Source organism: Streptomyces sp. NPDC094143 (genome assembly GCF_040303825.1).
Classification (GTDB): domain Bacteria; phylum Actinomycetota; class Actinomycetes; order Streptomycetales; family Streptomycetaceae; genus Streptomyces.
This window is the reverse complement of the sequence record NZ_JBEOTZ010000016.1, coordinates 109628-164734: the sequence shown is the minus strand read 5'-3', so window position 1 is coordinate 164734 and position 55107 is coordinate 109628. Positions and strand designations below refer to the sequence as shown.

Here is a 55107-nt window from a genome sequence, read left to right as displayed (position 1 = left end):
AACGGCATGAAGTGGTACGCGACCGAGCCCGAGCAGGGCGTGTTCGACTTCTCCCAGGGCGACCAGATCGTGAACCTCGCCCGGGCCAACCGGCAGAAGGTGCGCGGCCACACCCTGGTCTGGCACAGCCAGTTGCCCGGGTGGCTCACCGAGCGGGAGTGGACCGCCCCGGAGCTGAGGGCCGTGCTGAAGAAGCACATCCAGACGGAGGTACGGCACTACCGCGGCAAGGTCTTCGCCTGGGACGTCGTCAACGAGGCGTTCAACGAGGACGGGACCTACCGCGAGTCGGTGTTCTACAAGACGCTCGGCCCGGGCTACATCGCCGACGCGCTGCGCTGGGCGCACCAGGCCGATCCACGCGTGAAGCTCTACCTCAACGACTACAACATCGAGGGGATCGGCCCGAAGAGCGACGCCTACCACCGGCTGGCCAAGGAACTGAAGGCCCAGGGCGTCCCGCTGCACGGCATCGGCTTCCAGGCCCATCTGGCCCTCCAGTACGGCTATCCCACGACCCTGGAGGACAACCTCCGCCGCTTCTCCCGGCTCGGCCTCGACACCGCCCTCACCGAGGTCGACATCCGGATGCAGCTGCCGGCGACCCAGGAGAAGCTGGACCAGCAGGCCGAGTGGTACCGGGACCTGACCGAGGCGTGCCTGGCCGTGCGGCGCTGCGTGGGCCTCACCCTCTGGGACTACACGGACAAGTACTCGTGGATCCCCGCGTTCTTCCCGGGCGAGGGCGCGGCCCTGCCGTGGGACGAGCAGTTGCAGCCGAAGCCGGCGTACTTCGCGCTGCGGGAGGCGCTGGCACGGAGGTAGCGGGGAGAGCCGGGCCGTGGTGCGCCCGCCGGGAGCGGCGGGCGCCGCGGGCCGGTCCCGGCCTCGCTCGGGTGCCGCCCGGGATGCGCGAGCCAAAGGTTCCCGGTTCGGACGGGTTCGTCAGTGCCGGTCCGGCGGCGGGGCCGTGCTCGATCTGATCACCAGGTCGGTGCCCAGCTCCACCCGGGGTGCGCCCGGTTCCTCGTCGCGGGCGAGGCGGAGCACCGTACGGGCGGCCAGTCGGCCCATGTCCTCCAGGGGCTGGCGGATCGTCGTCAGCGGCGGGGCCGACCAGCGGACCTCCGGGAGGTCGTCGAAGCCCACCACGCTCATGTCCTGCGGCACCCGCAACCCGCGCCGGCGCAGGGCCTCGATGGCGCCGAGGGCCATCCGGTCGCATGCCGCGAACACCGCCGTCGGCGGCTCGGGCAGGTCGAGCAGGGTGTTGCAGGCGGTGAAGCCGGACTCGGGGCGGAAGTCGCCTGGGACGACGAGGGACTCGTCGGGAGCGATGCCGGCGCCTTCCAGGGCTGCCCGGTAGCCGTCCAGCCGGGCCCGGGAGCACAGCAGTCGCGGCGGCCCGGCGATCAGGCCGATCCGGCGGTGCCCGAGGGACAGCAGGTGCTCGGTGGCCGCCAGGCCGCCCGCCCAGTTCGCGGCGCCGATGGTGGGCGCGTCCAGGGCGGGGGAGCCCGCCGGGTCGACGACCACCAGCGGCACGCCGAGGATCCGCAGTTCCTCGTGGAGCGTCGGCTCCAGCGCCGAGGTGACGAGGACGACGCCGTCGGAAGCCCGGGCCCGAAGGTTGCGCATCCATTCGCGCGCGTCCCCCGACCGGTCGTGGAGGGCCGAGACCACCGTGCCGGCTCCGGCCGCGTGTGCGACCTCCTCGACCCCGCGGATGATCTCCACCGCCCAGGGGCTGTCCAGATTGTTGAAGACCAGGTCGAGCAGGGCCGCCCGGGTGCCCGGGGCCGCGGGGCGCCTGCGGTAGCCGTGCCGGCGCAGCAGGTCCTCGACGCGGGCCCGGGTCTGCGGCGCGACGTCGGAGCGGCCGTTGACCACCCGGGACACGGTCGGCACGGACACGCCGGCCCGCCGGGCGATCTCCGTGATCGTGACTCTGCCCTCGGCGTCGGCCTCACGTGCCGGCACTGCCCCCACCTCCGTCGACGGTGATCGCGCAACTGCCAGAAGTCTTCCGGAGAACGGGCATCCGTGGGAAGTCACGCGGGGCCGGGGACACGGCGTCGCCGCCGGTGACGCGGAGTGACCGGGCCCGGACACGCGTCGGGGCCGGTGCGCAGCGTCTCCTGCGGCCGGCCCCTCATGTCTGCGGGCGGGGTGGCGCCCGCCCCGGCGCCCTCAGGCCGCCGTCATCACCTGGCTGCCCGAGAGCGGGCGGTGCGGGGCGATGACCCTGCCGTCCGGCAGGAGCTCACCGGTGTCCTCGAAGAGCAGCACGCCGTTGCACAGCAGGCTCCAGCCCTGCTCCGGGTGGTGTGCCACGAGTCGGGCGGAGTCCCGGTCGGCGGAGTCGGCGGACGGGCACGGTGTCTGGTGCTGGCACATGGGTGGGATCTTTCGCTTGGTCGTGGCGGACGATGTGAGGGAGTTCGATGAGTCGGTCGTCGTGTCTGTTCCGCGGCTAGAAGCGTCGTTCATGGCCGCCCCCCGTTGTCATGAGTCGTCGGAACCCAGTGTTGCCCCACGGGCATCGATCCGCAGGGATTTCGCCGCACCGCTTCTCACAGGTTCATGACGCATCACCCGCGCGGACGGTTCATCCCAACGGGACTGTCACTTCGGGTGGTTCGCAGTGGCCGGATGGGGCTAGTCCGGTCCGGGCCCGCGTTCTCTGGGGCTCGTACGTGCTATCCGATGCTCGTACGGGCGATCGCATGGACGGGAAAGGCCGACCCCGCCGCCGGGAACGCGGCGACGGGGTCGGCGAGGCAGCTCCGGCGGGCGCTTCAGGCGGGTGAGCCGAGCAGCCGTGTGGGGGTGGCCCGGTGGGTCAGGACCGGCAGGAGCTCCGCGACGCGGTGCGGGCGGTGGGCCGCGATGCCGGGAGGCGCGGGCGCCAGCGGGACGAGCAGGTCGGTGGCGGCGGGGTGGCCGGCGGCACCGTCTGCGGTGCTGTCCTCGTGCAGCCAGAGCGTCAGCATGTAGAGGCTGGGCACGGACAGGAGGCGGGGCTGGTAGGGCTGCGGCATCGTCTCGGCCTGGTGCAGGGCGCGTTCGGTGGAGGTGATGTACGGGCCCTCGAAGAAGTGCGAGAAGGCCCAGCCGTCGGGGGTCAGCCTGGTCTCCGCCGCGGCCACGGCACGGTCGCCGCAGCGGATCAGGAATCGCCATCCGGCCAGCCGGGTGGCGGAGACGCCCTCGGCGGTGACCCGGTCGAGGACGTGGACGGGCAGGGGGAGCTCGGCAGTGACGGGCCCCTGGCTGCGGAGGAGGGCGGGAGTTCGGGCTTCGCGGACCGCTGTGGGAGAGGAGAGCGCAGTCAGGACGGAACGGAGTGCGGGCGCGGGAGCCGGAGGGACATGCAGCGGCATGGTGGGTCGCCTCTCATTCAAAGGCACGGTGGCGCGAGGGCGGGGGCGGACGGCGCTGTCAGCTCACGAGGGTCAGAGAGGCAGGGGCCGGGTCGTGAACGAGAGGGGGTGAGGTCCGCCGAACGTCGCCTCGACGGCAGGACCCGCCGACCGTGGGCGCCAACCTTCTGCCTTGTTCGCGGAGTTTATACGACACGGGTTCGGACTGTGTTTCGCCTAGTCGTTTCCGGTGAGTAGAACAAGGGTACATTCGGTCGGCGATACGCGAGAATTATCCCGATTCCCGGTGGTGGTGTGCGGCGATGACCTCGGCGAATGGCCGCGGACCGGTCGGCCCATTCTCGTCGGCGTTTTTCACGAGTTCGCGGTGCCGCGAAACCTGTGCTGCGCGCCATGCCGGGCGAATGTGCCACCGGTCACAGATGACCAGCCTAGCGGTCGGCGGGCCCGTCCGGGACGTTATCGATCGCTTTCACTGGGCATCCTCCACCTGACCGGGAGGCCGACGGCCGGATCCCGGCCGGCATCATCCATGAGGAGGGACACGTCGATGGGCGAGAAGGTCGTGGCAGGGCGGTTCGACCTGTCCGATCGCCAGCGCTACCGCGACAAGCTCCGTCAGTGTCTGACGGGCCTGGAGCGACTCCTGGCGGAGAAGCGGTTCGATCGCCCGAAGAACCTCATGGGGCTCGAGATCGAATTGAATCTGGCCGGTGCCGACGGCATGCCGAAAATGTTGAACGGGCAAGTCCTGGAGCGGATCGCGAGCCGCGATTTCCAAACAGAGCTCGCCATGTTCAACCTGGAAGTGAACATCCCTCCCCACCCGTTGGGAGGCCGCGTATTCGACCGGCTGGCGGAGGAACTCCGTACGTCGCTGGCATATGCCGACCGGAAAGCCGGAGAGGTCGACGCGGGAATCGTGATGATCGGCATCCTGCCGACCCTCGACCGTGACGACCTGGTGTCGTCGAACCTCTCCGACGTCGACCGCTACACGCTTCTCAACGACCAGATCGTGGCCGCTCGGGGCGAGGAGTTCACCCTCGACATCGACGGCGTCGAGCACCTCAGCTGCACCTCGAAGTCGATCGCGCCGGAGGCCGCCTGCACGTCCGTGCAGTTGCACCTGCAGGTCACCCCGGGCCGGTTCGCCGACGTGTGGAACGCGGCCCAGGCGGTCGCCGCCGCGCAGATCGCCGTCGGCGCCAACTCGCCCTTCCTTTTCGGCCGGGAGCTGTGGCGCGAGTCGCGGCCCCCGCTGTTCCAGCAGTCGACCGACACCCGCCCGCCCGAGCTGCAGGCCCAGGGCGTCCGCCCGCGCACCTGGTTCGGGGAGCGCTGGGTGGAGTCGGCCTACGACCTCTTCGAGGAGAACCTGCGCTACTACCCGGCGCTGCTGCCGATCTGCGACGACGAGGACCCGCTGGAGGTGATCCACCGGGGCGGCGCCCCGACGCTCGCGGAACTCGTCCTGCACAACGGCACCATCTACCGCTGGAACCGCCCCGTCTACGACGTCGCCGACGGCGTGCCGCACCTGCGCGTGGAGAACCGCGTCCTGCCCGCCGGGCCCACCGTCATCGACGTCGTCGCCAACGCCGCCTTCTACTACGGGGTCGTCCGCGCCCTCGCCGAGGAGGCCCGGCCGGTGTGGACCCGGCTGCCCTTCGAGGCGGCCGCGGCCAACTTCGACGCGGCGTGCAAGGACGGCATCGACGCCCGCTTCACCTGGCCCCGGCGGGGCCGGTACGGCGGCACCACCGAGGTCGACGCGGTCAATCTGGTCCGGGACGAACTGCTGCCGCTCGCCGAGGCCGGGCTGGACGCCTGGGGCGTCGAGCCGGCCGACCGCGACCTGTACCTGGGCGTGATCGAGGAGCGCTGCCGGCGCCGGACGAACGGGGCGAGCTGGCAGGCCGCGACCTTCCACAAGGCCCTCGACGCCGGCCTCGGCCGGGAGGAGGCGCTGGCCGCCACGACCCGGCGCTACCGCGAGCTGATGCATCAGGGGGACCCGGTGCACAGCTGGCCGGTGGGGCTGCCCGAGCCGGTGTCGCTGGGCTGACGCGCCTGCGGGGCGACGACCCCCTGCCGCCATACTGATCCGACGGATCGGTGAAGTGGAGGCAGGGGTGCAGGCGGAGGCGAGCCCGGTGGACGGTCCCATTCCCCAGCAGGGGCTCTCGCGGCGGATGCTCCGCAACGAGACGCTGCTGGTCCTCGCGCTCTCGCTGGGCGCGAGCGGCGTCTCCGCGCTGATCAGCTTCACCGGGTCGGTGACCAGGCCGGGCGGGCTGAAGGACCAGGCGGCCACGATGAACGCCTCGGCCGCGCCGGGCCGCCCCTGGCTCGACCTCGCCTGGCAGCTCTTCGGGATCGCCACGGCCCTGGTGCCCGTCGCGCTCGTCGCGCACTTCCTGCTGCGCGAGCGGGCGAGCCTGCGCACGATCGGCTTCGACCGCACCCGTCCCTGGCCCGACCTCGGCCGGGGGGCCGCGATCGCGGCGGTGATCGGCAGCACCGGCATCGCCTTCTACTTGGCGGCCCGCGGACTGGGGTTCAACCTCACCGTGGTGCCCGAGGCGCTGCCGGACGTGTGGTGGAAGTACCCCGTGCTGATCCTCTCCGCGATCCAGAACGCGGTGCTGGAGGAAGTGATCGTCGTCGGCTACCTGCTGCGCCGCATGGGCCAGCTGGGCTGGACGCCGACGGCCGCACTGGTGGGCAGCTCCGTCCTGCGCGGCTCGTACCACCTCTACCAGGGCATCGGCGGTTTCATCGGGAACATGGTCATGGGCGTCGTCTTCGTCCACCTCTATCGCCGCTGGGGCCGGGTCGGCCCGCTGGTGGTGGCCCACTCGCTGCTCGACATCGGGGCGTTCGTGGGTTACGGGCTGCTGGCCGGCAAGGTGGGGTGGCTGCCGACGGCGTGAGACACCGGCGACGGGGCGTACGACAGCGTCGTACGCCCCGTCGTCCGTCTCAGAGGCCCGCTTCGGCCTTCTCGTACGCCCCTTCGTCCAGCAGTTCGCCGTCGATGACCGTGACGGCCCGCCCGGTCAGCAGGGTGCGGTCGCCGCGCAGCTCCGTGTGGACGCGGCCCGAGCGGGACGAGGCCTGGAACCCGGTCAGGGCGGGGCGGCCGAGGCGCTCGGACCAGAACGGGGCGAGCGCGGTGTGCGCGCCGCCGGTGACGGGATCCTCGTCGATGCCGACGTTCGGGAAGAAGCAGCGCGAGACGTAGTCGTAGCCGCGTCCCGGGTCCTCGGCGCGGGCCGTGGCGATGACGCCGCGCTCGGAGTGGGCGGCGAGGGCCCTCGGGTCCGGGCCGAGGGCGCGGACGGTCTTCTCGTCGGCCACTTCGACCAGCAGGTCGCCGACGTAGGGGCCGGTGTCGAAGGCCGTGAGCGGCTCGGTGCCGAGCACCTGGGCGAGACCGGCCGGCGGGTCGACCCGGGTGAGCGGGGCCGTCGGGAAGTCCAGGGCGACGGAGCCGTCGTCCGCCCGCGTGGCGACGAGGACGCCGCTGCGGGTGGCGAACCGCACCGGGCCCTCGTGGGCGCCGGTGGTGTGCAGGACATGGGCCGTGGCCAGGGTCGCGTGGCCGCACATCGCGACCTCGGTGACCGGCGTGAACCAGCGCAGCGCCCAGTCGGCCTCACCGCCCGGCGGGAGGGGGTGGGCGAAGGCCGTCTCGGCGTGGTTGACCTCCAGGGCGACGTGCTGCAGCCAGCTGTCGTCCGGGAAGGCGTCCGCGCCGTCCAGGAGCAGGACACCGGCCGGGTTGCCGGAGAAGGGGCGATCGGTGAAGGCGTCGACGATTCGGATCCGCATGTCCTGAAGCTAGAGGCTTCGCGAAGTCGCAGGCCAAGGCCAATTCATGAGTCCTGGACCGGTTCCGTGGGGCCGGGGCCCGCACGCCTCCACAGGCCGGGCCTTGCCGACCCAACGTTACCGATATATCGTTGAAGCGTCGCGACAGATCAACGATGGAATGGAGTGGTTGCGATGCGTACCCATGGTTTCGAGCACGGCCACGGTCACGGCGGACCGCGTCACGGCCGGGGCGGTTTCGAGAGTCTGCGTGCGGCCTTCGGGCCCTTCGGCCCTGGCGGCCCCAACTGGGGAGGGCCCGGAGGCCCTGGTTTCGGCCCCGGTCCCTGGGGCGGCCGGGGGCGGGGCGGGCCGAGGGGAAGGGCACGGCGCGGTGATGTCCGGGCCTCGATCCTGGCCCTGCTGCAGGACCGGCCGATGCACGGCTACGAGATGATCCAGGAGATCGCCGAGCGCAGCGGCGGGGCGTGGAAGCCGAGCCCCGGCTCGGTGTACCCCACCCTGCAGCTGCTGGAGGACGAGGGGCTGATCGTCAGTGAGTCCGAGGGCGGCAAGAAGCTGTTCTCGCTCACCGAGGCGGGCCGCGCCGCCGCCGGCGAGGGCCCCGAGGCGCCCTGGGAGGAGGCCTCCCGCGGGGTCGACTGGGAAGCTCTGGGCGAGATCCGGCAGGCCGGCTTCGGTCTGATGGAGGCCTTCGGCCAGGTCTGGAAGACCGGCAGCAAGGAGCAGCGGGAGAAGGCGCTCGGCGTCATCAACGAAGCCCGCAAGAAGCTGTACCTGATCCTCGCCGACGAGGACTGAGGGACACCTGCGTCCCCCCTCGTGCGGCAGGCGCAGCCAGGCGCCCCTGGGGTGCTCCGAGGGCGCTTCGGCGTGCCACCGCGCCGCGCGGCCGGAATGCGGGGGCGGAACGCAGCCGCGTGGGCCTCGACGTTCGGCGCTGGCGAACCGTCAGCCGCGAGGGAAACGGCCTGATCTCCTCCGTAAGGAGGAGATTCCGGTCGGCGATGTCCACTTCCCGTGGGACGCGAAGATGCTTCCCGCCGAGGATGCCCCGGGTCCGCCGGGCTGATGGGGTGGGGATGTGCAACCCCGTATCCCCCGGCAGTCGGCCCTTGAGCACGGCACCCACCGCGCGGACAACGATGCCAGGCTCAGCGACGAGCTGGCCTCGGTGATCGGCGGTGCCCGCCGCAGGGCGGTCCGGGACGGGGACCGGCAGATCGACACCGCCCATCTGCTCCACTCGCTGCTGGAGTCCGGCCCCGAGGCCCGGGCCGTCGTCGGCGACGGGCCGCAGCTCGCGCGGCTCCTCGGCTACCTCGTGCAGCGCAGCATCGGCTACGGCCTGCGCTGGCAGAGCGGCGTCGAGGACTCGGGGGGCGTGCCCGTGGTGAGCGGGAGCACGTGCTTCTCACCGCTGGCGGCGGCCGCGATGGAGTACGCCTGCGCGCGCGCCGCCGGGCGCGAAGAACCGGCCCGCGGCACCGACCTGCTCGCGGCGATCGTCGTCGACCCGCAGTCCCGTGCCGTCGAGGTGCTCGAACGGGCCGGAATCGACGCACGCGCGGTCTTCGCCCGCCTCGACGGCTGCTCCGGCGTCACCGAGGAGTACGGCGAAGCCACTCACTGAGCCGGGCCGTTCCGCCGTCCAGGCAGTGAGACAGGTGCCATAGGGGATGACGCTCCTGTCATCGCCTGTCATCATGTGCCGGTGCCTACGTCTGACAGCAGCCCGAGCGGGCGCGGCAAGGGAGCGGGCCTCGGCCTGGCGCTCCTGTCCGCGGTCGCCTTCGGCGGATCCGGTGTCGCGGCCAAGCCGCTGATCGAAGCGGGACTCGACCCGCTGCACGTGGTGTGGCTCCGGGTGGCCGGGGCGGCCCTGGTGATGCTGCCGCTCGCCGTGCGCCACCGCGGGCTGCTGCGCCGCCGCCCCGGACTGCTGGCCGGCTTCGGGCTGCTGGCGGTCGCGGGCGTCCAGGCCTGCTACTTCGCGGCGCTCTCCCGTATCCCCGTCGGGGTGGCGCTGCTCATCGAGTACCTGGCGCCCGCCCTGGTGCTGGGCTGGGTGCGGTTCGTGCAGCGGCGGCCCGTGACGCGTGCCGCCGCGGTCGGTGTGGTGCTCGCCGTCGGCGGTCTCGCGTGTGTCGTGGAGGTCTGGGCGGGCCTGCGCTTCGACGCCCTGGGGCTGCTGCTCGCGCTCGGCGCGGCCTGCTGCCAGGTCGGCTACTTCGTCCTGTCCGACCAGGGCAGCGACGCCGGCGACGAGGCACCCGACCCGCTCGGCGTCATCGCCTACGGTCTGCTCGTCGGCGCCGCCGTGCTCACCGTCGTCGCCCGGCCGTGGAGCATGGACTGGTCCGTGCTGACCGGCACCGCACGCATGGACGGCACGCCCGTCGCCGCCGTGGTCCTGCTCGCCTGGATCGTCCTCGTCGCCACGGTCGTCGCGTACGTCACCGGCGTGATCGCCGTACGCCGGCTCTCCCCGCAGGTCGCCGGGGTCGTGGCCTGTCTCGAAGCGGTCATCGCCACGGTCCTGGCCTGGGTGCTGCTCGGCGAGCACCTCTCGGCTCCGCAGCTCGCCGGCGGGGTGATCGTGCTGGTGGGCGCGTTCATCGCCCAGTCCTCGACGCCCACGAAGGGCTCGGGGCAGCCGGTGGCGAGCGGTGGCCCGGAAAGGGAATTGTCCCGGCGCGGAACCAGCGCATAGGGTGCCGGTCATGCCTTCGAACGCACTCGTTCTTCCGCCTCCGGCCGCCTGAGGCGGGCCCTCCGGAATCCGTGCCCGGCGCACTCGCCGCCGGGCCGAACGGTGCTGCCCGCAGACGAAGTCCGCGAACCCCGCTGATCACGACCGATCCGGGGCCCTTCCCGAACTTCCGCGCACCCGCGCCGCCCCCAGGGCGCCGCGTGCCGTGCGCGTCTGCGGAGAGAACACGTGTCGCACACTGCCTCCGGCCTGCCCATCGGGCGAGGCCTTGTCTATCTGATCGTCGCCGGTGTCGCCTGGGGCACCGCGGGCGCGGCCGCCTCCCTGGTCTACCGGGCCAGTGACCTCGGGCCCGTCGCCCTCTCGTTCTGGCGTTGCGCCGCCGGCCTCGTGCTGCTGCTCGCCGTGCGCCTGGTACGGCCGCGCACCAGGACCGCCGTTCGCGAGCCGCTCGGCCGACGAGCCGCGCGGGCCGGGGTCACCGGGCTCGGGCTCGCGGTCTTCCAGACGGCGTACTTCGCGGCCGTCTCGGCCACCGGCCTCGCCGTCGCCACCGTCGTGACCCTGGGTGCCGGGCCCGTGCTCATCGCCCTCGGCGCGCGGCTGACCCTGGCCGAACGCCTGGGCCGGGGCGGGGCGGCCGCCGTCGCGGGTGCCCTGGCCGGGCTCGGGGTCCTCGTCCTGGGCGGTGGCGGCGCAACCGTACGCCCCTCCGGCGTGCTGCTGGCGCTGCTGTCCGCGGCCGGGTACAGCGTGATGACGCTGCTCACCCGGCGGTGGGGCCGCGACGGCGCGGCCGACGCCTCGGGGACGGCCGTCGAGGCGTTCGCCGTGACGAGCCTGTGCCTGCTGCCCTTCGCGCTCGCCGAAGGGCTGGTGCCGCACACCGCCGAACCCGTGCGGCTGCTGCTCCTGCTGGCGTACGTGGCGGCCGTGCCCACCGCCCTCGCCTACGGCCTGTACTTCGCGGGCGCGGCCGTCGTCCGGTCCGCCACCGTCTCGGTCGTCATGCTGCTGGAACCCGTCAGCGCGGCCGTGCTCGCCGTCGTCCTGCTCGGTGAGCGGCTGACGGTGGCGACGGTGGCCGGAACCCTGTTGCTGCTGGGTTCGGTGGCGGGACTCGCCGTGGGGGAGGCGCGGACGCCCGGGGAGCGGGTGGTGTTCGTCCGGCGGCGGCCGCGGGCCGCCGCCGGACGGTCGCGCAGTACCCCGCGCCCCTAGGGATCACCTGCCCTGGAGGTAGTCGGGAAGTGCCGTGTCCGCCGCCAGGGCGGGGTCGGGGATCGGGGTGCCGTAGGTCTTCCGGACCGGGACGACTCCTGCCCAGTGGGGGAGGGAGAGGTCCTCGGGCTCGTCGTTCACGCCGCCGGTGCGGAGCTTGGCGGAGACCTCGTCGAGCTCCAGGCGGAGCACGGCGGTCGCGGCCAGCTCCTTCCTGTTGGCCGGCCGGGAGTCGGCGGAGCGGCCCGCGACGACGTGGTCGACCAGGGCGTCCAGCGCCCGGCGCTTCTCCTCGGGGTCCGTCACGTCGCGGGCGACGCCGTGCACCACCACCGAGCGGTAGTTGATCGAGTGGTGGAAGGCCGAACGGGCCAGGACCAGGCCGTCGACGTGGGTGACGGTCAGGCAGACCGGCAGGCCCGGGTCGGCCTGGCCGGCCGCCCGCAGCGGGCGCGAGCCCGTCGAGCCGTGCACGTAGAGCACCTCGCCGACCCGGGCGTACAGCGTGGGCAGCACGACGGGCGCGCCGTCGCGGACGAAGCCGAGGTGGCAGACGTAGGCCTCGTCGAGTATCGCGTGCACCAGGTCCCTGTCGTACGAGGCGCGGTCCGGGGAGCGCGTGGGGACGGTGCGGTCGGTCGGCGTGTAGGCGGTCGCGGGCTGCGACGGCGTCCGGGTGGTCCCCTGCATGGCGCTCCTTATTGCACTAGTGCATAATATGTTTTGTGCTAGGAGAGTATCCGATCAGTGGGCGTCGCGCAGCGGACATTTCCGCGAGCGTGGAGCGCGCGGTGGGCGCCGGTGCGCTGCGGCCAGGACAACCGCTGCCGCCCATGCGGGAGTTGGCGGAGCGACTCGGGGTCAACCCCAACACGGTCGCGGCCGCCTACCGGACCCTGCGCGAACGGGGCGTCATCGAGACCGCGGGCCGCCGCGGCAGCCGGGTGCGGCCCGCGCCGGCCACGACCGGGCGGGACCACATCCGGGTCGACGTCCCCGAGGGCGTGCGGGACGTGGCGAGCGGCGATCCGGACCCGGCCCTGCTGCCGCCGCTCGCGGGCGCGTTCGCGGCAGCCGCCGTCGAGGGCGATCGCGCGCCCGTGCTCTACGGGGCGGACCCGCTGGACCCGGAGCTGGCCCGGATCACCCGTGCCGGCTTCGACGCCGACGGGGTGCCGGACGGCCCCCTCGCCGTGGTCTCCGGCGCCCTGGACGGGGTCGAGCGGGTGCTCGCGGCCCACCTCAAGCCCGGCGACACCGTCGCCGTCGAGGACCCCGGCTGGGGCCGCACCCTGGATCTCGTGCCGGCCCTCGGGCTGCGGACCGTCCCCGTCGGCGTCGACGACGAGGGACCGCGCCCGGACGACGTGCGCCGGGCCCTGGAGGCCGGGGCGCGCGCCCTGATCGTCACCGACCGGGCTCAGAACCCGACCGGCGCGGCGGTGAGCGGCCCACGCGCGCGTGCCCTGCGGTCCCTGCTGCGCGCGCACCCGGAGGTGCTGCTCATCGAGGACGACCACGGTCACGGCATCGTCGACGTGCCCCTCCATCCGCTGGCCGGGACCACCCGGCACTGGGCGTTCGTCCGCTCGGCCGCCAAGGCCTACGGCCCCGATCTGCGCCTGGCGCTGCTCACCGGGGACGACGTCACCGTCGACCGGGTCCGCGGCCGGCAGCGGCTCGGGCCCGGCTGGGTGAGCCGGCTGATGCAGCGGGCCCTGGTGCGGCTGTGGACCGACGGCGCGGTCGACACCGGCGAGGTGGCGGCCGCGTACGGGCGGCGGCGGGACGCGTTGATCGGGGCGCTGGACCGGCACGGTGTCGCGGCGCACGGGCGCAGCGGCATGAACGTGTGGGTGCCCGTGCCGGACGAGACCGGAGCGGTCGCCCGGCTGCTGCACGCCGGCTGGGCGGTCGCACCCGGCGCCCGCTTCCGGATGAGCGCGCCGCCCGGCATCAGGGTCACCGTCTCGACGCTCACCGCGCGGGAGACCGAGATCCTGGCCGGGGCGATCGCCTCGGCCCTCGGCCCGGCCCCCCGGCGCGGCTACGTCTGAGGAACCGCCCGGGGCTTCGGGCGCACCTGGGTCAGCGCGGCCCCGGCCAGGACGATCACGGCCCCGACCGGAGTCGACCAGGCGAGGGACTCGCCCAGGAGCACGACACCCGCGGCCGTGGCGATGACGGGGATGAAGTACGTGACCATCTGGGCGGTCGTCGGGCCGACCTCGTCGACCAGGCCGTACTGCAGGAGCACCGCGAGGCCGGTGCCCAGGGCGCCCAGGGCGGCGACGGCCAGCAGCGGCACGACGGACAGGCTGCCGGGCAGCGTCGTGAACAGCGGCGTGACCACGGCCAGCTGCACCGTCGCCAGGAGCAGCTGCGCGCCGGTCATCGACAGGTTCGAGTGGCCGGTGCCGGCCAGGGTGCGGCGGACGTAGATCCAGCCCACCGGGTAGCTGAGGGAGGCCAGCAGGGCCAGCGCCGTGCCCGTGGCGTCCAGGCCGTGGAAGCCCTGCCAGGCGCCCAGCACGGTCAGCACGCCCAGGAAGCCCAGTCCGAGCCCGGCGACCCGCACCCGGGTCGGCCGGTCCTCCGACAGCGCGACCAGCGACAGCGCCATGCCCCACAGCGGTGAGGTCGCGTTGCAGATGCCGGCCAGGGTGGACGGGATGGTCAGCTCCGCGTACGCGAACAGGGAGAACGGCAGGGCGTTGAGCAGGAACGCGGCGACCGTCAGATGGGCCCAGGTGCGGGCGCCGCGCGGCAGCCGCTCGCGCCGGACCGCCATCGCGGCGGCCAGCACCGCCGTACCGAACACCAGACGGCCGAGCGTCACCTGGAACGGGGCGTATCCCTCGGTCCCCACTTTGATCAGGAGGAAGCTGAAGCCCCAGATCAGGGACAGCGCGGCGAAGCGAAGGCGCCAGTCCAGGCGGCGGCCGGGCGGTGCGGGTCGGGCGGTGACGGCCCGGTCGGATGAGGTGGTGACGGTGGTCATGGATTCCACGATGCGGGACACCACTTCGTAGCACAATCGAGATTTCGCACTCGGTATTGCGTAGCATTGCTTACATGTTGAATCTGGAGCGCCTGCGCACCCTCGACGCCCTCGCCCGGCACGGCTCGGTCAGCGGTGCGGCCGAGGGCCTGCACATCACGACCTCCGCCGTCTCCCAGCAGTTGTCCAAGCTGGAGCGGGAGGTCGGCCAGCAGCTCCTCGCGAAGAACGGCAGGGGCGTGCGGCTCACCGACGCGGGCCGGCTGCTCGCCGAGCACGCGGCGCGGATCCTGTCCCAGGTCGAGCTCGCCCAGTCCGATCTGGAGGCGCAGCGCGGGCAGGTCGTCGGCGAGTTGCGTCTGGCGGCGTTCCCGACCGCCGCACGCGGGCTGTTCCCGCAGGCACTGTCCGCACTGCGGGAGCGGCACCCCGGGCTCCGGTTGCGCTCCTGCGAGCTGGAACCGGAGCGGGCCATCGCCGGAGTCGTCCGCGGCGACCTGGACCTGGCCGTGGTCCTCGACTGGTACAACAAGCCGATGGCGCTGCCCGAGGGCCTGGTCAAGGCGTCGATCCTGGACGACCCGGCCGATGTCGCCCTGCCGGCGGACCACCGGCTCGCGGGGCGCGCGGAGGTGGACCTCGGTGAGTTCGCCGACGACGAGTGGATCACCTGGGCGGACGGCGAGTTCTGCCACGAGTGGCTGATGTTCACGCTCCGCTCGAAGGGCATCGAGCCGATCATCGGCCATCGTGCGGCCGAGACGCACACGCAGCTCGGGCTGGTCGCCGCCGGCCTCGGGGTGTGCATCGCGCCGCTGCTGGGCCGCCACCCGGTGCCCGAGGGGGTGGTCACCGTCCCGGTCAGCCAGCGGGTCCGGCGGCACGTGTACGTCGTCTGGCGTGCGGACGCCGACCGCCGCCCGTCGATCCGGGCCGCGGTGAAGGCCCTGCGGGAGGCGGGGGAGAGCGTCGGCTGACCGCCCGCCCGGCGCTTACTGCCCGGCCAGCTTGCGGAAGTCCCAGGAGACGACCTTCTGCGGGGTCAGCCGCAGCCAGGCGTGCCGGCCGTCGTGCGGCATCTCCTCCAGGCCGAAGTTCTTCCGCGCGAACAGCGTCTCGGGCACGTCCAGTTCGGCGCACAGCTCACCCGTGCGCGGGATCTCGCCGACGAACTCGACGGTGCCCGACACCTCGGCGCCGCGCAGCTCGTCGTACTCCTCACCGGTGTCCACCACGATCGCCACGCGCGGATCGCGCCGCAGATCGGTCCACCGCTTGCTGCGCACGACCGAGTACAGCCACATCGAGGTGCCGTCCCAGGCGAACCACAGCGTGCTCACGTGCGGGGCGCCGTCGGCCGAGACCGTGGCGACCCGGCAGGTGCGCTGGGTGCTGAGGAAATCGTCCAGTTCACCCGGTGTCATCATGATCTTCCGGCCGCGGCGCTGCTGCGTGACGGTCATGCTCCCCCTCTTTCCTTCTCTCACGTCGTGTCAGAGGTGATCCTCTGACATCACGTCAGAGAAGCACGGGTTCCCTTCGCGAGGAAGGCGTCCTCGGAGGCAGCGCGCTGCCCGAACTCGCCGCGCGGCACGCTCCGGCGGGGTGCCCGGCAACATCGCCCGGCCCGTGACCCCCGCGCGCCAGGCGGCGTCCAGGTCGTCCACCCCGTCGTCGAGCGCCGCCCCGACGACCGCGGCGCGAGCCGCGACGCCCGCCACTTCCGCGCCGCCGCAAGCCGGTCGTCACCGGGAGGCGGCCGACGGGCGATTCCCGACGCCGTGTCCGACGCCGTGAACCGCGGCTACACCGACGTCGTCCCGGCGGACGTCATCGCGGGAGTGCCCTGCGACCACACCCGCGATGATCCGCCACACCCTCGCGTCGGTCGCCACGGTCGCGACCACGGACGAGATGCCGGCGTGCTTCACGCGTCCGCGCTGCGGGCTCAGGCGAGCGTGATCGAGTCCCCTTCGACGGTGATCTTCATCTCGGGCAGCGGCTTGGTCGCCGGACCGCTCTTCACGCTGCCGTCGGTGATCGAGAAGTTGCTGTTGTGGCAGGGGCAGTTGATGACGCCGTCGGCGATGCTCTTCACCGCGCAGCCCTGGTGGGTGCAGGTGGCGGAGAACGCCTTGAACTCGCCCGCGGTCGGCTGGGTGACGACCACCTTCTGGTCGGCGAAGACCTTGCCGCCGCCCTCGGGGATGTCGGCGGTCGACGCGAGCGCGCTGCCGCCCGCGGCGCCTCCGCTCGACGGGGTGCTGCCCGCCCCCTGGTCGCCCTGGGCGGTTCCGGAGGAGTCCGCGGAGCCGGACGAGCCGTCGTCCGAGCCCCCGCACGCGGTCAGCGCGACGGCGAGACCCGCCGCTCCGGCCGCCGCCACGACGGTACGACGGGCCGGACCCGATGCGGGCTGGAGCGATGCGCTGGTCATACTGGCTGGTCCCTTCGGGGGTTTCGATGATCTGCCGGGAGGTACGGCCCCGGCGGACCGCCTGTTCAGACGGTGCGGAAATCCTGACCCGCCCGGAGGCGGGTGTGCACCAAACCCCGCTGTCGGTTCGCTGTCGGTTTCCCGCCCGCCGCCACGGCGCCGGTGCGAGGGCCGGCCGATCGGTCAGTAACCTGGGGCGATGCTCAAGGAAGTGATCGCGACCCGCTTCATCGCGCCGCTGCGCGAGGGCGGTTCGCTGCCGGGCCTGGTCGAGGCCGACGACTTCGGCACATACGTCCTGAAGTTCACCGGCGCGGGACAGGGCCGCAAGACGCTCGTCGCCGAGGTGGTCTGCGGGGAACTGGCGCGCCGGCTCGGGCTGCGGGTGCCGCGCCTGGTGACGGTCGAGCTCGATCCGGACCTGGGGCTGGGCGAACCCGAGGAGCAGGTGCAGAGCCTGCTGCGGTCCAGCGGCGGCACCAACCTCGGCATGGACTTCCTCTCCGGCGCGCTCGGCTTCGACCCGCTCGCCTTCCGGGTGAGCCCCGAGGAGGCCGGCCGGATCGTCTGGTTCGACGCGCTGGTCAACAACGTGGACCGGTCCTGGCGCAACCCCAACCTGCTGATGTGGCAGGGCGAGCTGTGGCTCGTCGACCACGGGGCGACCGTGATCTGGCACCACAACTGGCCCGGCGCCGAGGCCTCCGCGGGCCGCCCCTACGACGCCTCCGACCACGCGCTGGCGCCCTTCGGGCCGGACGTCCGCGCCGCGGCGGCCGAGCTGGCGCCCCTGGTCACCGAGGACCTCCTCGCCGACGTCACCGGGTGCGTCCCCGAAGCCTGGCTCGCGGACGAGCCCGGCTTCGACACACCGGACGACCTCAGGCGGGCCTACGCGCGACCGCTGCTCGCCCGGGCAGCCGTCATCCACGACCGCATCCAGGGGATCCAGTGAGCGACCGGCACATCATCAGGGGCGGACCGCGCGAGCGCCAGGTCTACGAGTACGCCGTCCTGCGCGTCGTCCCGCGCGTCGAACGGGGCGAGTGCGTCAACGCCGGGGTCCTGGTCTACTGCCGTGCCGCGGCCTACGTCGGCGCGCGCACCCACCTGGACGAGGCCCGCCTGCTCGCCCTCGACCCGCGGGCGGACGTGGCTGGTGTCCGGGCCGCCCTGCGCGCGGTGGAGGGCGTCTGCGCGGGCGGCACCGCGGCCGGCCAGGCGGCGGCCGACGACCCGGGCCGCCGCTTCCGCTGGCTCGTCGCCCCCCGCTCCACCATCGTCCAGCCCGGCCCCGTCCACACCGGCCTGACCACGGATCCGGCGGCGGAGACGGAGCGGTTGCTGGACCTGCTGGTGCGGTAGCCGCACGCGGGGCGCCTGGGGCGGTCAGCGCCGGCGGCGGCGCCTGACCAGGTGACCAGCCATGAACGCGGCACTCGCGGCGAAGGTCGGGCCCAGGCCCACGTCCCGGTCGCTCGGACCGGCGGCCACCGCCCCTCCGGTCCCGCCGCGTACGCCCTGGGAGGGGTGGTGGCCGGCCTGGTCGCGGCGGGCGCCGTGACGCAAGGCGTGCTCGTGGCCGGCGTGGCGGTCACGGACGCGGACGGCCGGGCGGAAGCCGTGGGGGAGACGACGCCCGTGTCCCGGCGCGGCAGCGCCTCGCACGCGATGCCGTCGTCCGGGCCCCCGGTCCTCGTCCAGCCGGTGCGGATCGCTCCGGTCCGCGTCGAACACGGCCTGCACGTCCTCCTGGAAGGCGAAATCGCCGCAGTCCCGGTCGGACCGGGCATGAGCGGGGGCGGACAAGGGCACGATCGCGGCGACCGCGAAGAGCGTGCCGATGACACCGGTACGACGGCGCATGGTGCGTCTCCTTTCCGGCCACGAGGGGCTCGCGCTCCGACGCCAAGGGGAGACGGACGGCGGCCACCTGCGGTCCTGGGCCGTTCGGGTGGACCGGAGGCCTCGGCGGGCAGGCCGGCGGGGGTGATGGATCACATGCCGCGCCCGGCCGTTGACACCGCGTGCCAGGGCTTCTAGCGTCACACCCACTGAAGGCACTAAGCGGTCGCTCACCTGAGGAGAACGAGTCATGTCCACCACTGAGCAGCGGGTCGCCGTCGTCACCGGTGCCGCACGCGGCATCGGCGCCGCCACCGCCGTACGACTGGCCGCCGAGGGCCGCGCGGTCGCCGTGCTCGACCTCGACGAGGCCGCCTGCAAGGACACCGTCGAGAAGATCACCGCCGCCGGGGGCAAGGCCATCGCGGTCGGCTGCGACGTCTCCGACGAGGCGCAGGTCGAGGCGGCCGTCGCACGGATCACCGAAGAGCTCGGCGCGCCCACGATCCTGGTCAACAACGCGGGCGTGCTGCGCGACAACCTGCTGTTCAAGATGAGCGTCTCCGACTGGGACACCGTCATGAACGTGCACCTGCGCGGCGCTTTCCTGATGTCCAAGGCCTGCCAGAAGCACATGGTCGACGCGGGCTTCGGCCGGATCGTCAACCTGTCCTCGTCCTCCGCGCTCGGCAACCGCGGCCAGGTGAACTACTCGGCGGCCAAGGCCGGTCTGCAGGGCTTCACCAAGACCCTCGCCAAGGAACTCGGCAAGTTCGGCGTCACCGCCAACGCCGTCGCCCCCGGCTTCATCGCCACCGAGATGACCAAGGCCACCGCCGAGCGCGTCGGCATGGGCTTCGAGGACTTCAAGGCCGCCGCCGCCACCCAGATCCCGGTGGCCCGGGTCGGCGAGCCGGAGGACATCGCCAACGCCATCGCCTTCTTCACCGGCGAGGCCGCCGGGTTCGTCTCCGGCCAGGTGCTGTACGTGGCCGGCGGACCGCTCGACTAAGGACGAAGAGAGCATGACTTCCACGGAACTCTCCGGCAAGGTCGCCCTCGTCACGGGCGCCAGCCGCGGTATCGGCTACGGCGTCGCCGAGGCGCTCGTCGCGCGCGGCGACCGTGTCGTCATCACCGGCCGCAACGAGGACGCCCTCAAGGAGGCCGTCGAGCGGCTCGGCGCCGACCGCGCGGTGTACGTGGCCGGCAAGGCGCACGACGAGGCCCACCAGACCGTCGCCGTCGACCGCGCGATGGAGGCCTTCGGCCGCGTCGACTTCCTGGTCAACAACGCCGGCACCAACCCGGTGTTCGGGCCGATCGCCGACCTCGACCTGAACGTCGCGCGCAAGGTCTTCGAGACCAACGTCGTCTCGGCGCTCGGCTTCGCGCAGAAGACGTGGCACGCCTGGCAGAAGGACAACGGCGGCGCGATCGTCAACATCGCCTCCGTCGCGGGCCTGTCGCCCTCACCGTTCATCGGCGCCTACGGCGTCAGCAAGGCGGCGATGATCAACCTCACGGTGCAGCTCGCGCACGAGTTCGCGCCCGGGGTGCGGGTCAACGCGATCGCCCCGGCCGTGGTGAAGACCAAGTTCGCCCAGGCGCTGTACGAGGGCCGGGAGGAGGAGGCCGCGGCGGCCTACCCGCTCGGGCGGCTCGGCGTGCCCTCCGACATCGGCGGAGCGGCCGCGTTCCTCACCTCCGAGCAGTCCGACTGGGTCACCGGCCAGACGCTCGTGGTGGACGGCGGGATCTTCCTCAACGCCGGCACCGGCTGAGACGAGCCACCCGGCCCGGGCGCCCTGTGGACGGCACAGGGCGCCCGTGCCGTCGTAAAGCCACGCAAAGGGCGATGACAACGTCGTCAAAGGTTTATCGATCAAGAGGTCGTGTTCCGGGGAGGGTCAGGGGGCGTGGCACTGCGGTATGGTCTGCCGACCCTTGGTATGGCAGATCGAGGAGCGTGCGCGTGTTCAACCGGAACCGATGCCTGCGGCGGGTGGCGGCCATCGCGTCCATATCGTCCCTGGTCGCCGGATGCGGCGTCCTGTCGTCCGACACCCCGGACGACGCGGGGCCGATCGTCGTCGGCACCACCAGTGCCCCCAGCACGCTCGATCCCGCCGCGTCCTGGGACAGCTCCTGGGAACTGTTCCGCAACATCTACCAGACGTTGCTGAGCTACCCCACCGGTGAGACCACGCCCCAGCCGGACGCCGCCGAGCGGTGCCAGTTCAGCGACGCGTCGAACCAGGTCTACCGCTGCGAGCTGCGCGAGGGCCTGAAGTTCTCCAACGGCGAGGCGCTCGACGCCCGGGCCGTGAAGTACTCGTTCGACCGGATCCGCAAGATCAACGTCAACGGCGGGCCCGCCGGTCTGCTGGGCAGCCTCGAACGGGTCCAGGCGCCGAACGACCGCGAGGTGATCTTCCACCTCAACAAGCCCGACGCCACCTTCCCGTTCGTGCTCGCCACGCCCGCCATGTCCATCGTCTCGCCGAAGGACTACCCGGCGGACAGCCTGCGCAAGAGCGGCGACGTCGTCGGCTCGGGGCCGTACGCCCTCGACTCGTACGACGAGGGCGAGGAGGCCGTCCTCGTCAAGAACGACGCCTACCAGGGCTTCGCCCAGCGCCGGAACAACGCGGTCACCGTCCGCTACTTCCAGGACTCCGGCGAAATGGTCGAGGCCCTGCGGGACAAGCGGATCGACGTGACCTACCGCGGTCTGGCCGCCGGAGACGTCGTCGACCTGCAGAGCAAGACCTCCAAGGAGGAGGAGATCCAGCTCGTCGAGGGCACCGGCACGGACATCAACTACCTGGTGTTCAACCCGAAGGACGCCTGGGCCGACAAGAAGCCCGTGCGCCAGGCCATCGCGCAGGTCGTCGACCGGGCGGCGATCGCCCACAAGGTCTACAAGGACACCGTCGACCCGCTGTACTCCATGGTCCCCAAGGGACTCACCGGCCACACCACCGGCTTCTTCGACGACTACGGCGACCCCGACGTCGCCAAGGCCCGCAAGATCCTCACCGAGGCCGGCATCAACCAGAAGGTCCCGCTGACCTTCTGGTACACGAGCGACCGCTACGGCTCCGAGACCGCCGCCGAGTTCAAGGAGCTGAAGCGCCAGCTGGAGGACTCCGGCCTGTTCTCGATCAGCCTCAAGAGCCGCCCCTGGAAGACCTATGTGGAGGGCTACCAGAAGGGCGAGTACCCGGTGTTCGGACGCGGCTGGTTCCCCGACTTCCCGGACGCCGAGAACTTCATCGCGCCCTTCGTCGGCGAGCAGAACGCCCTCGGCACGCCCTACCCGGCCCCCGAGATCACCGGCGACCTGCTGCCCCGCTCGCGCCGTGAGAGCGACCGCGCGAACGTGGAGAAGGAGTTCGAGGAGGCCCAGCGGATCCTGGTGGACGACGCGCGGCTGCTGCCGCTGTGGCAGGGCCGGCAGTACGTGGCGGCGAGCCGGGACGTCTCGGGCGCCGAGCGGGCCCTGGACCCGTCGACGATCATGATGTTGTGGGAGCTGCACCGCAAGACTGCCTGGTGACGCGGGCGGTCGGGGCTCGCGGGCGCGTTGTCAGTGGTCGCCGGTAGGTTCTGAGGCCTGCAAGTGACCGCACATCGTGAGGACGTTGACGTGACCGACATCGCCATGCTGCCCGAGTCCTGGCGCGGGGTTCTGGGTGACGAGCTGCAGCAGCCCTGGTTCAAGGAGCTGACGGAGTTCGTCGAGGAGGAGCGGGCGAAGGGTCCCATCTACCCGCCGCGCGAGGAGGTCTTCGCGGCGCTGGACGCCACGCCGTACGACCGGGTCAAGGTGCTGATCCTCGGTCAGGACCCGTACCACGGCGAGGGCCAGGGCCACGGCCTGTGCTTCTCCGTGAGGCCCGGGGTGCGGATCCCGCCGTCCCTGCGGAACATCTACAAGGAGATGCACGAGGAACTGGGCACCCCCATCCCGGACAACGGCTATCTGATGCCGTGGGCCGAGCAGGGCGTGCTGCTGCTCAACGCGGTGCTCACGGTCCGGGCCGGGGAGGCCAACTCCCACAAGGGCCGGGGCTGGGAGAAGTTCACCGACGCCGTGATCCGGGCCGTGGCCGAGCGCCCCGACCCGGCGGTCTTCGTGCTGTGGGGGAACTACGCGCAGAAGAAGCTCCCGCTGATCGACGAGACCCGGCACGCGGTGGTCAAGGGCGCGCACCCCTCGCCCCTGTCGGCGAAGAAGTTCTTCGGCTCGCGGCCCTTCACGCAGATCAACGCGGCGGTGGCGGCGCAGGGCCACGAGCCGATCGACTGGACCATCCCCAACCTGGGCTGACGGCGGTCCCGCCGGGGGACGGACCGCCGGGTGCGGACGGGGCGGTGTCCGGAGCCGCCTGAGCCGGATCGGCTCCCGCTGCGGCTAGCGTCGGGGCGAACAGCCGGCGAGAGCGCGGAGGGCGTCGTGGCGGAGCGACAGGGGCAGGCGGCGCCGGACGCCGTGCTGACGCGGATCGGGCAGGTCGTCATGCTGCACCACGCGGGGGACCGGGAGGAGGCCCGCCACCGCCTGCTGGCCCTGTGGGCGGAGATCGGCGAGCACGGCGACCCGCTGCACCGCTGCACCCTCGCCCACTACCTGGCCGACACCCAGGACGACCCGGCCGACGAACTGGCCTGGGACCTGCGCGCCTTGGCGGCGGCGGAGGAGGCCGGGCAGGAAGCCCTCGCGGTGCTCGCGTTCTACCCCTCCCTGCACGTGAACCTCGCCGACGACTACGTCGGACTCGGCCGGTTCGATGCCGCCCGCACACATCTGCGGTGGGCCCGGGAAGCCGCCGCCGTCCTCGCGGACGACCGCTACGGCGAGGGCGTACGGGCGGCCATCGAGCGGCTTCGGGCCCGGCTGGGGGAGAGCGGCGGCGGGACGTGGACGCCGCCGCGGCAGCGGCCCTGAGACACGGCCGCGGCAGCGCCCCTCGGGACACGGGTCAACGCCCGTAGGCGTCGCGGCAGCGGCCCTGGGACGCCGGTCAACGCCCGTAGGCGTCGCGGCAGCGCCCTGGGACGCCGGTCAACGCCCGTAGGTCGCGGCAGATCGTCGCCTCCGGGCTGTCCGCCCGCCAGCCTCCGTAGCGCCGGCCCAGCGCGCACACACCCGTGCCGTCGGGGACCCGCTCGCGGACGTCCTGCCGCACCGGCTCCGACACGTCGGGGAGGTCGGCGCGCGGCCGCTGGGGGCTGCGGCGGGGTGACTCGGGACGGTCCGGGCGGTCCGGGCGGGCGGGCCGGGTACCGGCCTCGTGCCGGCCGGACGGCGGCCGCTGCCGCTCGGACCCCACCGCCGGGGGCGCGGTCGGAGGGGTCGCCGACGGGCCTGACCCGGCTGTGGCCGGCTTCGGGCGGCGGGGCCCCTCCTCGATGAGCTGCAGCGCCTCGCGGGCCGGCGCCTGCACGATCTGCGTCTGCGTCCGCCCGTCGGGCTGCGGCAGCGGCGGCCGGGACGGCGCCGCTGCGGGCCCCGGCGCGGAGGGCTGCCGGACCGTCGTACAGCCGGCGAGGGCCGAGACAGCCACGGTCACCAGGAGCGTCGCTGTGGTCGTCGTTCGATGCACCCGCGTCACTCTGGTGCGTCCGGCCCGCGCCCGGGCGGCGGACGGGCGGAGGATGCCCCGCACGGGTGATGTCCCGCCCCGTACGGAGGGCGCGGGCCCGCCGGGGCTGACGTCAGTCGCCGGTCGCGCCGTCGATGCGCTCGCGGAGCAGGTCGGCGTGGCCGTTGTGGCGCGCGTACTCCTCGATCATGTGGGTGTAGATCCACCGCAGGTTGAACCGCTCGCCGGTGCGCCGGTGCTTGCCCTCGGAGATGTCGTCCAGGGTGAAGCGGGCGGCGTTGGCGCGGGCCGCCTCGATCTCGCCCTGCCAGGTGGTGTGGGCCTCCGCCCAGGTGTCGGCCTCGGTCAGGTGGAACTCGCCGTCCAGGTCGTCGTCGCTGAAGTACAGGGGCGGCGCGTCTTCGTTCGCCAGCACCCGGCGGAACCAGCTGCGCTCCACGTCCGCCATGTGCCGCACGAGGCCCAGCAGGGACAGTTCCGAGGGAGGCGCGGAGGCGGTCCTGAGCTGCTCGTCGCTCAGCCCTTCGCACTTCCACGCGAGGGTCTGCCGGTGGAACTCCAGCCACCCCTCCAGCATGGTGCGTTCGTCGGCGGTCGTGGCGGGCATGCTGCGTTCGGTCGTCATGGCTCCATCCTTTCCCGGCGCCCTGGGCCGCACCACGTATTTCTCAGCCCCGGAGCATCCCGTCGAGCAACTCCCGCAACCCGGCCCGCACTTCCGCCAGGCTCGGCGTGGTGGCGCCGAACGACCCCGCCACGCAGCTGAACATCAGCCCGTCCGCCCAGGCGATCAGCGACAGCGTGTGCCGGTCGGGGTCCGTGGAGCCCAGGCCGGTGACGAGGGCGGTGAGCTGGTCGCGGAAGCGGGCGCCCGTCGCGTCGAAGCACGCCCGCAGCTCGGGGCGGCGCGTCGCCTCCAGGGCCAGTTCGTAGCGGGCCAGCGTGAGCGCGCGGTGGCCGGTCAGGGCGCGGTGGGTCGCGAGGGCCAGGGCGTCCAGCAGTGGCTCGGTACCGGCGCTGGGGTCCGGCATCTCGTGCAGCGCGAGCACCCGCGCCTCGCGGTCGGCCAGCCGCCGCACCGCCAGCTCCAGCAGGGCCTGCCGGGTGCGCGCGACGTTCGACGTGGAGCCCTGGGGGAGCCCGGCCGCCTCGTCGACCGCACGGTGCGTCAGACCGCGCATCCCGCGCTGGGCGAGCAGGGCCAGGGCGGTGTCGGCGACGAGATCGGCGCGGGAGGGGCCGGTGGTGCGTACGGACATGACGGCCACGCTACCCGTCTCACTACAGGTGTAGTAACGTCGAAGGCGTACTACAGATGTAGTGAAGGGCGAGGAGGAGCCATGGCACAGTCGAGGCGAGCCGTCGTGATCGGCGGCGGGATCGGGGGCCTGACCGCGGCGGCGGCCCTGCACGCGCGCGGCTGGCGGGTCACCGTGCTGGAGAGGGCCCGCTCGCTGGAGCCGGTCGGCGCGGCCATCTCGCTGGCCCCCAACTCCCTGCGCGCCCTGGACGTCATCGGACTCGGCGACGAGATCCGCGCCCTCGCCGCCTGGGCGGGGGACGGCGGTCTGCGCACCCCGGGCGGGCGGTGGCTCGCGCGCACCTCGGCCGACGCCGCCGCCGCGCGCTTCGGCGGCCCGCTCGTGCTGCTGCACCGCGCCACGCTCATCACGAGCCTCGCCTCCCGGCTCCCGGCGGACACCGTGCGCACGGCCTCCGCCGCGACCCTCGCCGACCCGGGCGGCCCCGGCCGGCCCGCCCGCGTCACCACGTCCGACGGTGAGCTGGAGGCCGACCTCGTGGTCGGCGCCGACGGCATCCACTCCGCCGTGCGTAGCGCGCTCTTCCCCGGCCATCCGGGACCCGTCTACTCCGGCTTCACCACCTGGCGGGTCGTGATCCCCCTGCCCGGCGTGGAGTTCGCCTCGCACGAGACCTGGGGCCTCGGCCGGATCTGGGGCACCCACCCGCTCAAGGACGGCCGCGTCTACGCCTACGCCGCCGCCAGGACTCCGGCCGGGGAGAGCGCGCCGGACGACGAGCGGGCCGAGCTGCTGCGCCGCTTCGGCGACTGGCACGAGCCGGTCCCGGCCGTGCTCGCCGCCGCCCGCCCCCGCGACGTGCTGCGCCACGACGTCCACCACATCGCCGAGCCCCTGCCCGCCTACCACCGGGGCCGGGTCACCCTGGTCGGCGACGCCGCGCACGCCATGCCGCCGACCCTGGGCCAGGGCGGCAACCAGGCGATCGAGGACGCGGTCGTGCTCGCGCACCACTGCGACGACCCGGCCGCCTACACCGCCGCCCGGCTGCCCCGCACGACCGCCGTGGCACGCCAGGCCGTGCGGGTCGCCCGCCTCAACCTCATGACCGGCCGCGCCGGCGTCGCCGTCCGGAACACCGCCATGGCCGCCCTGTCCAAGGCCGGACCCGCCCTGTTCCTGCGCGGCTTCGACGGCATCGCCGACTGGCGGCCGCCGCAGCGGCCGTATGCTTCCCAGCAGTCCCCGGCAGGCAACCACTAGAGGAGAGCACCAGGTGAAGGTCGGCTGCATCGGACTCGGCGACATCGCGCAGAAGGCCTACCTCCCGGTCCTCGCCTTCCAGCCCGGCGTCGAGCTGCACCTGCAGACCCGCACGCCCGCCACCCTCGACCGGGTCGCCGACGGCCTCCACATCCCCCGCGAGCAGCGGCACGCCACCCTCGACTCCCTGCTCGCGGCGGACCTCGACGCCGCCTTCGTGCACGCCCCTACGCTGGTCCACCCGGAGATCGTGACGCGGCTGCTGGAAGCGGGCGTACCCACCTACGTCGACAAGCCGCTCGCCTACGAACTCGCCGACTCCGCGCGGCTGGTGGCGCTCGCCGAGGAGCGGGGCGTGAGCCTCGCCGTCGGCTTCAACCGGCGCCACGCCCCCGGCTACACGCAGTGCGCCGACCATCCCCGTGAGCTGATCCTGATGCAGAAGAACCGCGTCGGGCTGCCCGAGGACCCGCGCACGATGATCCTCGACGACTTCATCCACGTCGTCGACACCCTGCGGTTCCTGGCGCCCGGCGCGATCGACGACGTGAGCGTGCGCGCCCGCGTCCGGGACGGCCTGCTGCACCACGTGGTGCTCCAGCTCGCCGGGGACGGCTTCACCGCGCTGGGCGTGATGAACCGGCTCAGCGGCTCCGCCGAGGAGATCCTGGAGGTGTCCGGGCAGGACACCAAGCGGCAGGTGGTCAACCTCGCCGAGGTGGTCGACCACAAGGGGCAGCCGACCGTGCGGCGGCGCGGGGACTGGGTGCCGGTCGCCCGGCAGCGCGGCATCGAGCAGGCGGTGCTGGCGTTCCTGGACGCGGTGCGGGCGGGCAGAGTGCTCAGCGCCCGGGACGCGCTGGAGACCCATGAGCTGTGCGAACGGGTGGTACGCGCGGTTCAGGAGCGGACCGCCTGAGCCGCAGCGTCCGTACGCCCTCGCCGGCCGCCCACGCGGCGAGGACCAGCAGGGCGGCGTACACGGTCCAGTCGCCGTAGCGGACATACGGCGTGGTGCCGTGCGCGAGGGGGACGGCGTAGACCTGGCTCGCGGAGGCGTCCGTGCCGAGCCGTGAGCCGACGCGCTGCCCCTGCGGGCCGTAGACGGCCGAGACGCCCGTGAGGGTCGCGTGCACCATGGGGCGGCCGGTCTCGGCGGCGCGCAGCGCGGCCAGCGAGGCGTGCTGCGCGGGCGCCCAGCTGTGCTGGAACGTGGAGGTCGCGGACTGGCCGATCAGCACGTCGACGCCCTCCCGGGTGAGGTGGCGGGTCATGTCCGGGAACGCCGTCTCGAAGCAGACCATCGGCCCGGCGCGCAGACCGTCGCCCACGTCCATCACCACCGGCTGCGAGCCGCGCCGCCGGTCCTCCCCGGCGGCCTTGCCGACGGAGGTGGCCCAGCCGAGCAGCGAGCGGGCCGGGACGTACTCGCCGAAGGGGACCAGGCGCATCTTGTCGTAACGCTGCCCGGTCAGGCCGTCCGGCCCGACGAGGACCGAGCTCTTGTAGATGCCGGGCTTGTCGGAGCGCCGGGCGTCCACGTTGACCAGGATGTCGGCGCCCGTCGCGCGGGAGAGGTCCGCGAGGCGCCGGGCGAGGTCGGGCCGGTCGCCGAGGTCGAAGCCGACGCTGCTCTCACCCCACACGATCAGGTCGACGTCCCGCCCGGCGAGCCGGCGGGTGAGCTGCTCCTCGCGGTCGAACCGGCGCTCGCCACTGTCCGGACCGCCGATGACACCCGGCTGGACGACGGCGATCCGGACCTGGCCGTCGACGGCGGGGCGGGGCGCGAAGGTCCAGGCGGCGGAGGTGGCGGCGGCCGTGGCGACGAGCCCGGCCACGGCCGGCACCCGGGCGCGGCGGACCGCGACGAGCACGGCGACGGCCACGTTCAGCGCCACCAGCAGGAAGCTCAGCAGCCACACCCCGCCGACCGAAGCGAGCCGCAGCGCGGGTCCGACCTGCCACTGGCTGCTGCCGAGCATGCCCCAGGGACCGCCGAGCCCCTGCCAGGAGCGGACCAGCTCGACGGCCAGCCAGCCCGAGGGCAGCACCAGCAGCGCCACCGCGACCCGGGTCGGCGAGGGGACCCCGCCCAGGAGGTGGCGCACCAGCCGGCCCCAGGGGCCCCACAGGGCGCCGAGCAGGGCGGCCAGGACGAACGTGAACACGTGCAGGCTCGGCAGCAGCCAGTGGTGCATGGCCAGCATGAAGCCGAAGCCGCCGCACCAGCCGTCGTAGAAGGCCCGTTTCCCCGTCGGAGCGGTGCGCAGCAGCAGGAGCCACGGGACCAGCGCGACGTAGGCCCACCACCACAGGGCCGGGGCGGGAAAGGCGAGGACCGGGAGGGCGCCCGCGGCCGCGGCCGCGGCGGAGCGCCGCCAAGGGGAGGCGAGCCAGTGGCCGAGCGTCTTCATAGGCGCCTCCTACCCCGCAGGTGCCTCCAGTGTGCGCCCGGCGGACGATCTAGGACAGCGGAGGCCGGGTCAGTCGACCACAGGTGCCGCGGGCCGCTCGGGAAGGCGCCGCCACTTCTTCCCTACGACCACCTCGCTCAGCCGTCGGCCCTCCTCCGCGCGCAGCAGCGTGAAGGCGTACCGGCCGCCGCACACGAAATCCGGCGCGCGCCACGCGGCGACCGCACCGCCCTCGGTGCCGCCGGCCGAGCGGTGGTCCGCCCGGTCCCCGGGGCGCGAACAGCCCCCGGCAGGCGTCCCACCCGCCGTCGTCGACCGCCACCGCGTGGTCGGTGACCAGCCCGTCGACGGCCGGCCGGTCCCGCACGGCGGCCACAGGCTGCGTCATCGGCTCCGGGTTGGGCATGGCGGGTGGCGGGCCAAGGGCCGTGCGCGATATTCGGTGGCCGCGGGCGGCCGTGGCGGCGAGCCTGTCCCTCGTGAACGATCAGAACGAACCGCGTTTTCGGATACGCGCCCGCCACACCGAGTCCACGATCACCGTCTACCAGGCCTACCGCCCGGAGATCGGCGGCCCCGCGGCCCGGGGCGGCCGCTTCCCGTCGTCCTGGAAGCGCGACCGCATGACCTGGATCAAGCCGTCGTTCCTGTGGATGATGTACCGCTGCGGCTGGGGCACCAAGGAGGGTCAGGAGACGGTCCTGGCGATCGAGATCCGGCGGGAGGGCTTCCTCTGGGCGCTGCGCCACGCCTGCCTGTCCCACCATGTGCCCGCCCTGCACGGTGACCGGGCCGCCTGGCAGCGGCAGTTGAAGCGGGCGCCGGCGCGGGTGCAGTGGGACCCGGAGCGGGATCTGCGGCTGCGGCCGCTGCCGTACCGGTCGCTCCAGCTGGGGCTCGCCGGGGAGGCAGCCGCGCGGTACGCGGACGAGTGGATCGTGGGGATCGAGGACGTCACCCCGCTCGCCGCGCAGATCCACGCGCGGGTGCGGACCGGCGAACTCGGGGCGGCCGCCGGGCTGTTGCCCGAGGAGCGGCCCTATCCGGTCGAGGACGAGGTGCTGGCGCGGCTGGGCGCCTGAGGGACGGGACGGCGGGAGCCGGACAGGCCGCCTGAGGGACGGGACGGCGGCGGCCGTCAGGCCGCCTTGACGACGGCTCCGCGGATCGCGGCCGCCCATTCGACGACGAGCAGCTCGTATTCCGCGCGCTCCTCGGCCGACAGGGTGCCGCCCGTGCGCCGCCACAGCGCACGGATCTCCTCGTTGACCTCGGCGGCGGACCGCACGGAACCAGGGGTCACGAAATCGGGGGACATGCGGACAAGCCTAGGGGCAGCCACTGACAGGCCGCTACCGGACGGCTACCGGATCGCTATGCGGTTGGTCACGAGACGGAGGTCACAGCGGGCCGGGTCAGTGCGCCGGCTCACCCGCGTGCGGGCTGATGGCACCCGTGCTGACCAGGGCGATGATGACGATGCCGAGCGCGATGCGGTACCAGACGAACGGCATGAAGCTCTTGGTCGAGATGAACTTCATGAACCACGCGATCACCGCGTACCCGACGCCGAAGGCGATCACCGTGGCGAAGATCGTCGGGCCCCAGGAGACGTGGCCGCTCTCCGACGCGTCCTTCAGCTCGAACAGGCCCGAGGCCAGCACCGCGGGGATGGCGAGCAGGAAGGAGTAGCGGGCCGCCGCCTCGCGCTTGTAGCCCATGAACAGACCGCCGCTGATGGTCGCGCCGGAGCGGGAGACGCCCGGGATCAGCGCCATGGCCTGGCACAGTCCGTAGATCAGGCCGTCGCGGACGCCCAGGTCCTCCAGCGCCTTGCGCTGCTTGGGGGCGCGGTGCTTGCCGCTGCTCTCGTCGCGGGCCGCGAGCCGGTCGGCCACGCCCAGGACGATGCCCATGCCGATCAGCATGGTCGCGGTGATCCGCAGGTCGCGGAAGGGGCCCTCGATCTGGTCCTTCAGCGTGACGCCGAGCACGCCGATCGGGATGGAGCCGACGATCACGAGCCAGCCCATCCGCGCGTCGGGGTCGCCGCGCAGCGCCTTGTTCGTGAGCGAGCGCGTCCAGGCCGAGATGATCCGCCCGATGTCCTTGCGGAAGTAGATCAGCACGGCGGCCTCGGTGCCGATCTGCGTGATCGCCGTGAAGGCCGCGCCCGGATCCTCCCAGCCCGAGAAGGCCGCCGTCAGCCGCAGGTGGGCGCTGGAGGAGACGGGGAGGAACTCGGTCAGCCCCTGGACGAGTCCGAGGATGAGTGATTCGAACCAAGACATGAGGTAGCGGAGTCCAAGTGCCGATCGTGGGACGGACGACGGGCACACCGGGCCGCCGTCGCGAGGAACGGGGGATCATGTGTGCCGAGGGGGAAGCGTAGCGCCCTCGGGAGACCGCCCGGACACAGGGGTTTGCAAGCGGCCCCGGAGCGGAGTGGATCAGGCCGCGGTCGGTCCGGTCACCGTCCAGCCGGGAGCCTGCGGACGGGCCGTGAGGTCCTCGTGGCGCACCTCGTCGCCGCAGGCCCGGCACGTGACGACCGGGGCGAGGGCCCGGCCGCAGGAGTGCTCCAGGACCATCGGGTGGTCGCCGTCCGCGCGCAGATGGCGGTCGCCCCAGGCCATGAGCGTCATCAGTACCGGCTCCAGTTCCAGCCCGGCCCGGGTGGGCCGGTACTCGAAGCGCTGCGGGCGCTCGCTGTAGAGGTGCTTGGCGAGGATCCCGGCGTCCACGAGCCGGCGCAGCCGGGTGGCGAGGATGTCGCGCGGAGCGCCGATGTTGCGCACCAGCTGGTCGAACCGGCCGTTGCCCAGGCACACCTCCCGCAGCACGAGCAGCGAGTACTTCTCGCCGACCAGCGTCAGGGTGTCGGCGATGGAGCAGGGGCGCGGATCTCTGCGGGCGGCCATGGCGCTCAGTCTACGAGAGGGTTGGATTTTCCAACCCTGCGGGATACTGTGAGTTCGGATTTCCTACTCACTGGTAGCCGTGGAGGCCCGCCCATGCGAGACGCAGTGATCGTCGAAGCCGTACGCACCCCCATCGGCAAGGGCAAGCCCAACGGCGCCCTCGCACACGTCCACCCCGTGGAACTGCTCGCCCACACCCTGCGCACCCTCGTCGAGCGGTCGGGCGTCGACGCGGCGCTGATCGACGACGTCATCGGCGGCACCGTCGACCAGGTCGGCGAGCAGGCCATGAACACCACTCGCTACGCCGTCCTGGCCGCGGGCTTCCCGGAGTCGGTGCCCGCCACCACCGTCGACCGGCAGTGCGGCTCCTCCCAGCAGGCCGTGCACTTCGCCGCCCAGGGCGTCCTCTCGGGCGCCTACGACCTCGTCGTGGCCTGCGGGGTCGAGTCGATGAGCCGGGTACCGATGTGGTCGAACGTGCCGCCGGGCAAGGACCCCTTCGGTCCCGGGGTCGCCGAGCGCTACCCCGAGGGACTCGTCCCGCAGGGCATCAGCGCCGAGCTCATCGCGGCCAAGTGGTCGATCGGACGCGAGCAGATGGACGCCTTCGCGGTCTCCTCGCACCACAAGGCGGCCGCGGCCTGGGAGGCGGGGCTCTTCGACGCCGAGGTCGCCCCCCTGGAGGGCGTCGCGCGCGACGAGTGCCTCCGCCCGGACAGCACCCCGGAGGTCCTCGCCGGGCTCAAGCCCGCCTACCACGACCCCGGCTTCGCCGAGCGGTTCCCGCAGATCGAGTGGAACGTCACGGCGGGCAACGCCAGCCCGATCAACGACGGCGCCTCGGCCGTGCTCATCACGTCGAGCGAGACCGCGGCCCGGCTCGGGCTCCGTCCGCTCGCCCGGCTGCACAGCTTCGCCGTCACCGGCTCCGACCCGCTGCTCATGCTCACGGGCGTCGTCCCGGCGACCGAGAAGGTGCTGCGCAGGGCCTCGCTCACCCTCGACGACATCGACCTGTTCGAGGTCAACGAGGCGTTCTCCAGCGTCGTCCTGGCCTGGCAGCAGGAGACCGGCGCCGACCTCGGCCGGGTCAACGTGCACGGCGGCGCCATCGCGCTCGGCCATCCACTGGGCGCGAGCGGCACCCGGCTCACGACGACGCTGGTGCACGCGATGCGGGAACGGGGCGCCCGGTACGCGCTGCAGACCATGTGCGAGGCGGGCGGGCTCGCCAACGCCATGGTGCTGGAACGGATCTGAACCGGACGGTGGTAAGGGCCCGTCAGAGGCGGCGCAGCTGGTGCCGCTTGCGCCAGGCCACCACCACGCCCGCCAGCGCGGGCAGGGCGATGCACGCCAGGGCGATCAGGAAGGCGGGGGACGTCGGCGTCGAGGCACGGGCGCCGGCGACCACGTAGGCGGCGGTGTTCGGGATCGAGCCGAGAGCCGTGGCCAGCAGGAACGGCAGCAGGCCCATGCGGGAGAAGGAGGCGCAGTAGTTTGCGGCCCAGAACGGCACGCCGGGGAACAGCCGGACCGCCAGCATCGAGCGGAAGCCGTGCCGGCTGAGCTGCCCGTCCGCCGCCTTCAGCCAGCGCCCCCGCAGCAGCGGCCGCAGCGCGTCCTGACCCAGCGCCCGGCCCAGGCAGAAGGCGATCCCGGCGCCCAGCACCGTGCCCGCCAGGGCCACCCCGAGGCCGGCCTGCGAACCGAACAGGGCGCCTCCCGCGAGGTTCAGCAGCGGTCTCGGCACGAACGCCACGGTGCACACCCCGTACGCCACCGCGAACACCAGCGCGGCGGCGGCTCCGCTCAGCTGGGGCGGCCAGCCCTGCGTCAGCAGCCGCTGCGGTTCGAACAGCAGCATCGTGCAGGCGGCCCCCGCGAGCAGGGCGACGAGCAGGGACAGCCGCGACCAGGGGGAGAGCACGACTCTGGTGCAGCGGGCAGTGAAACCGGTGGAGACGGCGGGCGAGGCGGTCGTCGCCGGGGTGGCGGCGACGGCGAGCTCCGCGGTGGTGGCCCGGGGAGAGGCCGTGGCGGTGCCCCCAGAGCGGGTGGTGGCATCGAGCATCCGGTGACACTAACCGACAAATGTGTGTGATCGCCGTATGGTTCGTCTCACGAGCGTCACGGGAACCGGCCGCACCCCGGTACGCAGGGCGGACGAAAACCATTCGACGCGCGGTGAGACGTCGGCGATGATCGACGTCATGTTCCGGCACGCCTTCGCCCTCGCAGCATCCGTGGTCACGGATGCCCCGAAGGCTGCCGTCGTCGTTCTCACGGCCGTCGCGGACGGCGCCCGAAGCTGACCCTCTCCGGTTCGTCCGGCGGACCCCGCAAGGGGAGGGTCGGGCGGCACCTCGGGGTCCCGGTTCCCTCCTCACCACCAGACGCTTCGAGGTACAGCCATGCCCAAGACGGCCTACGTCCGCACGAAACCGCATCTCAACATCGGCACCATGGGTCATGTCGACCACGGCAAGACCACCCTGACCGCCGCCATCACCAAGGTCCTCGCCGACCGCGGCACCGGCGCCTTCGTGCCGTTCGACCGGATCGACCGGGCGCCCGAGGAGGCGGCGCGCGGCATCACCATCAACATCGCGCACGTCGAGTACGAGACCGACACCCGGCACTACGCCCACGTCGACATGCCGGGCCACGCCGACTACGTCAAGAACATGGTCACCGGCGCCGCGCAGCTGGACGGGGCGATCCTCGTCGTCTCCGCGCTCGACGGGATCATGCCGCAGACCGCCGAACACGTCCTGCTCGCCCGCCAGGTGGGCGTCGACCACATCGTGGTCGCGCTCAACAAGGCCGACGCGGGGGACGAGGAGCTCACCGACCTGGTCGAACTGGAGGTCCGCGACCTGCTCACGGCGCACGGCTACGGCGGCGACTCCGTGCCCGTCGTGCGCGTCTCCGGGCTGAAGGCGCTGCAGGGGGAGCCGCGGTGGACGGCGTCGATCGAGGCGCTGCTCGACGCGGTGGACACGTACGTGCCGATGCCGGAGCGGTATCTGGACGCTCCGTTCCTGCTGCCGGTGGAGAACGTGCTGACCATCACCGGGCGGGGGACCGTGGTCACCGGTGCGGTGGAACGGGGTGTGGTGCGGGTCGGGGACAGGGTCGAGGTGCTCGGGGCTGCCGTCGAGACGGTGGTCACGGGGCTGGAGACCTTCGGCAAGCCGATGGAGGAGGCACAGGCCGGGGACAACGTGGCTCTGCTGCTGCGGGGGGTGCCCCGGGACGCCGTCCGGCGGGGGCATGTGGTGGCCGCGCCGGGGAGCGTGGTGCCGAGCCGTCGGTTCAGCGCGCGGGTCTACGTCCTGTCGGCCCGGGAGGGCGGCCGGACGACACCGGTCTCCTCCGGGTACCGGCCGCAGTTCTACCTCCGTACGGCGGACGTGGTGGGGGTCGTCGACCTCGGGGAGGCCGCCGTCGCGCGGCCCGGTGACACCGTCGCCATGACCGTGGAGCTGGGCAGGGACGTGCCGTTGGAGGCGGGGCTCGGGTTCGCCATCCGTGAGGGCGGGCGGACGGTGGGGGCCGGGACCGTGACCGCGGTGGGTTGAGGTGGCGGGGGGCTGCCGGCCGTCCTGGGCCGGTCGCGCAGCTCCCCGCGCCCCTCGACGGCGTCGTCCCCACGCACAATGGAGGCGTGAAGGAAGCCATTCCCGTCGCCCGCGCCGTCGATCACGGGTTCGCCAAGCTCATGCCCGACATCGACCGGGAGCGGGCCTGGCTGCTGACCGTCGACGGGGCGCCGCAGTCGTACGTCGACCTGGACGACCCGACGCACCTGGAGTTCGAGTACGCGCGGCGGCTCGGGCACGTGCTGGACGTCGTGGCCGAGCCGGGGCGGGCGCTGGACGTGGTGCACCTCGGGGGCGGGGCGCTCACGCTGCCCCGGTACGTGGCCGTGACACGGCCCGGTTCCCGGCAGGACGTCGTGGAGGCCGACCGGGGGCTGCTGGAGCTGGTCGCCGAACACCTGCCGCTGCCCGCGACGGCCCGGGTCGCGCTGCACGCGGCGGACGCGCGGGCCTGGCTGGAGAACGCCCGCGGGAACTCGGCCGACGTGATCGTCGCCGATGTGTTCGGCGGTTCGCGGGTGCCGGCGCACCTGACGTCCGTCACCTATGTGCGGGAGGCCGCGCGGGTGCTGCGGGAGAGCGGGGTCTACCTCGCCAACCTCCCGGATGCGGCTCCGTTCGGTTTCCTGCGGTCCCAACTCGCCACCCTGGCCACCGTGTTCGAGGAGCTCGCGCTGATCGCCGAGCCGGGGGTGCTGCGGGGGCGCAGGTTCGGCAACGCCGTGCTCGTGGCCGGGCGGCGGGCGGTCGACGTCGCCGCCCTGACCCGGCTCACGGCCGCCGACGCCTTTCCGGCCCGGGTCGAGTACGGCGCCGGGCTGCGGACGTTCGTCGGTGGGGCGCGGGCCGTGCGGGACGAGGACGCGGTGCCCTCACCCGAGCCCCCCGACGGGGCGTTCGGCATCGGCTGAGGGGCGCTCGGCGACGCCCTTCGTCACCGGGGTGGTCCTGCGGCGCAGGTTGCGCACGTCCGGGACGCACAGCACGGCCGCCGTGACCAGGACGACCAGTCCGGCACAGCCCCACAGCGCCGCCGTCCGGCCGAAGGCGTCCTCCGCCGGGCCGGCCGCCGCCGTGGCGAGGGGCACGAACGCCACCGAGCCGAACCAGTCGTAGGCCGAGACGCGGGAGAGCTTGGCCTCGGGGATCTCCTGGTGCAGCGCCGTCATCCAGGAGACGCCGAACACCTCGACCGTCGCCCCCGCCACGAACATCACCGCGAACAGGACGCCGATCGGCACCGGGACGGCGAGGGCGGCGGAGGGCAGGGCCAGCGGGAAGACGCAGAGGGTGCCGGCGAGCAGCAGCCGGCGGGGCTTCCATCGGGTCATCAGCAGGGCACCGGCGACGGTGCCCGCGCCGAACGCGCCCAGGGCGAGGCCCCAGGGGCCCGCGCCGCCGAGGTGGTCACGGGCGACGAGCGGGCCGTAGACGGCGTCGGCGGCCGCCACGACCGCGTTGGCGATGGAGAACTGCACGACGATGCCCCACAGCCAGGGGCGGCCGGCGAACTCCTGCCAGCCCTCGCGCAGATCGGCGAGCAGGCCGCCACCCGGTGCCCGGGGCGGTATGTGGCCTACGTCGAGGAAGGCGCGCAGCGCCCCGGCGACGGCGAAGGCCGCCGCGTCCGCGGCCAGCACCCAGCCGGGGCCCATCGCGGCGACCATGGCGCCGCCCAGCGCGGCCCCGCCCAGGCCCGCGCCCGACATCGCCATCCGGAACACCGCGAAGGCGCGGCCGGCCTGCTCGCCCTGGACCGAGGACATCAGCATGCCCTCGGCGGCCGGTCCGAAGAAGGCCTGGCCGGTGCCGCCGAGGGCGGCCAGCAGCATCATCTGCCACAGCAGGGGATCACCGGTCAGCACGAGAAGGGCGAACAGGGCCTGCGAGAGGCAGTTCAGGGCGTTGGCCGCCACCATCACGTGATGCCGGGGCAGCCGGTCGGCGACGGCGCCGCCGATCAACAGGAACAGCACCAGCGGCAGCGTCCGTGCCGCCGCCACCAGGCCGACGTCGCCGCCGTCGCCGCCCGCCTCCAGCACGGCGAACGCCGCCGCGACGAGGGCGCCGTTGCTGCCCAGGTTGGTGACGACCGCGGCCGCGGTCAGCAGGGAGTAGTTGCGGCCCGCCCAGGCGGGTCTGCGGGAGGTCGTGATCGGCACCCCGTGACTATCGCCGGGGCGGGGCCGACTTGCCAAACGGCACGTGCGCGGCCCGCGCCCGTCACGACTCGGTGGGCGGCTCCTCCGTGAGGCGCACGGTGCTCAGGATCTTCTGCACGGTCGCCTCGGGCAGCTCGTCCTTGACGCCCTTGGCGCCGTACAGGTTCCAGGTGACGAAGTCGCCCGCGCCGTTCTTGAAGGCGAAGGTGATCGCCTTGCCCTCGCTGTCGCACTTGCCCTTCTGGGGCGTGTTCTCCGAGTGCGCCGTGGCGACACTGCCCTTGATGCCCGACTTGGTGGTGTAGGGCTTGGGCTTGGTGTACTTGACGCTCTTCTTGTCGGGCTGGGTGTAGCCGCCGAAGATCCACCACGGCACGCGTGTCTCGGCCGCCATGTCCGAGTTCTTCGCGCCGTTCTCGCCGCGGGTGCCGGCGGTGGCGAGGGCGGTGTCCTCCTCGCGGCCGTCCTTGTTGTCGTCGCTCGTGCACCACTTGGACTTCAGATAGGCCGGGGCCGTGACGGTGGTGCGGTCCAGCTCACCGTCCTTCTTCTCCCACTCGAAGCCCACGCTGGTGTCCTGGGTGTCGATCTCCCAGTCCGCCGGCACGTCGAACTTGGTGCCGAAACGGGTGTTGACGACGACCTTCCAGCCCGGAACGGTCGCCTTCTCGCCCGGTCCGCCGCGCGGGTTGTCGCCGGAGGCGGAGGCGGAGGCGCTCGGCTCCGACTCGGACTCCTTCGTGGCGGTCGGGGCCGGCTTCTTGCCGTTGTTCCCGTCCGCCGTGTCGTCCGAGTCGCCGCCCAGCACGAGGAAGCCGGTGACACCGGCCGCCACGACCACCGCCGTGGCCGCGATGATCGCGACCAGTTTCGTCCGGTTGCCGCCACCGCCGCCCTGCGGGGGCTGCGGCGCGCCGGCCGGAGCGGGAGTGCCCCACTGCGGCTGCTGCCCATAGGGGCCGGGCTGCTGGTAGCCCGGCTGCTGGTACGGATTCGGCTGCTGGTACCCCGGCTGCTGGTAGGGGTTGTTCGTCTGCGGGTTCTGCTCGCCCCCGGGCGGCTGCTGTCCTGGCCACATGGGCAGCAACCCTAGCCGCGCCCAGGACACGATTCGGTCACCGCCCGTGGACGGAGACGTAGCAACCCGGAGACGGGACGGCGCGGCGAGGGCGTGGGTGTCGGTGCGGCGGTGGTCACACGACCTGGTCAGCGGCACCTACTCGTGAGTAACATGCGGTCATGAGCGCAGACCAGATGTCCATCGGCGAGATGCTCGCCGCCACGGTGCCCATGGCCCGGACCCTGAACCTCGAGTTCCTGGAGACCACGCCGGAGCGTGCGCGGGTGTCCCTGCCGGACCAGAGCGAGTACCACAACCACGTGGGCGGACCGCACGCCGGTGCGATGTTCACGCTCGGCGAGTCCGCGAGCGGCGCGATCGTGCTCGCCGCGTTCGGGGACCAGCTCTCGCGCGCCGTGCCGCTGGCCGTCAGCGCCGAGATCGCCTACAAGAAGCTGGCGATGGGCGCCGTGACCGCCACGGCCACCCTGGGCCGCCCGGCCGCCGAGGTCGTCGCGGAACTGGACGCCGGGGAGCGGCCGGAGTTCCCGGTCGCCGTCGAAATCCGGCGCGCCGACGGTGCCGTCACCGGAGAGATGACCGTGGTGTGGACCCTGCGGCCCAACGGCTGACCGGGCGACCAGCCAACGAGCCGCTCCCTGGCTTGGCGAACTCGCCGCCAGGGAGCGGCCAGGCACTGGCGTGGGCAGTCACGTGACATGGACGATCAGCAGCGACCACCACCTCCGGCCACCCCGTCGTGCGCGGCCGGTTGCGACCGGCATGGCTCCGGTTCCGGTAACCGGCTATGCCCTGCCGTTTCCGCGAATCCCCTGGGGGGACCGTGTCCGCGCCGCCCGCGCCCGCGCCTACGCCCGGCGCAGCGGCGCTTCGGGCTGACGCACCACCCCAGGGCCCTCCTGCGGACCGCCCGGCGGCCACGCGAAACACCTTCAGCAGCATCGGCGGCAGGAGCGGCAGCCCTATGACAGCACCGGGCCGGGCCGACGGTCCGAGCCGGCGCGCCCCGGCTCCCCAAGACGCCGCGGAAGCCAGGGCAGCGGTACGAGACGCGGGTCGCACAGGTGGACTGCTGTGCGCAGGCCGAGCCCGGCACACCCATCGGCGAGGCCGCACCACCGCCCGGCACGGACGTCCTCGGCCCGGTGACCGCCACGGTGGCCGGCGCCGTGACGTCACTTGAATCGGCGGCAGTGCCGTAGCGGTGTGCGGGGCTTCCTCTCCGCCGTGGCGGGGAGGGCTTCGGCGGTGGGGTCGTGGCGGCGTACGTGACGTCCACCCCGGGACGTCGGGTCACCCGCCCGCCCGTGGTGTCCGGCGGGGCGGCGCGCTCCGCCTGGCCCATAGTGCGGTGCATGACCGACACCGCCCCCCGTCACCCCCGGCGCTCCGCCCTGTGCCTGCTCGGCGGCGCGATCGCCCTCACCGCGGCGGCACCGTTGCGCGCCCACGCGCGCGAGGGACACGCCGTCCCCGCGCGGGAAGGCCGAGGCCCGGGACGGAACGCCCGGGTCGAAGGGCTGCTCGCCCGCCTCACCCTGGACGAGAAGATCTCCCTGCTGCACGGCGCCACCGACCCGCGGCCGCTCGGCCAGGCCGGCTACGTGCCCGGGGTCGAGCGGCTCGGCATCCCGCCCCTGCGGCTCGCCGACGGCCCGGCCGGTGTCCGGGTCACCCGGCACGCCACGGCCCTGCCCGCCCCCGTGATGCTGGCCTCCGCCTTCGACCCGGACCTGGCCCGCCGCTACGGCCGGGTCATCGGACGGGAGGGCCGCGCCCTCGGCCAGGACGTGCTGCTGTCCCCGATGGTCAACCTCATCCGCACCCCCTACGCCGGCCGCAACTTCGAGACCTTCAGCGAGGATCCGCTGCTCACCGCCCACCTGGTCGCCGCCGAGATCGAGGGCATCCAGGACGAGGGGCTCATCGCGACGGTCAAGCACTTCGCGCTGAACAACCAGGAGCGCGACCGCATGTCGGTCGACGTGCGCGTGGACGAGCGCACGCTGCACGAGACCGAGCTGCGCGGCTTCGAAGCGGCCGTCGCCGCCGGGGCCGGGGCGGTGATGGGCGCCTACAACAAGGTCAACGGCACCTTCGCCTGCGAGAACGCGGCCCTGCTCACCGGCGTGCTGCGCGAGCGCTGGGGCTTCACCGGGTTCGTGATGACGGACTGGTCCGCCGCGCACAGCACCCGCGAGGCCCTCCTGGCGGGGTGCGACCTGGAGATGCCCGACGGCACCCACTTCGGCGCGCCCCTCGCCTCGGCGGTGCGGGACGGGGGCGTGTCCGAGGCCCACGTGGACCGGGCCGTCCGCCGCGTCCTGGCCGTCATGGACCGCTTCGGGCTGCTCGACGGCACCGTGCCGCACCGCCGAGGCCGGGACGCCGCCGCCGGGGCGGCCGTCGCGCGTGAGGTCGCCGAGGCGGGCGCCACCCTGCTGTGGAACACGGACGGCACCCTGCCCCTGACCGCCGGCGGCAGCGTCGCCGTGATCGGGCCGACCGGCGCCCGCCCCCTGGTCAGCGGCGGCGGCAGCGCCCATGTCGTGCCCGACCACGCCGACAGCCCGCTGGACGCCATCCGGCCGCGCGCCGCACGGGTGATCCACGCGCTCGGCGAGGACGTCTTCGGCAAACCCCTCCCGGCGAACCTGCTCGATCCCGCCCTCGCCACCGAGGCGCAGCACGTCGAGCCCGGCCGGACGTGGCGGTACGACGGCACGCTCACCGTCGACGCGACGGAGACCTGGACCCTCGTGCTGCACTACTCCGGCACGCCACCGCTCCGCCCGCGGGTCCTCCTCGACGGCGAGGAACTGTTCCCCCTGAAGCCCGGCTGGGACGAGTACTTCACCGGCGGCCTGCTCACCCACGCGGACGACGGCCTCTCCGTGCGCCGCCGCACCCTGACGCTCACCCGGGGCAGCCACCGGCTGTCCGTCACGGCGCGGGGCGCAGACCCCGGCGGACTGTTCCGGCTGCGCCGCATCACGGAGGAGACCCGCGCCCAGGACGTGGCAGAAGCCGTGCGGGCCGCCCGCGCCGCCCGGGACGTCGTCCTCTTCGCCTACGAGGACGCCATCGAGGGGCAGGACCGTACGACCGTGGCCCTCCCCGGCAACCAGGAGCGGCTGATCGAGGCCGTGACCGCGGCCAACCCGCGCACCACCGTCGTCCTCAACACCTCGTCCGCCACGTCCATGCCGTGGCTGGAACGCACCGGTGCCGTGCTCCAGATGTACTACCCGGGGCAGGAGGGGGCCGCCGCCACCGCCGCCGTCCTGTACGGCGACCGCGACCCCGGCGGACGCCTCACCCAGACCTTCCCGGCCGACGACGACCACCACCCCGTCGCCGGCGACCCGCGCCGCTACCCCGGCGTCGACGGCACCGAGCACTACACCGAGGGCGTCCACATCGGCCACCGCTGGTACGACGCCGAGGACGTGCGGCCGCTGTTCCCCTTCGGCCACGGCCTGTCGTACACCTCCTTCGCCTACCGGGACCCGGACGCGCGCTGGACGGGCGACGGCCTGGACGTCGCCTTCACCGTCCGCAACACCGGTCCGCGCGAAGGCGTGGACGTGCCGCAGGTCTACGCCGGCCCCTCCCCGGACCTGCCGCTCGTCCAGCCGGTGCGCGTGCTGGCCGGATACCGGCGGCTCGCGCTGCGGGCGGGGGAGGAGCGGCGCGTCACCGTACGGGTCGAGCGGCGCACCCTGTCCTCCTGGGACCCGCAGCAGAACGACTGGGTGCTCGGCACCGGGCCGCGCACCCTCTGGATCGGGGAGTCGTCCCGGGATCTGCGGCTGCGCATCCGCGTACGCGTGGGTGGCTGAGACCGGACGGAACCGGCCCGGCGCACGCACCGCCGGGAGGCGACCGGCATCGAACCGGACCACACTGGTACTCCTCCAGGAGCCGTCGCAGACCCAGGGAGTCACCCATGCCCGAGGCCCCGCGCCCGGAGAGCACGACCGAACCGACCGACGAGGAACTGCGCGCCCTGGACGCCCACTGGCGGGCCGCCAACTACCTGGCGGCCGGTCAGATCTACCTGCTCGCCAACCCGCTGCTGACCGAGCCGCTGCGGCCCGAGCACATCAAGCCCCGGCTGCTGGGGCACTGGGGCACCTCACCCGGGCTGAACCTCGTCTACACCCACCTCAACCGGGTGATCGCCCGGCGCGGTCCGGACGCCCTGTGCGTCTGGGGCCCGGGCCACGGCGGGCCGTCGGTTCTGGCCAACTCCTGGCTGGAGGGCAGCTACAGCGAGAAGTACCCGGACGTGTCGCGGGACGCGCGGGGCATGGAGCTGCTGATGCGGCAGTTCTCGTTCCCGGGCGGCGTGCCCAGCCACGTCGCCCCGGAGGTGCCCGGCTCGATCCACGAGGGCGGCGAACTCGGCTACTCCCTCGCCCACGCCTACGGCGCCGCCCTGGACAACCCGGACCTGCTGGTCGCCTGTGTGATCGGCGACGGCGAGGCGGAGACCGGCCCGCTGGCCGGGTCCTGGCACGCCAACAAGTTCCTCGACCCGGTGCACGACGGGGCCGTGCTCCCGATCCTCCACCTGAACGGCTACAAGATCGCCAACCCCACGGTGCTGTCCCGGCTGCCCGAGGCGGAACTCGACGCCCTGCTGCGCGGGTACGGCCACGAGCCGATCCACGTGTCCGGCGACGACCCCGCGCAGGTGCACCGGCTCATGGCCCGGGCGATGGACACCGCGCTCGACCGCATCGACGATGCCCAGCGCGCCGCCCGCGAGGACGGCGCGACCGAGCGCCCGCACTGGCCCGTGATCGTCCTGCGCACCCCGAAGGGCTGGACGGGCCCCGCCGAGGTCGACGGCCAGCCGGTGGAGAACACCTGGCGAGCCCACCAGGTGCCGCTGGCCGGCGTCCGTGACAACCCGGACCACCTGCGGCAGCTGGAGGCGTGGCTGCGCTCCTACCGCCCCGAGGAACTGTTCGACACCGAGGGCCGCCCGGTCGCGGACGTCCTGGCGCCCATTCCCGAGGGCAGCCGCAGGCTCGGCGCCACCCCGCACGCCAACGGCGGACTGCTCGTCCGTGACCTGCCGGTCCCGCCCCTCGACGACTTCGCCGTCCCCGTCGACAAGCCGGGCACGACGATGCACGAGCCCACCCGGGTCCTCGGCGACCTCCTCGCCCGGGTCATGCGGGACACCGCCGACCGCCGGAACTTCCGCCTGGTCGGCCCGGACGAGACCGCCTCCAACCGGCTCCAGGCCGTCTTCGACGCCAGCGGCAAGGCCTGGCAGGCCGGGACCCTCGACGTCGACGAGCACCTGGACCCGCACGGCCGTGTCATGGAGGTCCTCTCCGAACACCTCTGCCAGGGCTGGCTGGAGGGCTACCTCCTCACCGGCCGGCACGGGCTGTTCTCCTGCTACGAGGCGTTCGTGCACATCGTCGACTCCATGGTCAACCAGCACATCAAGTGGCTGCGCACCTCCCGCCGGCTGCCCTGGCGCGCCCCCATCCCCTCCCTCAACTACCTGCTGACCTCGCACGTGTGGCGCCAGGACCACAACGGCTTCTCCCACCAGGACCCCGGCTTCGTCGACCACGTCCTCAACAAGAGCCCCGAGGTCGTGCGGGTCTACCTGCCGCCGGACGCCAACACCCTGCTGTCCGTCGCCGACCACGCCCTGCGCAGCCGCGACTACGTCAACGTGATCGTGGCCGGCAAGCAGCCCTGCTTCGACTGGCTGACCATGGACGAGGCCCGGGTGCACTGCGCCCGCGGCGCCGGCGTCTGGGAGTGGGCGGGCAGCGAGGACGGCGGTGAGCCCGACGTCGTCCTGGCCTGCGCCGGCGACGTCCCCACGCAGGAGACCCTGGCCGCAGCGCACCTGCTCCGCAGGTACCTGCCCGAGCTGTCCGTCCGGGTGGTGAACGTCGTCGACCTGGCCCGGCTGCTGCCCGAGGAGGAGCACCCGCACGGCATGAGCGACTTCGAGTACGACGGCCTGTTCACCGTGGACAAGCCGGTGATCTTCGCCTACCACGGCTACCCCTGGCTGATCCACCGCCTGGCCTACCGCCGCACGGGCCACCGGCACCTGCACGTGCGCGGCTACAAGGAGGCCGGCACGACGACCACGCCCTTCGACATGGTCGTGCGCAACGACCTCGACCGCTACCGCCTGGTCATGGACGTCGTCGACCGCGTCCCGGGCCTCGCGGTGCGGGCCACGGCCGTGCGCCAGCGGATGGCCGACGCCCGCACCCGCCACCACGCCTGGATCCGCGAGCACGGCACCGACCTGCCCGAGGTCGCCGAGTGGAGCTGGAACGCGTGAGTCGCGAGGGACGTCCCATCAGCCGGTAGGCTTCCCGGGGCTCGCAGGGAAGCACAGGGAAAGGAACCGGCGTTGCACGTCCAGGAGTGGCTCGAAACCGTACCCGCGGTCGCCGTCTACGCGCTGGTGGGCGTGGTCATCGGCCTGGAGAGCCTGGGCATTCCGCTGCCGGGCGAGATCATCCTGGTCTCGTCCGCGCTGCTCGCCTCCCAGCACGGGGACATCGACCCCGTCGTCCTCGGCGCCAGCGCCACGGCCGGCGCGATCATCGGCGACTCGATCGGCTACGCCATCGGCCGCAAGGGCGGGCGGCCCCTGCTGGCCTGGCTGGGCGGGAAGTTCCCCAAGCACTTCAGCGCGGGCCACATCGCCACCGCCGAGCGCTCCTTCGAGAAGTGGGGCATGTGGGCCGTCTTCTTCGGCCGCTTCGTCGCCCTGCTGCGCATCTTCGCGGGCCCCCTCGCGGGTGTGCTGCGCATGCCGTACTGGAAGTTCGCCATCGCCAACGTCCTCGGCGGCATCCTCTGGGCCGGCGGCACCACCGCGGTCATCTACTACGTCGGCGTCGTCGCGGAGTCCTGGCTGAAGCGCTTCTCCTGGCTGGGCCTGGTGGCGGCGGTCCTGGTCGGCCTGACCTCCATGCTGGTGATCAAGCGCAAGGCGAAGAAGGCGAACCAGACCCTGGAAGCGACCGGGGCGCACACCTCCTAGCGGCGCGATCAGCCCCCCAAGGGGCCGGACCGCCGTACCGCCTGGGCGTGCACGTCCCGGTGCGCCTTCGCCAGCTCGGCGTACATCGTGCCGTTGAGGGTGACGCCCTGCCGTTCCTCCTCCGACAGCTCCCGCCGGACCTTCGCGGGCACCCCGGCGACCAGCGACCCGGGCGGCACGACCATCCCCTGCGGCACCAGCGCCTGCGCGGCGACCAGGGACCCGGCGCCGATCACGGCGCCGTTCAGCACGGTCGCCCCCATGCCGATGAGGCAGTCGTCCTCGACCGTCGCCCCGTGCACCACCGCGTTGTGCCCGATGGAGACCCGCTCGCCCACCGTCACGGGAAACCCCGGGTCGGCGTGGAGCGTGCAGTTGTCCTGCACGTTGCTGCTCGCCCCCACGGAGATCGACTCGACGTCCCCGCGCAGCACGGCCCCGTACCAGACGCTCGCGCCGACGCCCAGCGTCACGCCCCCGATCACCGACGCCGTCGGCGCCACGAACGCCGTGTCGTCGATCTCCGGCTCCCTGCCGCCGATCCCGGTGATCATCGCCCGCTGTGCCATGCCCGCCTCCGCAGATGTCGTGGACACCCCGCACCGTACGCCACCGGGTAGGGCGAAGATCACAGGCCCTCGGCCCGCTGCGGACTCGCTCCGCTGAGTACGGTGAGCTCGTGCCGAAGCGCAAGAACACGTTCTCATCCTGGCGGCGGGGCCTCACACAGCGCGCCGTCCACGCGGGCTGGGCCTGGCTGCAGCGCACGGCCTCCGTGACCGCCGAGCACCCGGGGCGCTACCGCTTCGGCGCGATGGGAACAGGTACCAGGCTCGCCTTCCCGCTCGGCACGGTCTTCGGCGAGCCCTGGATCCAGCTCGGCTCCCACTGCATCATCGGCGAACAGGTCACCCTGACCGCCGGTCTGATGCCCGACCTCGACCTCGGCCCGGACCCCATCCTGCGCATCGGCGACGGGGTCGTCCTGGGCCGCGGCAGCCACGTCATCGCGGACACCACGGTCACCATCGGCAGCGACTGCTACTTCGGCCCGTACGTGTACGTCACGTCCACGAACCACTCCTACGACGACCCGCACCAGCCCATCGGCAGGCAGTGGCCGCGGATGGAGCCGGTGGAGATCGGCACCGGCTGCTGGATCGGCACCGGAGCGGTGATCCTGCCCGGGGCCCGGATCGGGCGGAACGTGGTGGTGGCCGCGGGCGCGGTGGTGCGGGGCGCGGTGCCGGACCACGCGGTGGTGGCGGGCGCTCCGGCCCGCGTCGTACGGCGCTGGACCCCGGCCGACGGCTGGCAGCCGCCGCTGCGCACCCCGGCGCCGGTGCCGATACCGGAGGGCGTCACCCCCGAGCAGCTGCGGGCGCTGTCGGAGCTGGACGAGGAAACGGCGGCGCGTCTGGCCGAACTGGACGAAGAGGCGGCGGCCGGTCTGGCGGAGCTGGAGCCCGGTTCCTGACCGGGCGGTCGGGCGCGGCCGGGGCCCGGCCATCGCGGACGGCGGCACCTGCGCCCGCTGCCGAGCGGCCGGATCAGCCCGATGCGAGCAGGACCGTCCCGACCAGCGCCAGTCCCGCGCCCGCTGCCTGGATCGCCCGCAGCCGTTCGCTCAGGAACCCGCGCGCGGCCACCGCCGTCACCACCGGGTAGAGCGAGGCGAGGACGGCCGCCACGGTGACCGGGCCCTGCTGCGCCGCGATCGAGTACGTGCCGTTTGCGGCCACGTCCGCGAGACCGACGAAGGCGAGGGCCGGCAGGGCGCGCCACGGGAAGCCCTCCGCCGGGAGGGCGGGAGTGCCGCGGCGCACGGAGACGTACAGCGCCAGCCCGCCGGCGGCGACGTTCGTCACCCGCTGCACGAACAGGGCGAGGAACAGCCCCGTGAGCGTCGTCGACGCCTCCGCGATCAGGGCCATCACCGCGCCGAAGCCGAACGCCGCGAGCAGGGTCAGCGCGATGGCCTGCCGCTGCACCGGGGCGCCCCGGAACTGGGGACCGCCCGCGAGACACACCCCGGCGACGGCGACCATGATGCCGACGAACTGCAGCAGTCCGGGACGTTCGCCCAGCACCAGACCCACCCCGACCGGCACGGCCACGCCGATCGAGCCGAGCGGCGAGACCACGCCCATGGGGCCGAGCGCGAGCGCCTTGTAGAACGCCAGCATCGCCACCGGCCCGACGAGACCGGCCGCGACGGCGAACCACAGCTGCGGGCCCGCCTCGCTCCAGGCTCCGGTCGCCGTGACGAGCGCGCCCAGTACGGCCACCGCGATCGACTGCGAGACGACGACCACGGTGAGCGCGGGGACGCGCCGGGTCAGCAGTCCGCCACCGAAGTCGGCCAGGCCCCACAGCACGCTGGTGGCCAGGGCGAAGAGCGCTGTCATGGGACTCGGGCCTCGCAGTACAGTGCAGTGAACGATCAGGTCAACCACACCATAGTGCATCCTGTTGCACTGTGTCATACAGAATATTGGACGGAATGTGTCGGACCTCGACCTGCTGACCCAGTCCCTGGCGCGCAGCGTCAAGCACTGGCGCGCGGTGCGCGGCTTCACCCTGGACGTGCTCGCCGCCCGGGCAGGCGTCAGCCGCGGCATGCTCATCCAGATCGAGCAGGCCCGCACCAACCCCAGCCTCGGCACCGTCGTCAAGATCGGCGACGCCCTCGGCGTCAGCATCACCACCCTGCTGGAACACGAGCAGGGCCCGAACGTCCGCATCGTCCCCGCCGGCCAGGCCGTGCGGCTGTGGCACACCGACGCGGGCAGCTACAACCGGCTGCTCGCGGGCACCGAGGCACCCGGCCCGCTGGAGATGTGGGACTGGCGGCTCATGCCCGGTGAGTCCAGCCCCTCCGACCCCCACCCGGCCGGCACGACCGAACTGCTCCACGTCACGGCGGGCGAGCTGACGCTCACCGTCGACGGCGTCGAGCACCGCGTCCCCGCGGGCGCGACCGTCCACTTCGAGGCCGACGTCCCGCACACGTACGGCAACACCGGCGAGGTGCCGATGGAGATGGTCATGGCCGTCTCGGTGCCGCCCGTGCCCTGAGACACCCGGCCCGCGGGCTGCCGGGAGTTGTTAGCGTGCGGCCATGCGCGCACCCATCGGACACTTCGACGACGCCCGGCCCGCCCCCGACTGTCTCGGTGAACTCACCGGCCCCGTCGCCGACGCCGTACGTCACTGGCGGGGCGGCGTCCCGGCCGAGCGGATCCTCTACGTGGACACCGAGCCCGAATGGGCCGACACGGCCACCTTCGTGGAGCACTACGGCCAGGAGCTGCTGGAGCAGTCGGCGAACTGCGTGGTGGTCACCGGCAAGCGCGGCGGCGAGGCCACGCTCGCCGCCTGTGTCGTGCTGTCCACCACCCGGGTCGACGTGAACAACGTCGTGCGCCGGCGGCTCGGCGCCCGCAAGGCCTCCTTCGCCCCGATGGACACGGCGACGGGCGAGACCGGCATGGAACACGGCGGCATCACCCCGCTCGGTCTGCCGGAGGGCTGGCCCGTGCTGGTGGACGCCGCCGTCGTCGACCTGCCGTACGTGCTGGTCGGCAGCGGCCGGCGGCGGGGCAAGCTCCTGGTGCCGGGCAAGGCGTTCGCGGAACTGCCGGGCGCCGTGGTCGTGGAGGGACTCGGGGTGTCCTGACCTATGCCGCCGTGTGGTGCGCCAGCGGCAGATGGGGGTCGCTCTCGCCGGGGGCCGGTTCCGGGTCCGCGTGCACCAGGGCCGCGGTGAGGCGGGGCACCGCGTGCAGCAGCGCGTGCTCGGCGTCGACGGTGATCCGGTGGGCCTCGCGCACCGTCACGTCCCCGTCCACCACGACCGCCACCTCGGCGCGCAGCCGGTGGCCGATCCAGCGCAGCCGCAGCTCACCCACCCCGAGCACGCCGGGGACCTCGGCCAGTGCCCGCTCGGCCCGGTCGACCAGGGCGGGGTCGACGGCGTCCAGCACCCGCCGGAACACCTCCCGGGCCGCGTCCCGCAGGACCAGGGCGATCGCCGCCGTGATGGCCAGGCCGACGACCGGATCGGCCAGGTGCAGGCCCAGGGCCGAGCCGCCGGCGCCCAGCAGCACGGCCAGGGACGTGAACCCGTCCGTGCGGGCGTGCAGTCCGTCGGCGACCAGTGCCGCCGAACCGATCGAGCGGCCCACACGGATGCGGTACCGGGCCACCCACTCGTTGCCCGCGAAGCCCACCAGCGCGGCCACCGCCACCACCGGGACGTGCTCGACCGGGCGCGGGTCGAGGAGACGCTCGATCGCCGTCCAGCCGGCGAAGACCGCCGACGCGGCGATCGTCAGCACGATCACCAGGCCCGCCAGGTCCTCGGCCCGGCCGTAGCCGTAGGTGAAACGGCGTGTGGCCGCCCGCCGCCCCAGCACGAAGGCGATGCCGAGCGGCACGGCGGTCAGCGCGTCCGCGGTGTTGTGCACCGTGTCCCCGAGCAGTGCCACCGAACCGGAGGCGGCCACCACGAACGCCTGGGCCAGCGCCGTCGCGCCGAGCACCGCGAGCGAGACCCACAGCGCCCGCATCCCACGTGCCGAGGACTCCAGGGCGGAGTCGACCTTGTCGGCCGTCTCGTGGGAGTGCGGGGTGAGCAGGTGCGCCAGACGATGGCGCAGGCGGTGCCGACGGCCTCGCGAACGGCCGTGGTCGTATGCGTGTGCGTGGGGGTGTGCGTGTGCGTGGGGGTGGGAGTGCTCGTGCCGGTCGCTCACGGGGGTTCCCTTCCGGTGCGGGCGGGTGGACGCGCGCGCGTCCCTGGCGCCATTATGTGCGTATGAGCGCACGCATGCACCTGTCACCTGCGCACGATGCGCATCCGCGCAGTCCCGGCGAGGAGCAGTTCGCGCTCGCCGCCGAACTCCTCGCGCTGCTCGGTGACCGGACCCGGCTCGCCCTGCTGCACGCCCTGACCGGGGGAGAGGCCGACGTCACGACCCTCACCCAGGCCTGCGGGGCGGCCCGCCCCGCCGTCAGCCAGCACCTGGCCCGACTGCGCCTCGCGGGCCTGGTGGATACCCGGAAGGAAGGCCGCCGGGTCGTCTACTCACTCCGCGACGGCCACCTGCGCCGGCTCGTGGACGAGGCGCTGAACGTGGCCGACCACCGGATCGGCGACCACCCCCCGCACGACTGAGTCAGTACCGCGCGGCCGTCCCCAGATACTGCTCGGCGAAGGCGGCCGCCGCCGCGGGCGAGGTGAACAGGCGGCGCAGCCGGGCCAGCGTGGTGCCCGCGCGGAACGGATCGCCCGCCGCCGTGCCGTGGTACACCTCGGAAAGCCACTGCGAGAACTCCTGGTAGTCCCACACGCGCCCCAGACACGCCTGGGCGTAGCCGGCCAGGCCGCCGTCCTCGCCGCGGGCCAGCTGGTCCACGAGGGCGTCACCCAGCAGGAAGGCGTCGTGCAGGGCGAGGTTCATGCCCTTGGCGGCGATGGGGGCGACCAGGTGGGCCGCGTCACCGGCGAGGAAGAGCCGGCCGTGCACCATCGGCTCGACCACGTAGTCGTGCATGTCCAGCACACGCTTCTCGATCAGCCGTCCCTCCGCCGGCGGCGGCGCACCGGACGCCCCGAGCCGCTCCCGCAGCTCCGCCCAGACCCGCTCGTGCGGCCAGTTCTCCGGGTCGTCGCCCGGCGGGCACTGCAGGTAGTAGCGGGTCACCTCCGGGCTGCGCGGCATCTGGCCCGCGAACCCCCGGGCGTGACAGCCGAACAGCACGCAGTCCGCGGACGGCGGAGCCTCGGCGAGCAGCGCCAGCCAGCCGATGCCGTAGTCGTGCCGGGCGATGCGCACCCGCTCCGGCGGCAGGGACGCCCTGCTCACCCCGCGGGCCCCGTCGCACCCGGCGACGAACTCGGTCCGCACGACCTGCCGTTCACCCGTGTCTGGGCAGACGTAGGACACCGAGGGCCGGTCGGAGTCGAGGTCGTGGAGCCGTACGTCCCGGACGCCGAAGCGGATCCGGCCGCCGCGCACGTCGGCGTACTCGCGGACCAGGTCCGTCACCAGCAGCGGCTGCGGGTAGACGAAGTGATGGCTGCCCGTCAGCTCGCCGTAGGAGAAGCGGTAGCGCTCCCCGTCGAAGCGGAACTCGCACGCGGTGTGCAGCTCCGCCCGGTCCAGCAGGTTGCGGGCGAGGCCACGCTTCTCCAGGCCCCGTACGGCCCATTCCTCGATGACCCCGGCCCGGGGCCGCTGTTCGATGAACTCCCGGGTCTCGGTCTCCAGCACCAGGCAGTCCACCCCGGCGGCGCGCAGGATGTTGCCGACGGTCAGACCGGCGGGTCCGGCGCCCACGACGACGACCGGGAAGCGTTGCGGGGCGCCGGAGTTGACGGGCGGCGGGGGGGTAGGCCATGCCGCTCATTATGGAGCCGGTGTCAGCGCGCGGGCACCCGCGCGACGGCCGGACGGGGGGCACCGCTTCCCCGCCCGGCGACGGGGAGCCGTGACGGTCACCGGCCCGGGTTGCGGTCATCGCCCGAGCGGGGTCATCGTCCGTGTGCGGTCGCCATCCGAGACGCGGTCGCCATCCGAGACGCGGTCACCGCCCGAGTCGTGGGATCTCGATCGCCGGGCAGCGGTCCATCACCATCTCCAGGCCCGCGGCGCGGGTCCGCTCGTACGCCGCCTCGTCGACGACGCCCAGCTGGAACCAGACGCCCTTCGCGCCCTTGGCGACCGCCTCGTCCGCGACGGCTCCGGCCAGCTCGCTGTTGACGAAGACGTCCACGACGTCCACGCCGAAGGGGATGTCCGCCAGGCTCGCGTACCCCTGCTCGCCGTGCACCGTCTCGGCCTTCGGGTGTACCGGCACGACTCGCTTGCCGAAGCGCTGGAGCACGGCCGCGACGCCGTACGCCGCGCGCTGCCGGTTCGACGACAGGCCCACCACGGCCCAGGTGTCGCCGAGGTCGTTGAGAATCCTGCGGACCGTTGCCTCGTCGCCGTACACCGGCGGCCTCCTCGGAACGTCGTGGCTGAACTGCTGTCCGGGCAACGACGCGGGGCGCGCGGTGATTCCCCGGAAGCCGCCGTGATAGCTTGCCGAGGCCAGTCGAACCCATGTACGTGGGTCAGGGAATCCGGTGGAAATCCGGAACTGACGCGCAGCGGTGAGGGGGACGGGCGGGGCCTCGGCCACTGGACTCCTGCACGGACGTCCGGGAAGGCGCTCCGATCCGGGTGAACCCGAGTCCGAAGACCTGCTGGCGGCCCCCGCGGCCGGTGCGCGGCGGGGGAGCACCGTACGACCGGGCTCCGCGATCGGGCCCTCGACGACTGAGGACTGGTTCCCGTGCCCCTCGCCCCACCCGCCCGTGCCGCCGTGCTGCTCGCGGCCGGCTCCCTCCTCCTGACCGGCTGTGGCGACGCGAGGCCCGCCGACGCGAAGGCCGCCGCCGTCACCCTCGTCAACTGCGGCCACGAGGTACGCGTCCAGGCCCCGCCCCGGCACGCCGTCTCCCTCAACCAGGGCACCACGGAGATCCTGCTCTCCCTCGGCCTCGCCGACCGCCTCGCGGGCACCGCCACCTGGACCGACCCCGTGATGAAGGGGCTGGAGAAGGCCGACGCGACGGTGCCGCGCATCGCCGACGGCAACCCCTCCTTCGAACGGGTCCTGGACGCCGGCCCGGACTTCGTCACCGCCTCCTTCGTCTCCACCCTCGGCCAGGGCGGAGTCGCCACCCGCGAACAGTTCGAGAAGCTCGGCGTGCCCACGTACGTCTCCCCGGCCGACTGCGCCGGGGAGGACAACTCCGGCGGCGGCGACGGCGCTCGCACCAAGGCGCTCGGCATGGACGCCGTCTACGGCGAAGTGCGGGACCTCGCGGCGGTCTTCGGGGTGAAGGAGCGCGGTGACGCCCTGGTGGCCTCCCTCCGGCAGCGCATGGCCAAGGCCACCGCGGGCGTCGACGCCTCCGACGTCACCCTCCTGTACTGGTTCGCCAACTCCGAGTCGCCCTACATGGCGGGCTGCTGCGGTGCGCCCGGCATCATCACCCGCTCCCTCGGCGCGAAGAACGTCTTCGACGACACGCACGAGGAGTGGCCGCAGATCAACTGGGAGACGGTCGCCGACCGCGACCCCGACGTCCTCGTCATCGGCGATCTGACCCGCAAGTCGCAGACCGCCGAGTCGGCCGCGAAGAAGATCGCCTTCCTGGAGTCCAACCCGGCCACGAAGAACATGGACGCGGTCCGGCACAAGCGGTACGTGCTGCTCAGCGGGCAGGCCATGAACCCGACCATCCGCACGGTCGAGGGCGTGGAGCAGGTCGCCGCCGGGCTGCGCCGCTTCGGGCTGGTGAAGTGACCGCCAAGGGTCTCGCGGACGCCGGGGTCCGGCCCCACCGCCGGACCGGGCTCGCGCTGGGAGCAGCCGGGGTCGTCGCGCTCGCCGCCTCCCTCGCCGTCGCCATCACCATCGGCCCCGCCGACATCGGGGTCGGTGACGTGTGGTCCGTGGTGGCCGCCCATCTCGGCCTCGGCGACTCGGACCTGACGCCGATCCGGGCCGGCATCGTCTGGCAGCTGCGGCTGCCGCGCACCCTGCTCGCCGCCGTGTGCGGGGCCGGACTCGCCGTGTGCGGGGCGGTGATGCAGTCGCTGCTGCGCAACCCGCTCGCCGACCCCTTCGTGCTGGGGGTCTCCTCGGGCGCCTCCACCGGCGCGGTGCTCGTGGTCGTGCTCGGCGCGGGCGGCGGCGCCGTCTCCGTCTCCGCGGGCGCCTTCCTCGGGGCCCTGGTCTCCTTCGCGCTGGTCCTGCTGCTCAGCCACACCCTGGGCGGCACCACCGACCGGGTGGTCCTCGCCGGGGTCGCCGCCATGCAGCTGTTCTCGGCGCTCACGTCCTTCGTGGTGATGACCTCCGCCGACGCCGAGACGACCCGGGGTGTGCTGTTCTGGCTCCTCGGCTCCCTCGGCGGCGTCGGCTGGACCGACGTGTGGCTGTGCCTGGCCGTGCTGGCCGTGGCCCTGGTGGTGTGCCTCGCGTACGCCCGTACCCTCGACGCCTTCGCCTTCGGGCGGGACGCGGCGGCCGCGCTCGGGGTGTCCGTGGCCCGCACCCGCCTGGTGCTGCTGTGCGTCACGGCCCTGCTCACGGCGGCGCTGGTCAGCTCGGCCGGGGCGATCGGCTTCGTCGGGCTGGTCCTGCCGCACGCCGCCCGGGCACTGGCCGGGCCCGGGCACGCCCGGCTGCTGCCGGTCACGGCGCTGGCCGGTGCGGTGTTCCTGGTGTGGGTGGAC

The 55107-nt window shown here is 73.3% G+C and carries 55 protein-coding genes, 3 pseudogenes and 1 riboswitch (2 of these 59 only partly in view); of the genes and pseudogenes, 33 read left to right on the top strand and 25 right to left on the bottom strand.

The genetic code is table 11. From position 1 onward, the window contains the following. A protein-coding gene (locus ABTZ58_RS21690) for an endo-1,4-beta-xylanase (protein ID WP_351358977.1) crosses the window boundary here: on the top strand, positions 1-825 show its 3' portion. The gene continues 240 nt to the left of window position 1, outside the view; 825 of the gene's 1065 nt are visible here — the last part of the coding sequence; the start codon falls outside the window, past its left edge; the stop codon is at positions 823-825. A gap of 120 nt (positions 826-945) precedes the next feature. Here the strand turns inward: ABTZ58_RS21690 and ABTZ58_RS21685 are convergent, their stop codons facing one another. The 3 genes from ABTZ58_RS21685 to ABTZ58_RS21675 form a co-directional block, all read right to left on the bottom strand. After that, a complete protein-coding gene (locus tag ABTZ58_RS21685; protein ID WP_351358974.1) occupies positions 946-1980 on the bottom strand; it encodes a LacI family DNA-binding transcriptional regulator in 1035 nt (344 codons plus the stop codon). 210 nt (positions 1981-2190) lie between these two features. Next, positions 2191-2397, bottom strand: coding sequence for a DUF5999 family protein (locus ABTZ58_RS21680; RefSeq protein ID WP_351358971.1), 207 nt, complete (start codon positions 2395-2397; stop codon positions 2191-2193). Between the two features lie 401 nt (positions 2398-2798). Then, positions 2799-3383 carry a hypothetical protein gene (locus tag ABTZ58_RS21675; RefSeq protein WP_351358968.1) on the bottom strand — a complete coding sequence of 195 codons (585 nt, stop codon included), beginning with the start codon at positions 3381-3383 and terminating at the stop codon, positions 2799-2801. 550 nt (positions 3384-3933) lie between these two features. Between ABTZ58_RS21675 and ABTZ58_RS21670 the strand changes: the two genes are divergently transcribed. After that, the gene (locus ABTZ58_RS21670) at positions 3934-5451 is read left to right on the top strand and encodes a glutamate-cysteine ligase family protein (protein ID WP_351358965.1); all 1518 of its coding nucleotides are present in this window, start codon (positions 3934-3936) and stop codon (positions 5449-5451) included. Positions 5452-5518: 67 nt separating this feature from the next. After that, positions 5519-6319, top strand: a complete 801-nt coding sequence (locus ABTZ58_RS21665) for a CPBP family intramembrane glutamic endopeptidase (protein WP_351359030.1) — start codon at positions 5519-5521, stop codon at positions 6317-6319. 49 nt (positions 6320-6368) lie between these two features. Here ABTZ58_RS21665 and ABTZ58_RS21660 read toward each other — a convergent pair whose 3' ends face one another. Then, complete coding sequence (locus ABTZ58_RS21660; RefSeq protein ID WP_351358962.1) at positions 6369-7220, bottom strand: PhzF family phenazine biosynthesis protein; 852 nt, start codon at positions 7218-7220, stop codon at positions 6369-6371. 174 nt (positions 7221-7394) lie between these two features. Here ABTZ58_RS21660 and ABTZ58_RS21655 point away from each other — a divergent pair, with 174 nt between their 5' ends. The 4 genes from ABTZ58_RS21655 to ABTZ58_RS21640 all read left to right on the top strand — a co-directional run bounded on the left by ABTZ58_RS21655 (position 7395) and on the right by ABTZ58_RS21640 (position 11154). After that, positions 7395-8021, top strand: a complete 627-nt coding sequence (locus tag ABTZ58_RS21655) for a PadR family transcriptional regulator (RefSeq protein WP_351358959.1) — start codon at positions 7395-7397, stop codon at positions 8019-8021. 283 nt (positions 8022-8304) lie between these two features. Then, positions 8305-8853, top strand: coding sequence for a Clp protease N-terminal domain-containing protein (locus tag ABTZ58_RS21650; protein ID WP_351358956.1), 549 nt, complete (start codon positions 8305-8307; stop codon positions 8851-8853). 75 nt (positions 8854-8928) lie between these two features. Further along, complete coding sequence (locus tag ABTZ58_RS21645; protein ID WP_351358953.1) at positions 8929-9933, top strand: EamA family transporter; 1005 nt, start codon at positions 8929-8931, stop codon at positions 9931-9933. A 228-nt stretch (positions 9934-10161) separates the two neighbouring features. Next, positions 10162-11154, top strand: a complete 993-nt coding sequence (locus tag ABTZ58_RS21640; RefSeq protein ID WP_351358950.1) for a DMT family transporter — start codon at positions 10162-10164, stop codon at positions 11152-11154. Positions 11155-11157: 3 nt separating this feature from the next. On the opposite strand, the gene ABTZ58_RS21635 is transcribed toward ABTZ58_RS21640, so the two are convergent. Continuing rightward, complete coding sequence (locus ABTZ58_RS21635) at positions 11158-11844, bottom strand: pyridoxamine 5'-phosphate oxidase family protein (RefSeq protein ID WP_351358947.1); 687 nt, start codon at positions 11842-11844, stop codon at positions 11158-11160. Positions 11845-11879: 35 nt separating this feature from the next. Here ABTZ58_RS21635 and ABTZ58_RS21630 point away from each other — a divergent pair, with 35 nt between their 5' ends. Beyond that, positions 11880-13211: an aminotransferase class I/II-fold pyridoxal phosphate-dependent enzyme gene (locus ABTZ58_RS21630; protein ID WP_351358944.1), complete on the top strand. Its 1332-nt coding sequence runs from the start codon at positions 11880-11882 to the stop codon at positions 13209-13211. Here ABTZ58_RS21630 and ABTZ58_RS21625 read toward each other — a convergent pair. Then, the gene (locus ABTZ58_RS21625) at positions 13202-14155 is read right to left on the bottom strand and encodes a DMT family transporter (RefSeq protein WP_351358941.1); all 954 of its coding nucleotides are present in this window, start codon (positions 14153-14155) and stop codon (positions 13202-13204) included. The genes ABTZ58_RS21630 and ABTZ58_RS21625 overlap by 10 nt on opposite strands. A 74-nt stretch (positions 14156-14229) precedes the next feature. Here ABTZ58_RS21625 and ABTZ58_RS21620 point away from each other — a divergent pair, with 74 nt between their 5' ends. After that, a complete protein-coding gene (locus ABTZ58_RS21620) occupies positions 14230-15132 on the top strand; it encodes a LysR family transcriptional regulator (protein WP_351358938.1) in 903 nt (300 codons plus the stop codon). 15 nt (positions 15133-15147) lie between these two features. Here ABTZ58_RS21620 and ABTZ58_RS21615 read toward each other — a convergent pair whose 3' ends face one another. Next, positions 15148-15618, bottom strand: a complete 471-nt coding sequence (locus ABTZ58_RS21615) for a pyridoxamine 5'-phosphate oxidase family protein (protein ID WP_351358935.1) — start codon at positions 15616-15618, stop codon at positions 15148-15150. Between the two features lie 80 nt (positions 15619-15698). Here ABTZ58_RS21615 and ABTZ58_RS21610 point away from each other — a divergent pair. Continuing rightward, positions 15699-16117, top strand: a pseudogene (locus tag ABTZ58_RS21610) (cysteine hydrolase); the annotation flags it as partial. Here ABTZ58_RS21610 and ABTZ58_RS21605 read toward each other — a convergent pair. Then, the gene (locus ABTZ58_RS21605; protein ID WP_351358932.1) at positions 16104-16592 is read right to left on the bottom strand and encodes a Rieske (2Fe-2S) protein; all 489 of its coding nucleotides are present in this window, start codon (positions 16590-16592) and stop codon (positions 16104-16106) included. The pseudogene ABTZ58_RS21610 and the gene ABTZ58_RS21605 overlap by 14 nt on opposite strands. A gap of 199 nt (positions 16593-16791) precedes the next feature. Here ABTZ58_RS21605 and ABTZ58_RS21600 point away from each other — a divergent pair, with 199 nt between their 5' ends. Then, on the top strand, positions 16792-17547 hold the full coding sequence (locus ABTZ58_RS21600) for a HipA family kinase (protein ID WP_351358929.1): 756 nt from the start codon (positions 16792-16794) through the stop codon (positions 17545-17547). Next, a complete protein-coding gene (locus ABTZ58_RS21595; protein WP_351358926.1) occupies positions 17544-17957 on the top strand; it encodes a DUF3037 domain-containing protein in 414 nt (137 codons plus the stop codon). The genes ABTZ58_RS21600 and ABTZ58_RS21595 overlap by 4 nt, the downstream gene beginning before the upstream one ends. 24 nt (positions 17958-17981) lie before the next feature. Here ABTZ58_RS21595 and ABTZ58_RS21590 read toward each other — a convergent pair whose 3' ends face one another. Then, a complete protein-coding gene (locus ABTZ58_RS21590) occupies positions 17982-18458 on the bottom strand; it encodes an excalibur calcium-binding protein (RefSeq protein WP_351358923.1) in 477 nt (158 codons plus the stop codon). Positions 18459-18687: 229 nt separating this feature from the next. Here ABTZ58_RS21590 and fabG point away from each other — a divergent pair, with 229 nt between their 5' ends. The 5 genes from fabG to ABTZ58_RS21565 all read left to right on the top strand — a co-directional run bounded on the left by fabG (position 18688) and on the right by ABTZ58_RS21565 (position 23391). After that, positions 18688-19449 (top strand): 3-oxoacyl-ACP reductase FabG, encoded by a 762-nt coding sequence (gene fabG, locus ABTZ58_RS21585; RefSeq protein ID WP_010041288.1) that lies wholly within the window; start codon positions 18688-18690, stop codon positions 19447-19449. 13 nt (positions 19450-19462) lie between these two features. After that, positions 19463-20221, top strand: coding sequence for an SDR family oxidoreductase (locus ABTZ58_RS21580; protein ID WP_351358919.1), 759 nt, complete (start codon positions 19463-19465; stop codon positions 20219-20221). Positions 20222-20412: 191 nt separating this feature from the next. After that, entirely contained in the window at positions 20413-21999 is a 1587-nt protein-coding gene (locus ABTZ58_RS21575; protein ID WP_351358916.1) for an ABC transporter substrate-binding protein, read from the top strand. A 90-nt stretch (positions 22000-22089) separates the two neighbouring features. Further along, the gene (gene ung / locus ABTZ58_RS21570; RefSeq protein ID WP_351358914.1) at positions 22090-22773 is read left to right on the top strand and encodes a uracil-DNA glycosylase; all 684 of its coding nucleotides are present in this window, start codon (positions 22090-22092) and stop codon (positions 22771-22773) included. A 126-nt stretch (positions 22774-22899) separates the two neighbouring features. Continuing rightward, the gene (locus ABTZ58_RS21565; RefSeq protein WP_351358911.1) at positions 22900-23391 is read left to right on the top strand and encodes a hypothetical protein; all 492 of its coding nucleotides are present in this window, start codon (positions 22900-22902) and stop codon (positions 23389-23391) included. Between the two features lie 76 nt (positions 23392-23467). Here the strand turns inward: ABTZ58_RS21565 and ABTZ58_RS21560 are convergent, their stop codons facing one another. The 3 genes from ABTZ58_RS21560 to ABTZ58_RS21550 form a co-directional block, all read right to left on the bottom strand. Then, positions 23468-24049, bottom strand: coding sequence for a hypothetical protein (locus ABTZ58_RS21560; protein WP_351358908.1), 582 nt, complete (start codon positions 24047-24049; stop codon positions 23468-23470). A gap of 112 nt (positions 24050-24161) precedes the next feature. Continuing rightward, positions 24162-24674: a DinB family protein gene (locus ABTZ58_RS21555; RefSeq protein WP_351358905.1), complete on the bottom strand. Its 513-nt coding sequence runs from the start codon at positions 24672-24674 to the stop codon at positions 24162-24164. Positions 24675-24717: 43 nt separating this feature from the next. Beyond that, positions 24718-25308 carry a TetR/AcrR family transcriptional regulator gene (locus ABTZ58_RS21550; RefSeq protein WP_351358902.1) on the bottom strand — a complete coding sequence of 197 codons (591 nt, stop codon included), beginning with the start codon at positions 25306-25308 and terminating at the stop codon, positions 24718-24720. A gap of 81 nt (positions 25309-25389) precedes the next feature. Between ABTZ58_RS21550 and ABTZ58_RS21545 the strand changes: the two genes are divergently transcribed. Both ABTZ58_RS21545 and ABTZ58_RS21540 read left to right on the top strand, forming a co-directional pair. Then, positions 25390-26574: an FAD-dependent monooxygenase gene (locus ABTZ58_RS21545; protein WP_351358899.1), complete on the top strand. Its 1185-nt coding sequence runs from the start codon at positions 25390-25392 to the stop codon at positions 26572-26574. A 13-nt stretch (positions 26575-26587) separates the two neighbouring features. Beyond that, positions 26588-27493: a Gfo/Idh/MocA family protein gene (locus tag ABTZ58_RS21540; RefSeq protein WP_351358896.1), complete on the top strand. Its 906-nt coding sequence runs from the start codon at positions 26588-26590 to the stop codon at positions 27491-27493. Here the strand turns inward: ABTZ58_RS21540 and lnt are convergent. Next, positions 27417-28991 carry an apolipoprotein N-acyltransferase gene (gene lnt / locus ABTZ58_RS21535; RefSeq protein ID WP_351358893.1) on the bottom strand — a complete coding sequence of 525 codons (1575 nt, stop codon included), beginning with the start codon at positions 28989-28991 and terminating at the stop codon, positions 27417-27419. The genes ABTZ58_RS21540 and lnt overlap by 77 nt on opposite strands. 69 nt (positions 28992-29060) lie before the next feature. Beyond that, positions 29061-29379, bottom strand: a pseudogene (locus ABTZ58_RS21530) (hypothetical protein). A gap of 91 nt (positions 29380-29470) precedes the next feature. Here ABTZ58_RS21530 and ABTZ58_RS21525 point away from each other — a divergent pair. After that, a complete protein-coding gene (locus ABTZ58_RS21525) occupies positions 29471-30073 on the top strand; it encodes a DUF4291 domain-containing protein (RefSeq protein WP_351358890.1) in 603 nt (200 codons plus the stop codon). 56 nt (positions 30074-30129) lie between these two features. Here ABTZ58_RS21525 and ABTZ58_RS21520 read toward each other — a convergent pair whose 3' ends face one another. The 3 genes from ABTZ58_RS21520 to ABTZ58_RS21510 all read right to left on the bottom strand — a co-directional run bounded on the left by ABTZ58_RS21520 (position 30130) and on the right by ABTZ58_RS21510 (position 31912). After that, a complete protein-coding gene (locus ABTZ58_RS21520) occupies positions 30130-30309 on the bottom strand; it encodes a hypothetical protein (RefSeq protein ID WP_086562056.1) in 180 nt (59 codons plus the stop codon). Between the two features lie 97 nt (positions 30310-30406). Further along, on the bottom strand, positions 30407-31282 hold the full coding sequence (locus ABTZ58_RS21515) for an undecaprenyl-diphosphate phosphatase (protein WP_351358887.1): 876 nt from the start codon (positions 31280-31282) through the stop codon (positions 30407-30409). A 159-nt stretch (positions 31283-31441) separates the two neighbouring features. Next, positions 31442-31912, bottom strand: a complete 471-nt coding sequence (locus tag ABTZ58_RS21510; RefSeq protein WP_351358884.1) for a winged helix-turn-helix transcriptional regulator — start codon at positions 31910-31912, stop codon at positions 31442-31444. A gap of 93 nt (positions 31913-32005) precedes the next feature. Between ABTZ58_RS21510 and ABTZ58_RS21505 the strand changes: the two genes are divergently transcribed. Continuing rightward, the gene (locus ABTZ58_RS21505) at positions 32006-33175 is read left to right on the top strand and encodes a thiolase family protein (protein WP_351358881.1); all 1170 of its coding nucleotides are present in this window, start codon (positions 32006-32008) and stop codon (positions 33173-33175) included. 22 nt (positions 33176-33197) lie between these two features. On the opposite strand, the gene ABTZ58_RS21500 is transcribed toward ABTZ58_RS21505, so the two are convergent. Continuing rightward, a complete protein-coding gene (locus ABTZ58_RS21500) occupies positions 33198-33989 on the bottom strand; it encodes a TVP38/TMEM64 family protein (protein WP_351358878.1) in 792 nt (263 codons plus the stop codon). Positions 33990-34329: 340 nt separating this feature from the next. On the opposite strand from ABTZ58_RS21500, the gene tuf reads away from it, so the two are divergent. Continuing rightward, entirely contained in the window at positions 34330-35499 is a 1170-nt protein-coding gene (tuf, locus tag ABTZ58_RS21495) for an elongation factor Tu (protein ID WP_351358875.1), read from the top strand. Positions 35500-35585: 86 nt separating this feature from the next. Beyond that, positions 35586-36431, top strand: a complete 846-nt coding sequence (locus ABTZ58_RS21490; protein WP_351358872.1) for a spermidine synthase — start codon at positions 35586-35588, stop codon at positions 36429-36431. On the opposite strand, the gene ABTZ58_RS21485 is transcribed toward ABTZ58_RS21490, so the two are convergent. Together ABTZ58_RS21485 and ABTZ58_RS21480 are read right to left on the bottom strand one after the other, a co-directional pair. Continuing rightward, positions 36393-37718: an MFS transporter gene (locus ABTZ58_RS21485; protein ID WP_502996112.1), complete on the bottom strand. Its 1326-nt coding sequence runs from the start codon at positions 37716-37718 to the stop codon at positions 36393-36395. The two genes, ABTZ58_RS21490 and ABTZ58_RS21485, sit on opposite strands and share 39 nt — an antisense overlap. Positions 37719-37743: 25 nt before the next feature. Then, entirely contained in the window at positions 37744-38760 is a 1017-nt protein-coding gene (locus ABTZ58_RS21480) for a DUF8017 domain-containing protein (RefSeq protein WP_351358866.1), read from the bottom strand. Between the two features lie 161 nt (positions 38761-38921). Between ABTZ58_RS21480 and ABTZ58_RS21475 the strand changes: the two genes are divergently transcribed. The 4 genes from ABTZ58_RS21475 to ABTZ58_RS21460 all read left to right on the top strand — a co-directional run bounded on the left by ABTZ58_RS21475 (position 38922) and on the right by ABTZ58_RS21460 (position 45808). Further along, on the top strand, positions 38922-39374 hold the full coding sequence (locus ABTZ58_RS21475; protein ID WP_351358863.1) for a DUF4442 domain-containing protein: 453 nt from the start codon (positions 38922-38924) through the stop codon (positions 39372-39374). Positions 39375-40118: 744 nt separating this feature from the next. After that, positions 40119-42605 carry a beta-glucosidase family protein gene (locus ABTZ58_RS21470; protein WP_351358860.1) on the top strand — a complete coding sequence of 829 codons (2487 nt, stop codon included), beginning with the start codon at positions 40119-40121 and terminating at the stop codon, positions 42603-42605. A gap of 107 nt (positions 42606-42712) precedes the next feature. Continuing rightward, positions 42713-45097 (top strand): phosphoketolase family protein, encoded by a 2385-nt coding sequence (locus ABTZ58_RS21465; protein WP_351358857.1) that lies wholly within the window; start codon positions 42713-42715, stop codon positions 45095-45097. A 72-nt stretch (positions 45098-45169) separates the two neighbouring features. Further along, positions 45170-45808, top strand: coding sequence for a DedA family protein (locus tag ABTZ58_RS21460; RefSeq protein ID WP_351358854.1), 639 nt, complete (start codon positions 45170-45172; stop codon positions 45806-45808). Positions 45809-45816: 8 nt separating this feature from the next. On the opposite strand, the gene ABTZ58_RS21455 is transcribed toward ABTZ58_RS21460, so the two are convergent. Next, positions 45817-46377 carry a gamma carbonic anhydrase family protein gene (locus ABTZ58_RS21455; protein WP_351358851.1) on the bottom strand — a complete coding sequence of 187 codons (561 nt, stop codon included), beginning with the start codon at positions 46375-46377 and terminating at the stop codon, positions 45817-45819. Positions 46378-46487: 110 nt separating this feature from the next. Between ABTZ58_RS21455 and ABTZ58_RS21450 the strand changes: the two genes are divergently transcribed. Beyond that, complete coding sequence (locus ABTZ58_RS21450; protein ID WP_351358848.1) at positions 46488-47285, top strand: acyltransferase; 798 nt, start codon at positions 46488-46490, stop codon at positions 47283-47285. 73 nt (positions 47286-47358) lie between these two features. Here ABTZ58_RS21450 and ABTZ58_RS21445 read toward each other — a convergent pair whose 3' ends face one another. Next, positions 47359-48216: an EamA family transporter gene (locus ABTZ58_RS21445; RefSeq protein ID WP_351358845.1), complete on the bottom strand. Its 858-nt coding sequence runs from the start codon at positions 48214-48216 to the stop codon at positions 47359-47361. 97 nt (positions 48217-48313) lie between these two features. Between ABTZ58_RS21445 and ABTZ58_RS21440 the strand changes: the two genes are divergently transcribed. Together ABTZ58_RS21440 and ABTZ58_RS21435 are read left to right on the top strand one after the other, a co-directional pair. Next, positions 48314-48886 carry a helix-turn-helix domain-containing protein gene (locus tag ABTZ58_RS21440; RefSeq protein WP_351358842.1) on the top strand — a complete coding sequence of 191 codons (573 nt, stop codon included), beginning with the start codon at positions 48314-48316 and terminating at the stop codon, positions 48884-48886. 43 nt (positions 48887-48929) lie between these two features. Then, the gene (locus tag ABTZ58_RS21435; RefSeq protein WP_351358839.1) at positions 48930-49487 is read left to right on the top strand and encodes a YbaK/EbsC family protein; all 558 of its coding nucleotides are present in this window, start codon (positions 48930-48932) and stop codon (positions 49485-49487) included. A 1-nt stretch (position 49488) separates the two neighbouring features. Here ABTZ58_RS21435 and ABTZ58_RS21430 read toward each other — a convergent pair whose 3' ends face one another. Then, on the bottom strand, positions 49489-50565 hold the full coding sequence (locus ABTZ58_RS21430; RefSeq protein WP_351358836.1) for a cation diffusion facilitator family transporter: 1077 nt from the start codon (positions 50563-50565) through the stop codon (positions 49489-49491). A 62-nt stretch (positions 50566-50627) separates the two neighbouring features. Between ABTZ58_RS21430 and ABTZ58_RS21425 the strand changes: the two genes are divergently transcribed. Further along, a complete protein-coding gene (locus ABTZ58_RS21425; RefSeq protein ID WP_351358833.1) occupies positions 50628-50987 on the top strand; it encodes an ArsR/SmtB family transcription factor in 360 nt (119 codons plus the stop codon). Between the two features lies 1 nt (position 50988). On the opposite strand, the pseudogene ABTZ58_RS21420 reads toward ABTZ58_RS21425, so the two are convergent. Further along, positions 50989-52170 (bottom strand): annotated as a pseudogene (locus ABTZ58_RS21420) (4-hydroxybenzoate 3-monooxygenase); the annotation flags it as partial. A gap of 229 nt (positions 52171-52399) precedes the next feature. Continuing rightward, positions 52400-52810, bottom strand: a complete 411-nt coding sequence (locus ABTZ58_RS21415) for a CoA-binding protein (RefSeq protein WP_351358830.1) — start codon at positions 52808-52810, stop codon at positions 52400-52402. An 82-nt stretch (positions 52811-52892) separates the two neighbouring features. Continuing rightward, positions 52893-53082: riboswitch (cobalamin riboswitch) on the top strand. 70 nt (positions 53083-53152) lie between these two features. On the opposite strand from ABTZ58_RS21415, the gene ABTZ58_RS21410 reads away from it, so the two are divergent. Next, entirely contained in the window at positions 53153-54172 is a 1020-nt protein-coding gene (locus tag ABTZ58_RS21410) for an ABC transporter substrate-binding protein (RefSeq protein ID WP_351358827.1), read from the top strand. After that, positions 54169-55107 carry the 5' portion of a FecCD family ABC transporter permease gene (locus ABTZ58_RS21405; RefSeq protein WP_502996111.1) on the top strand. The gene runs 114 nt beyond the window's last position, so 939 of the gene's 1053 nt are visible here — the first part of the coding sequence; its start codon is at positions 54169-54171; its stop codon lies off the right edge, out of view. The genes ABTZ58_RS21410 and ABTZ58_RS21405 overlap by 4 nt, the downstream gene beginning before the upstream one ends.

Coding starts and splice junctions, on each gene's coding strand:
- ABTZ58_RS21680 (WP_351358971.1), bottom strand. CDS start 2,397: ATGTGCCAGCACCAGACACCGTGCCCGTCCGCCGACTCCGCCGACCGG.
- ABTZ58_RS21675 (WP_351358968.1), bottom strand. CDS start 3,383: ATGCCGCTGCATGTCCCTCCGGCTCCCGCGCCCGCACTCCGTTCCGTC.
- ABTZ58_RS21670 (WP_351358965.1), top strand. CDS start 3,934: ATGGGCGAGAAGGTCGTGGCAGGGCGGTTCGACCTGTCCGATCGCCAG.
- ABTZ58_RS21660 (WP_351358962.1), bottom strand. CDS start 7,220: ATGCGGATCCGAATCGTCGACGCCTTCACCGATCGCCCCTTCTCCGGC.
- ABTZ58_RS21655 (WP_351358959.1), top strand. CDS start 7,395: ATGCGTACCCATGGTTTCGAGCACGGCCACGGTCACGGCGGACCGCGT.
- ABTZ58_RS21635 (WP_351358947.1), bottom strand. CDS start 11,844: ATGCAGGGGACCACCCGGACGCCGTCGCAGCCCGCGACCGCCTACACG.
- ABTZ58_RS21625 (WP_351358941.1), bottom strand. CDS start 14,155: ATGACCACCGTCACCACCTCATCCGACCGGGCCGTCACCGCCCGACCC.
- ABTZ58_RS21620 (WP_351358938.1), top strand. CDS start 14,230: ATGTTGAATCTGGAGCGCCTGCGCACCCTCGACGCCCTCGCCCGGCAC.
- ABTZ58_RS21615 (WP_351358935.1), bottom strand. CDS start 15,618: ATGACCGTCACGCAGCAGCGCCGCGGCCGGAAGATCATGATGACACCG.
- ABTZ58_RS21605 (WP_351358932.1), bottom strand. CDS start 16,592: ATGACCAGCGCATCGCTCCAGCCCGCATCGGGTCCGGCCCGTCGTACC.
- ABTZ58_RS21600 (WP_351358929.1), top strand. CDS start 16,792: ATGCTCAAGGAAGTGATCGCGACCCGCTTCATCGCGCCGCTGCGCGAG.
- ABTZ58_RS21590 (WP_351358923.1), bottom strand. CDS start 18,458: ATGCGCCGTCGTACCGGTGTCATCGGCACGCTCTTCGCGGTCGCCGCG.
- fabG (WP_010041288.1), top strand. CDS start 18,688: ATGTCCACCACTGAGCAGCGGGTCGCCGTCGTCACCGGTGCCGCACGC.
- ABTZ58_RS21580 (WP_351358919.1), top strand. CDS start 19,463: ATGACTTCCACGGAACTCTCCGGCAAGGTCGCCCTCGTCACGGGCGCC.
- ABTZ58_RS21555 (WP_351358905.1), bottom strand. CDS start 24,674: ATGACGACCGAACGCAGCATGCCCGCCACGACCGCCGACGAACGCACC.
- ABTZ58_RS21550 (WP_351358902.1), bottom strand. CDS start 25,308: ATGTCCGTACGCACCACCGGCCCCTCCCGCGCCGATCTCGTCGCCGAC.
- ABTZ58_RS21545 (WP_351358899.1), top strand. CDS start 25,390: ATGGCACAGTCGAGGCGAGCCGTCGTGATCGGCGGCGGGATCGGGGGC.
- lnt (WP_351358893.1), bottom strand. CDS start 28,991: ATGAAGACGCTCGGCCACTGGCTCGCCTCCCCTTGGCGGCGCTCCGCC.
- ABTZ58_RS21520 (WP_086562056.1), bottom strand. CDS start 30,309: ATGTCCCCCGATTTCGTGACCCCTGGTTCCGTGCGGTCCGCCGCCGAG.
- ABTZ58_RS21515 (WP_351358887.1), bottom strand. CDS start 31,282: ATGTCTTGGTTCGAATCACTCATCCTCGGACTCGTCCAGGGGCTGACC.
- ABTZ58_RS21510 (WP_351358884.1), bottom strand. CDS start 31,912: ATGGCCGCCCGCAGAGATCCGCGCCCCTGCTCCATCGCCGACACCCTG.
- ABTZ58_RS21505 (WP_351358881.1), top strand. CDS start 32,006: ATGCGAGACGCAGTGATCGTCGAAGCCGTACGCACCCCCATCGGCAAG.
- ABTZ58_RS21500 (WP_351358878.1), bottom strand. CDS start 33,989: ATGCTCGATGCCACCACCCGCTCTGGGGGCACCGCCACGGCCTCTCCC.
- tuf (WP_351358875.1), top strand. CDS start 34,330: ATGCCCAAGACGGCCTACGTCCGCACGAAACCGCATCTCAACATCGGC.
- ABTZ58_RS21480 (WP_351358866.1), bottom strand. CDS start 38,760: ATGTGGCCAGGACAGCAGCCGCCCGGGGGCGAGCAGAACCCGCAGACG.
- ABTZ58_RS21475 (WP_351358863.1), top strand. CDS start 38,922: ATGAGCGCAGACCAGATGTCCATCGGCGAGATGCTCGCCGCCACGGTG.
- ABTZ58_RS21470 (WP_351358860.1), top strand. CDS start 40,119: ATGACCGACACCGCCCCCCGTCACCCCCGGCGCTCCGCCCTGTGCCTG.
- ABTZ58_RS21465 (WP_351358857.1), top strand. CDS start 42,713: ATGCCCGAGGCCCCGCGCCCGGAGAGCACGACCGAACCGACCGACGAG.
- ABTZ58_RS21455 (WP_351358851.1), bottom strand. CDS start 46,377: ATGGCACAGCGGGCGATGATCACCGGGATCGGCGGCAGGGAGCCGGAG.
- ABTZ58_RS21445 (WP_351358845.1), bottom strand. CDS start 48,216: ATGACAGCGCTCTTCGCCCTGGCCACCAGCGTGCTGTGGGGCCTGGCC.
- ABTZ58_RS21435 (WP_351358839.1), top strand. CDS start 48,930: ATGCGCGCACCCATCGGACACTTCGACGACGCCCGGCCCGCCCCCGAC.
- ABTZ58_RS21425 (WP_351358833.1), top strand. CDS start 50,628: ATGAGCGCACGCATGCACCTGTCACCTGCGCACGATGCGCATCCGCGC.